The 55,762-nt window shown below is 74.2% G+C and carries 54 protein-coding genes, 3 tRNA genes and 1 riboswitch (1 of these 58 cut by a window edge); of the genes, 32 read left to right on the top strand and 25 right to left on the bottom strand.

The features are described 5' to 3' along the window. Positions 1–48: 48 nt before the first annotated feature. Positions 49–612 (bottom strand): flavin reductase family protein, encoded by a 564-nt coding sequence (locus AC3WT4_RS17750; protein ID WP_492316101.1) that lies wholly within the window; start codon positions 610–612, stop codon positions 49–51. Further along, positions 609–1,208, bottom strand: coding sequence for an NAD(P)H-dependent oxidoreductase (locus AC3WT4_RS17755; RefSeq protein ID WP_492316102.1), 600 nt, complete (start codon positions 1,206–1,208; stop codon positions 609–611). Before AC3WT4_RS17755 ends, AC3WT4_RS17750 begins: the two co-directional genes overlap by 4 nt. Before the next feature lie 54 nt (positions 1,209–1,262). Further along, positions 1,263–1,365, bottom strand: a riboswitch (SAM riboswitch). Positions 1,366–1,602: 237 nt separating this feature from the next. Between AC3WT4_RS17755 and gdhA the strand changes: the two genes are divergently transcribed. Together gdhA and AC3WT4_RS17765 are read left to right on the top strand one after the other, a co-directional pair. Next, positions 1,603–2,940: an NADP-specific glutamate dehydrogenase gene (gene gdhA / locus AC3WT4_RS17760; RefSeq protein ID WP_257416381.1), complete on the top strand. Its 1,338-nt coding sequence runs from the start codon at positions 1,603–1,605 to the stop codon at positions 2,938–2,940. Positions 2,941–3,056: 116 nt separating this feature from the next. Then, positions 3,057–3,491: a VOC family protein gene (locus tag AC3WT4_RS17765; RefSeq protein WP_108049334.1), complete on the top strand. Its 435-nt coding sequence runs from the start codon at positions 3,057–3,059 to the stop codon at positions 3,489–3,491. A gap of 74 nt (positions 3,492–3,565) precedes the next feature. Here the strand turns inward: AC3WT4_RS17765 and AC3WT4_RS17770 are convergent, their stop codons facing one another. Then, positions 3,566–3,997 carry an organic hydroperoxide resistance protein gene (locus AC3WT4_RS17770; RefSeq protein WP_043657345.1) on the bottom strand — a complete coding sequence of 144 codons (432 nt, stop codon included), beginning with the start codon at positions 3,995–3,997 and terminating at the stop codon, positions 3,566–3,568. Between the two features lie 111 nt (positions 3,998–4,108). Here AC3WT4_RS17770 and AC3WT4_RS17775 point away from each other — a divergent pair, with 111 nt between their 5' ends. The 11 genes from AC3WT4_RS17775 (at position 4,109) to AC3WT4_RS17825 (ending at position 19,552) form a co-directional block, all read left to right on the top strand. Beyond that, positions 4,109–4,717, top strand: coding sequence for a TetR/AcrR family transcriptional regulator (locus AC3WT4_RS17775; protein ID WP_083384983.1), 609 nt, complete (start codon positions 4,109–4,111; stop codon positions 4,715–4,717). 107 nt (positions 4,718–4,824) lie between these two features. Next, positions 4,825–5,625, top strand: coding sequence for a copper homeostasis protein CutC (locus AC3WT4_RS17780; RefSeq protein ID WP_492316103.1), 801 nt, complete (start codon positions 4,825–4,827; stop codon positions 5,623–5,625). A 396-nt stretch (positions 5,626–6,021) separates the two neighbouring features. Beyond that, positions 6,022–7,704, top strand: a complete 1,683-nt coding sequence (locus tag AC3WT4_RS17785) for an ABC transporter substrate-binding protein (protein WP_108049338.1) — start codon at positions 6,022–6,024, stop codon at positions 7,702–7,704. Between the two features lie 46 nt (positions 7,705–7,750). Then, positions 7,751–8,746 (top strand): ABC transporter permease, encoded by a 996-nt coding sequence (locus AC3WT4_RS17790; RefSeq protein WP_074805498.1) that lies wholly within the window; start codon positions 7,751–7,753, stop codon positions 8,744–8,746. After that, on the top strand, positions 8,739–9,902 hold the full coding sequence (locus AC3WT4_RS17795) for an ABC transporter permease (RefSeq protein ID WP_492316104.1): 1,164 nt from the start codon (positions 8,739–8,741) through the stop codon (positions 9,900–9,902). The genes AC3WT4_RS17790 and AC3WT4_RS17795 overlap by 8 nt, the downstream gene beginning before the upstream one ends. After that, a complete protein-coding gene (locus AC3WT4_RS17800) occupies positions 9,899–10,816 on the top strand; it encodes an ABC transporter ATP-binding protein (RefSeq protein WP_083384984.1) in 918 nt (305 codons plus the stop codon). The genes AC3WT4_RS17795 and AC3WT4_RS17800 overlap by 4 nt, the downstream gene beginning before the upstream one ends. Continuing rightward, positions 10,816–11,700 (top strand): ABC transporter ATP-binding protein, encoded by an 885-nt coding sequence (locus AC3WT4_RS17805; RefSeq protein ID WP_074805502.1) that lies wholly within the window; start codon positions 10,816–10,818, stop codon positions 11,698–11,700. Before AC3WT4_RS17800 ends, AC3WT4_RS17805 begins: the two co-directional genes overlap by 1 nt. Positions 11,701–11,888: 188 nt before the next feature. Beyond that, complete coding sequence (locus AC3WT4_RS17810) at positions 11,889–13,463, top strand: RNB domain-containing ribonuclease (protein WP_492316105.1); 1,575 nt, start codon at positions 11,889–11,891, stop codon at positions 13,461–13,463. Positions 13,464–13,493: 30 nt separating this feature from the next. Next, positions 13,494–13,865 (top strand): sterol carrier family protein, encoded by a 372-nt coding sequence (locus tag AC3WT4_RS17815; protein ID WP_043656540.1) that lies wholly within the window; start codon positions 13,494–13,496, stop codon positions 13,863–13,865. 321 nt (positions 13,866–14,186) lie between these two features. Next, positions 14,187–18,947 carry an ExeM/NucH family extracellular endonuclease gene (locus AC3WT4_RS17820; protein WP_492316106.1) on the top strand — a complete coding sequence of 1,587 codons (4,761 nt, stop codon included), beginning with the start codon at positions 14,187–14,189 and terminating at the stop codon, positions 18,945–18,947. A gap of 143 nt (positions 18,948–19,090) precedes the next feature. Next, positions 19,091–19,552, top strand: a complete 462-nt coding sequence (locus tag AC3WT4_RS17825) for a hypothetical protein (protein WP_257416386.1) — start codon at positions 19,091–19,093, stop codon at positions 19,550–19,552. A gap of 4 nt (positions 19,553–19,556) precedes the next feature. Here the strand turns inward: AC3WT4_RS17825 and AC3WT4_RS17830 are convergent, their stop codons facing one another. From AC3WT4_RS17830 to AC3WT4_RS17845, 4 genes are read right to left on the bottom strand one after another with little or no spacing between them, the layout of a single operon-like run. Continuing rightward, positions 19,557–20,624 carry a sulfate/molybdate ABC transporter ATP-binding protein gene (locus tag AC3WT4_RS17830; protein WP_492316107.1) on the bottom strand — a complete coding sequence of 356 codons (1,068 nt, stop codon included), beginning with the start codon at positions 20,622–20,624 and terminating at the stop codon, positions 19,557–19,559. Continuing rightward, the gene (locus AC3WT4_RS17835; RefSeq protein WP_492316108.1) at positions 20,621–21,514 is read right to left on the bottom strand and encodes a sulfate ABC transporter permease; all 894 of its coding nucleotides are present in this window, start codon (positions 21,512–21,514) and stop codon (positions 20,621–20,623) included. Before AC3WT4_RS17835 ends, AC3WT4_RS17830 begins: the two co-directional genes overlap by 4 nt. Beyond that, positions 21,507–22,397 (bottom strand): sulfate ABC transporter permease subunit CysT, encoded by an 891-nt coding sequence (gene cysT / locus AC3WT4_RS17840; protein ID WP_400111619.1) that lies wholly within the window; start codon positions 22,395–22,397, stop codon positions 21,507–21,509. The genes AC3WT4_RS17835 and cysT overlap by 8 nt, the downstream gene beginning before the upstream one ends. A gap of 3 nt (positions 22,398–22,400) precedes the next feature. Then, positions 22,401–23,459, bottom strand: a complete 1,059-nt coding sequence (locus AC3WT4_RS17845) for a sulfate ABC transporter substrate-binding protein (RefSeq protein ID WP_492316109.1) — start codon at positions 23,457–23,459, stop codon at positions 22,401–22,403. A gap of 237 nt (positions 23,460–23,696) precedes the next feature. On the opposite strand from AC3WT4_RS17845, the gene purF reads away from it, so the two are divergent. Continuing rightward, on the top strand, positions 23,697–25,244 hold the full coding sequence (gene purF / locus AC3WT4_RS17850; protein ID WP_031315107.1) for an amidophosphoribosyltransferase: 1,548 nt from the start codon (positions 23,697–23,699) through the stop codon (positions 25,242–25,244). Positions 25,245–25,301: 57 nt separating this feature from the next. Then, the gene (gene purM / locus AC3WT4_RS17855) at positions 25,302–26,435 is read left to right on the top strand and encodes a phosphoribosylformylglycinamidine cyclo-ligase (protein WP_492316110.1); all 1,134 of its coding nucleotides are present in this window, start codon (positions 25,302–25,304) and stop codon (positions 26,433–26,435) included. Between the two features lie 234 nt (positions 26,436–26,669). Here purM and AC3WT4_RS17860 read toward each other — a convergent pair whose 3' ends face one another. After that, positions 26,670–26,876: a DUF3073 domain-containing protein gene (locus AC3WT4_RS17860; protein WP_021482112.1), complete on the bottom strand. Its 207-nt coding sequence runs from the start codon at positions 26,874–26,876 to the stop codon at positions 26,670–26,672. 409 nt (positions 26,877–27,285) lie between these two features. Between AC3WT4_RS17860 and AC3WT4_RS17865 the strand changes: the two genes are divergently transcribed. Then, a complete protein-coding gene (locus AC3WT4_RS17865; RefSeq protein ID WP_074805891.1) occupies positions 27,286–27,498 on the top strand; it encodes a BldC family transcriptional regulator in 213 nt (70 codons plus the stop codon). A gap of 224 nt (positions 27,499–27,722) precedes the next feature. Here AC3WT4_RS17865 and AC3WT4_RS17870 read toward each other — a convergent pair whose 3' ends face one another. The 5 genes from AC3WT4_RS17870 to AC3WT4_RS17890 all read right to left on the bottom strand — a co-directional run bounded on the left by AC3WT4_RS17870 (position 27,723) and on the right by AC3WT4_RS17890 (position 29,056). Then, entirely contained in the window at positions 27,723–28,031 is a 309-nt protein-coding gene (locus AC3WT4_RS17870) for a DUF3618 domain-containing protein (RefSeq protein WP_074805523.1), read from the bottom strand. Further along, the gene (locus AC3WT4_RS17875) at positions 28,028–28,450 is read right to left on the bottom strand and encodes a phage holin family protein (protein WP_021481597.1); all 423 of its coding nucleotides are present in this window, start codon (positions 28,448–28,450) and stop codon (positions 28,028–28,030) included. Before AC3WT4_RS17875 ends, AC3WT4_RS17870 begins: the two co-directional genes overlap by 4 nt. Positions 28,451–28,623: 173 nt before the next feature. Next, positions 28,624–28,696: transfer RNA gene (locus AC3WT4_RS17880), tRNA-Phe, on the bottom strand. 50 nt (positions 28,697–28,746) lie between these two features. Beyond that, positions 28,747–28,820, bottom strand: a tRNA-Asp gene (locus AC3WT4_RS17885). 163 nt (positions 28,821–28,983) lie between these two features. Beyond that, positions 28,984–29,056, bottom strand: a tRNA-Glu gene (locus tag AC3WT4_RS17890). Between the two features lie 90 nt (positions 29,057–29,146). Here AC3WT4_RS17890 and AC3WT4_RS17895 point away from each other — a divergent pair. The 9 genes from AC3WT4_RS17895 (at position 29,147) to AC3WT4_RS17935 (ending at position 36,188) form a co-directional block, all read left to right on the top strand. Continuing rightward, positions 29,147–29,491: a metallopeptidase family protein gene (locus tag AC3WT4_RS17895; protein ID WP_074805895.1), complete on the top strand. Its 345-nt coding sequence runs from the start codon at positions 29,147–29,149 to the stop codon at positions 29,489–29,491. A gap of 40 nt (positions 29,492–29,531) precedes the next feature. Further along, complete coding sequence (locus tag AC3WT4_RS17900; protein WP_186810318.1) at positions 29,532–29,849, top strand: ArsR/SmtB family transcription factor; 318 nt, start codon at positions 29,532–29,534, stop codon at positions 29,847–29,849. Positions 29,850–29,941: 92 nt separating this feature from the next. Further along, positions 29,942–30,868: a cation diffusion facilitator family transporter gene (locus AC3WT4_RS17905; protein ID WP_492316111.1), complete on the top strand. Its 927-nt coding sequence runs from the start codon at positions 29,942–29,944 to the stop codon at positions 30,866–30,868. A gap of 88 nt (positions 30,869–30,956) precedes the next feature. Further along, entirely contained in the window at positions 30,957–31,964 is a 1,008-nt protein-coding gene (gene galE / locus AC3WT4_RS17910) for a UDP-glucose 4-epimerase GalE (protein WP_074805534.1), read from the top strand. 88 nt (positions 31,965–32,052) lie between these two features. Then, positions 32,053–32,967: a phytoene/squalene synthase family protein gene (locus AC3WT4_RS17915; RefSeq protein ID WP_400111629.1), complete on the top strand. Its 915-nt coding sequence runs from the start codon at positions 32,053–32,055 to the stop codon at positions 32,965–32,967. Continuing rightward, complete coding sequence (crtI, locus tag AC3WT4_RS17920; RefSeq protein WP_492316112.1) at positions 32,964–34,634, top strand: phytoene desaturase family protein; 1,671 nt, start codon at positions 32,964–32,966, stop codon at positions 34,632–34,634. The genes AC3WT4_RS17915 and crtI overlap by 4 nt, the downstream gene beginning before the upstream one ends. Then, positions 34,631–34,969 (top strand): lycopene cyclase domain-containing protein, encoded by a 339-nt coding sequence (locus AC3WT4_RS17925; protein ID WP_031317163.1) that lies wholly within the window; start codon positions 34,631–34,633, stop codon positions 34,967–34,969. Before crtI ends, AC3WT4_RS17925 begins: the two co-directional genes overlap by 4 nt. Then, on the top strand, positions 34,966–35,322 hold the full coding sequence (locus AC3WT4_RS17930) for a lycopene cyclase domain-containing protein (RefSeq protein WP_492316113.1): 357 nt from the start codon (positions 34,966–34,968) through the stop codon (positions 35,320–35,322). The genes AC3WT4_RS17925 and AC3WT4_RS17930 overlap by 4 nt, the downstream gene beginning before the upstream one ends. After that, on the top strand, positions 35,319–36,188 hold the full coding sequence (locus AC3WT4_RS17935) for a prenyltransferase (RefSeq protein WP_074805544.1): 870 nt from the start codon (positions 35,319–35,321) through the stop codon (positions 36,186–36,188). Before AC3WT4_RS17930 ends, AC3WT4_RS17935 begins: the two co-directional genes overlap by 4 nt. A gap of 89 nt (positions 36,189–36,277) precedes the next feature. Here the strand turns inward: AC3WT4_RS17935 and AC3WT4_RS17940 are convergent, their stop codons facing one another. From AC3WT4_RS17940 to AC3WT4_RS17950, 3 genes are all read right to left on the bottom strand, one after another. Next, positions 36,278–37,723, bottom strand: a complete 1,446-nt coding sequence (locus AC3WT4_RS17940; RefSeq protein ID WP_492316114.1) for a M15 family metallopeptidase — start codon at positions 37,721–37,723, stop codon at positions 36,278–36,280. A gap of 348 nt (positions 37,724–38,071) precedes the next feature. Next, entirely contained in the window at positions 38,072–39,352 is a 1,281-nt protein-coding gene (locus AC3WT4_RS17945; RefSeq protein WP_167405775.1) for a threonine/serine exporter family protein, read from the bottom strand. 53 nt (positions 39,353–39,405) lie between these two features. Further along, positions 39,406–39,822, bottom strand: a complete 417-nt coding sequence (locus AC3WT4_RS17950) for a hypothetical protein (protein ID WP_492316115.1) — start codon at positions 39,820–39,822, stop codon at positions 39,406–39,408. Positions 39,823–39,946: 124 nt separating this feature from the next. On the opposite strand from AC3WT4_RS17950, the gene AC3WT4_RS17955 reads away from it, so the two are divergent. Together AC3WT4_RS17955 and AC3WT4_RS17960 are read left to right on the top strand one after the other, a co-directional pair. Next, positions 39,947–40,669, top strand: coding sequence for an antibiotic biosynthesis monooxygenase (locus AC3WT4_RS17955; protein ID WP_492316116.1), 723 nt, complete (start codon positions 39,947–39,949; stop codon positions 40,667–40,669). Positions 40,670–40,698: 29 nt separating this feature from the next. Beyond that, entirely contained in the window at positions 40,699–42,303 is a 1,605-nt protein-coding gene (locus tag AC3WT4_RS17960) for a mechanosensitive ion channel family protein (RefSeq protein ID WP_492316117.1), read from the top strand. Between the two features lie 54 nt (positions 42,304–42,357). On the opposite strand, the gene surE is transcribed toward AC3WT4_RS17960, so the two are convergent. From surE to AC3WT4_RS17985, 5 genes are all read right to left on the bottom strand, one after another. Further along, positions 42,358–43,122 carry a 5'/3'-nucleotidase SurE gene (surE, locus tag AC3WT4_RS17965; protein WP_492316118.1) on the bottom strand — a complete coding sequence of 255 codons (765 nt, stop codon included), beginning with the start codon at positions 43,120–43,122 and terminating at the stop codon, positions 42,358–42,360. Between the two features lie 60 nt (positions 43,123–43,182). After that, positions 43,183–44,193, bottom strand: a complete 1,011-nt coding sequence (locus AC3WT4_RS17970; RefSeq protein ID WP_108050032.1) for a 1-phosphofructokinase family hexose kinase — start codon at positions 44,191–44,193, stop codon at positions 43,183–43,185. Positions 44,194–44,202: 9 nt separating this feature from the next. Further along, positions 44,203–45,090 (bottom strand): glycerophosphodiester phosphodiesterase, encoded by an 888-nt coding sequence (locus tag AC3WT4_RS17975; protein WP_492316119.1) that lies wholly within the window; start codon positions 45,088–45,090, stop codon positions 44,203–44,205. Between the two features lie 26 nt (positions 45,091–45,116). Continuing rightward, positions 45,117–45,680, bottom strand: a complete 564-nt coding sequence (locus AC3WT4_RS17980) for a TIGR03086 family metal-binding protein (protein WP_061269353.1) — start codon at positions 45,678–45,680, stop codon at positions 45,117–45,119. A 121-nt stretch (positions 45,681–45,801) separates the two neighbouring features. Beyond that, the gene (locus AC3WT4_RS17985; protein ID WP_074805905.1) at positions 45,802–46,860 is read right to left on the bottom strand and encodes a 2,3-butanediol dehydrogenase; all 1,059 of its coding nucleotides are present in this window, start codon (positions 46,858–46,860) and stop codon (positions 45,802–45,804) included. A gap of 266 nt (positions 46,861–47,126) precedes the next feature. On the opposite strand from AC3WT4_RS17985, the gene AC3WT4_RS17990 reads away from it, so the two are divergent. Then, positions 47,127–48,272 carry a VanZ family protein gene (locus AC3WT4_RS17990; protein WP_492316120.1) on the top strand — a complete coding sequence of 382 codons (1,146 nt, stop codon included), beginning with the start codon at positions 47,127–47,129 and terminating at the stop codon, positions 48,270–48,272. Here the strand turns inward: AC3WT4_RS17990 and AC3WT4_RS17995 are convergent. Next, positions 48,259–48,441, bottom strand: coding sequence for a hypothetical protein (locus AC3WT4_RS17995; protein WP_074805561.1), 183 nt, complete (start codon positions 48,439–48,441; stop codon positions 48,259–48,261). The two genes, AC3WT4_RS17990 and AC3WT4_RS17995, sit on opposite strands and share 14 nt — an antisense overlap. Before the next feature lie 264 nt (positions 48,442–48,705). Between AC3WT4_RS17995 and AC3WT4_RS18000 the strand changes: the two genes are divergently transcribed. Both AC3WT4_RS18000 and AC3WT4_RS18005 read left to right on the top strand, forming a co-directional pair. Next, complete coding sequence (locus AC3WT4_RS18000) at positions 48,706–50,319, top strand: class I SAM-dependent methyltransferase (RefSeq protein WP_492316121.1); 1,614 nt, start codon at positions 48,706–48,708, stop codon at positions 50,317–50,319. Between the two features lie 234 nt (positions 50,320–50,553). Then, complete coding sequence (locus tag AC3WT4_RS18005; RefSeq protein WP_492316122.1) at positions 50,554–51,159, top strand: ASCH domain-containing protein; 606 nt, start codon at positions 50,554–50,556, stop codon at positions 51,157–51,159. 69 nt (positions 51,160–51,228) lie between these two features. Here the strand turns inward: AC3WT4_RS18005 and AC3WT4_RS18010 are convergent, their stop codons facing one another. After that, a complete protein-coding gene (locus AC3WT4_RS18010; protein ID WP_074805567.1) occupies positions 51,229–51,828 on the bottom strand; it encodes a pyridoxamine 5'-phosphate oxidase family protein in 600 nt (199 codons plus the stop codon). A 48-nt stretch (positions 51,829–51,876) separates the two neighbouring features. On the opposite strand from AC3WT4_RS18010, the gene AC3WT4_RS18015 reads away from it, so the two are divergent. Next, entirely contained in the window at positions 51,877–52,491 is a 615-nt protein-coding gene (locus AC3WT4_RS18015; protein ID WP_492316123.1) for a DinB family protein, read from the top strand. Positions 52,492–52,516: 25 nt separating this feature from the next. Here AC3WT4_RS18015 and rlmC read toward each other — a convergent pair whose 3' ends face one another. After that, positions 52,517–53,641 (bottom strand): 23S rRNA (uracil(747)-C(5))-methyltransferase RlmC, encoded by a 1,125-nt coding sequence (gene rlmC / locus AC3WT4_RS18020; protein ID WP_492316124.1) that lies wholly within the window; start codon positions 53,639–53,641, stop codon positions 52,517–52,519. A gap of 244 nt (positions 53,642–53,885) precedes the next feature. Between rlmC and AC3WT4_RS18025 the strand changes: the two genes are divergently transcribed. Beyond that, on the top strand, positions 53,886–55,532 hold the full coding sequence (locus AC3WT4_RS18025) for a glucan endo-1,3-beta-glucosidase (protein WP_492316125.1): 1,647 nt from the start codon (positions 53,886–53,888) through the stop codon (positions 55,530–55,532). Between the two features lie 114 nt (positions 55,533–55,646). On the opposite strand, the gene AC3WT4_RS18030 is transcribed toward AC3WT4_RS18025, so the two are convergent. Further along, positions 55,647–55,762: the 3' end of a DUF4287 domain-containing protein gene (locus tag AC3WT4_RS18030; RefSeq protein WP_492316126.1), read on the bottom strand. Its footprint extends 172 nt past the window's final position; the window shows 116 of its 288 coding nt (coding positions 173–288); its start codon lies off the right edge, out of view — the gene reads right to left on this strand; its stop codon occupies positions 55,647–55,649.

Raw genomic sequence — 55,762 nt, forward strand, 5'->3', positions numbered from 1 at the left:
CCCCTCCCCCCCCCCCCCCCCCCCTCCCCCCCTCGCCCGTCCGCGCGCTCAGAGCGCGGAGTGGTCGCCGATCCGGTGGTAGGTGCGGTCGTGGTAGACGAGCGGCGACGCCGCCGCCCCCCGCGGCGCCCCGGGCGCGGCGCCGACGCTCGACGCGAGCGCGCGCAGCGAGACGAGGTAGGAGTCGCCCACCGGGGTGCGCTGGACGACCCGCCCGCGCACCCACGACAGCGCGCCGTCGATCACGGGCTCGCCCGTCGGCAGGCGCGACCAGCCGCCGTCCGCGAACCGGTCGATGCCGCTCGTCGCGAACCGGGCCGAGACGTCGTCCTGGTGGTCGGCGAGGAAGCTCACGGTCAGCGTGCGCGCCGTCGAGACCGCGGGCCACGACGACGACGTGGACGCGAGCGAGAACACGAGCAGCGGGGGCGCGGCCGAGACGGAGATGACGGACGTCGCGGTGAAGCCGACGAGGCGGTCGCCGTGCTCGAGCGCGACGACGGCGACGCCCGCGGGGTGGCCGCGGAACACGGCCTTGTACTCGTCGGGGGAGAGCTGGGGCTCGTCCTGCTCGGCCAGGAGGGCCTCCAGGTGGGTGAGCTCGGCGGTCATCGGGCCACCCCCGCGAACGCGTCCGCGACGGCCTCGTCGGTGCGGGCCGACGGGAGGTCCCCCGCCGGGGGGAGCGGTGCCGTGGCGCGGCGCAGGGCGTCGCCCTCGCGCGCGAGCCACGCGTCCACGACCGGCCCCAGGTCCGCGAGCTGCGGCTCGGTGACCGTGAGCGACCGGGTCGGGACGACGGCGCCGAGCTCGACGAGCACGGGCCGCAGGTGCACCTCCCCGACGAGCGCGTGCGCCGGGTTCCCCGACACGACGAGCGGGACCACGACGACGCCCGCGAGCCCGTCGGGGCCGTAGAGGTCGAGGAAGGCCTTGAGCAGCCCGGTGTACGACGCCTTGTAGACCGGGGTCGCCACGACGGCGACCGTCGCCCGGGCGAGCTGCGCGCGGGCGACGTCGGCCGCCGGGTGGTCGGCGGCGAGCACCTCGGCGGCGAACGACGCCAGGTCGACCGTGGCGACGTCGGCCGTGCCGAGGACGTCGGCGACGCGGCGCGCGACCGTCTCGGCGGCGCCGAGCGTGCGCGAGCCGGGCCGCGGGTTGCCCGAGACGGCGAGCACCGTCGGGTGGGTGGGGTGGTGGGTCATGTGCACCTCGCAGTAGTCGTCGATCACGCTTGCCGTGCGGGCCGTCCTCGCCGGTGGCGGGGCAGGCCGGGCCCGGCCTGGTCATCTCCCGGAGCACCCCGCCGTGACAGGGGGTTGCCGGCCAGCGAGCCGGGGCTTGGCGCTGGCGCTCGTGACCTGGGGACGGGTATAGCAACCGCCTCGGGAAACTGCACCGGATCGGTAGGGTTTCTCAGTGGGTGGACGGATGTGTCGTCGCCGGTGCCCCTCGTGCCGCCCGGTGCCGCCTCGTGCGGGCCGACCCGGCTCCGCGGCCGCCCGTGCCGGTGCGCGCGGAGTGAGACGGTGTGACGGGAGCTTCTGGCACAGGCGTACCGTCAGCAGGAGTTCCGCCCGCGTCAGACGAGGAGTACCCATGGACAGCCGACTGCAGTCCGTCTACGACGAGGTCCTGCGTCGCAACCCCGGCGAGGCCGAGTTCCACCAGGCCGTGCGCGAGGTCTTCGACTCGCTCGGCCCCGTGCTGCGCAAGCACCCGCGCTACGTCGAGGCCGCCGTCCTCGAGCGCGTGTGCGAGCCGGAGCGCCAGATCATCTTCCGGGTCCCGTGGGTGGACGACACCGGGCGCGTGCAGATCAACCGCGGCTTCCGCGTCGAGTTCAACTCGGCGCTCGGCCCGTACAAGGGCGGCCTGCGGTTCCACCCGTCGGTCTACCTCGGCATCGTGAAGTTCCTCGGCTTCGAGCAGATCTTCAAGAACTCGCTCACGGGCATGCCCATCGGCGGCGGCAAGGGCGGCTCCGACTTCGACCCGCGCGGGCGGTCCGACGGCGAGGTCATGCGGTTCTGCCAGTCGTTCATGACCGAGCTCTACCGCCACATCGGCGAGAACACGGACGTCCCCGCGGGCGACATCGGCGTGGGCGGCCGCGAGATCGGCTACCTCTTCGGGCAGTACAAGCGCATCACCAACCGCTACGAGTCCGGCGTCCTCACGGGCAAGGGCATCTCGTGGGGCGGCTCGCTCGTCCGCACGGAGGCCACGGGCTACGGCACGGTCCTCTTCGCGCAGAACATGCTGGAGACGCGCGGGCAGGCGCTCGACGGGCGCCGCGTCGTCGTCTCGGGCTCCGGCAACGTCGCGATCTACGCGACGGCCAAGGCGCAGCAGCTCGGCGCGAACGTGGTCGCGTTCTCCGACTCGTCGGGCTACGTCGTCGACGAGGCCGGGGTCGACCTCGAGCTCCTGCGCCAGATCAAGGAGGTCGAGCGCGGGCGCGTCGCCGACTACGCCGCGCGCCGGCCCGGGGCCCGCGTCGTCACCGACGGGTCCATCTGGGACGTGCCGTGCGACGTCGCGCTCCCGTGCGCGACGCAGAACGAGCTCGACGAGGCGGCGGCCAAGCAGCTCGTCGCGAACGGCGTCGTCGCGGTCGCCGAGGGCGCCAACATGCCGACGACGCCGAGCGCGGTCGCGCTGCTCCAGGAGGCGGGCGTCCTCTTCGCGCCGGGCAAGGCCGCGAACGCGGGCGGCGTCGCGACGTCGGCCCTCGAGATGCAGCAGAACGCGTCGCGCGACGCGTGGTCCTTCGAGTACACGGAGGACCGCCTCGCGCAGATCATGGCGGGCATCCACGACCGCTGCGTCGAGACGGCCGACGAGTACGGCACCCCCGGCAACTACGTGCTCGGCGCCAACATCGCGGGCTTCACCAAGGTCGCCGACGCGATCCTCGCGCTCGGCGTCATCTGACCCGAGCCGCACGACGACGGCCGTCGGTGCCCCGCGCAGAGCGGTGGCACCGGCGGCCGTGGTGCGCCCGCGAAATGCCCTCCGGCCGAGAAGGCTCTGGCGCCTAGGGTGGCCGGATGGCGACGGTCAGGCAGGTCCAGGTCACGTTCGACTGCGCGCAGCCACGGCGCGTCGCCCGGTTCTGGTGCGAGGTGCTGGGCTACGTCCCCGCGTCGCCCCCGGAGGGCTTCGCCACCTGGGACGACGCCGAGGCCGCGCTCCCGGCCGCGGAGCGGGACGCCTGGTCCGCCTGCAGCGACCCGACGGGGGTCGGGCCGCGCCTGTACTTCCAGCGCGTCCCCGAGGGCAAGGTCGTCAAGAACCGCGTGCACCTCGACGTGCGCGTCGGCACCGGGCTCGCGGGGGCCGAGCGCCTCGCCGCGCTCGAGGCCGAGCGCGACCGGCTGGTCGCGCTCGGCGCGACGTGCGTGCGCGTGCTGGTCGCGGACGAGGAGAACGAGTCCTGCATCGTCATGCAGGACGTCGAGGGCAACGAGTTCTGCCTGGACTGACCGCCGGCCCGACCCGCGGGGCCGGTACGCGGGACCGATCCGCGAGCCGGCCCCGGCGGGGTGCCGCGGGTGCGCTACGCGACGGTCGTGCGGACCGTGACGGGGATGTTGCCCCGGGTCGCGAGCGAGTACGGGCAGACGGCGTGCGCGGCCTCCGCGAGCTCCTCGGCGAGGTCCTGGGTGACGCCGCCCCCGAGCTCGACGTGCAGCGTCGCGCCGAGCGAGAAGCCGCCGTCGCCGTTCGGGACGAGGTCGACCTCGGCGACGACGGCCGAGTCCGTCACGGGGACCTTGCGCTGCGCCGCGACCATCTTCAGCGCCGAGTGGAAGCACGACGACCACCCGGCCGCGAACAGCTGCTCGGGGTTGGTCCCGCCACCGGGGCCGCCCATCGCGCGCGGGACGGCGAGCGTGACGTCGAGCTGGCCGTCGTCGGACACGGCGCGGCCTCCGGCGCGGCCGTCGCCGGTCGCTGTGGCCACGGCGGTGTAGAGGGTGTCAGCCATCGAGGTGCCTTTCGAGAGTCGTGGTGCGACGTAGAGTTACTAGTACGTCTACATCAAGGAACCTAGACTGGCGGCCGACCGCGCGCAAGGGGCGGAGAGAAGGAGGGGGCCATGGTCGACGACTCGCCGACGTCCGGGGCGACGGGCCGCGGCACCGCGGCGGACACGCGCCGCCGCATCCTCGAGGCCGCCTCGGCGCTCTTCTACGCCCAGGGCATCCGGGCGACGAGCGCCGACCGCATCATCGAGCAGGTCGGCATCACCAAGGTCACGTTCTACCGCCACTTCCGCACGAAGTCTGACCTCGTCGTCGCGTACCTCGAGCAGCAGGCCGCGCGCGACCGCGCCGTCGTCGACGAGGCGCTGCGCGACACCGAGCCGCTCGACGCCCTGAGCGCCCTCGCGGGCGCCATCGGCGCCGTGAGCTGCGTGCCGGGCTTCCGCGGCTGCCCGTTCATCAACGCCGCGGCGGAGACGCCCGACCCGCAGGACCCGGTGCGCGTCGTCGTCGACCGCCACCGGCGCTGGACGCGGGACGTGTTCGCGCGGCTCGCGGCGGCGGTCGGCGTGGCGGACGCCGACGCGACCGCGGCGCAGCTCATGATGCTGCGCGACGGCGCGATGGTCGCGGGGTACCTCGGCGACCCGGACGAGGTGGCCGCGACCCTGCGGTCCGCGTGCCTCGCCGCCGTCGCGGCGGGACGGCCGACGCCGGCCTGAGCGCGCGCGCCCGACGCGCTGCCCGGAGTCGTCTACCCTGGCCGACGGCCGCCGTCGTGCGGGTCGTGCGACGCGACGGCCGCCGGACCGGACGACGGGAGAGCGCCATGACGACCACCCACCCCGAGGGCACCGCAGCCCGCGACGTGGCCCTCGAGCTCGCCGTCCAGGACCCCGACGGCGTCCGCGTGGCCGCAGCCGTGCGTGCCCGCCGGGTCGAGCTGTGCGTCGGTCTCGGCGCGACGGGCGGGCTCACCCCCAGCGCCGGCCTCGTCGAGGCCGCGGTCGCCGCGGCGGCGGAGGCCGGAGGCCCCGGTCCGCGCGTCGAGGTGCACGTGCTCGTCCGGCCGCGCCCGGGCGGCTTCGTCCTCACGCCCACCGACCTCGACGTCCAGGTGCGCGACGTCCGGGCCGCGGTGGCGGCCGGGGCGAGCGGTGTCGTCGTGGGTGCGCTCACCCCGGACGGACTGGTCGACGTCGCCCCGGTCCGCACCCTCGTGGAGGCGGCGGACGGGCGCGAGGTCACGTTCCACCGCGCGGTCGACGTCGTGGCCGACCCGCTCGCGGCGCTCGACGCGCTCGCCGGGGCCGGGGTCGTGCGCGTGCTCACCTCGGGCGGGGCGTCGCGCAGCATCGACGGCGTCGATCGGCTGCGCGCCATGGCGACCCACGCGCGCGACGCGCTCGGTGGGCGTCTCCAGGTCATGGCCGGTGGGGGAGTGCGGCCGCAGGACGTCGGGGCGCTCGTGGCCGCCGGCGTGGACGCCGTGCACCTCTCGGCCAAGCGCGTCGTCGCGGACGACGCCGGGCCGGGTGGCGGCGGCGACGCCGGCTACGAGGTCACCGACCCCGAGGTCGCCCGGGCCGCGCGCGCCGCGCTGGACGCCGCGCGCCGACGCCGTCGCTGACCGGCCGCAGACGCTGCCGCTGACCGGCCGCAGACGCTGCCGCTGACCGGCCGCAGACGCTGCCGCTGACCGGCCGGAGGTGCTGCCGGCGACCCGCCGCTGACCGCCGTCGTCCCTGTCCCCAGGCCGTGCTCGCCGCGTCGGCGGTCGCACCGGAACCGGCCGACGAACTGCTCCCGCACCGCCTCTCACCTCGCACGGCACCTCGGCCGGGCCTCGCTCCGTGGGGCCCGGCCGGGCTCGTCCTGGGGCGGTTCTGGTATCGAGGTCTCAGTTAGGTAACTTTCCTGTCGTATTCGTAGGAGGGCTGGTGGCTATTAGTTAGTGTTCCTGCCACACGCCTGCGGGCGCCGAAGAACGACGTGAGGACGCGTCGTCCCTGCGAAAGGACCGAAGATGATTCGAAGCACGGCGCGCAAGCGTCTGCTCACGGCGGCGGCACTCGTCACGGGCGTCTCGCTGCTCGCGAGCGCCTGCACCGGCGGGGGCAGCGGCGAGGGTGAGGGTGACGGCGGCGGTGAGGCCCGCGTCCTCAACGTCTGGGCCGGGACCCAGACGCCCATGGTCGCGAACTTCAACCCGTACGCGCCCAACCCGCTGCACGTGACGAACGGCGGCATCTACGAGCCGCTGTTCTTCTACAACCGCGCCGAGGCCGGCGACCCGACGCCCCGCCTGGGCGAGTCCTACGAGTGGAGCGAGGACGGCACCGAGCTGACCGTCACGATCCGCGAGGGCGTGAAGTGGTCGGACGGCGAGGACTTCACGGTCGAGGACGTCATCTTCTCGTACACCAACGACGCGGCGAAGCGCGACTACCTGAACACGATCGACAAGGTCGACGAGTCGACCGTCAAGTTCACCTTCAACGGCGCGCAGTTCACGAGCGCCGTGCAGATCCTCGGCACCACGCTCATGGTCCCCGAGCACCTCTTCAAGGAGGTGCCGGACCTCATCACGTACACGAACGAGGAGCCCGTCGGCACCGGTCCGTTCACGCTCGACACCATCACCAACGCGACCTACACCGTCGTCCCGAACGAGGACTACTGGGGCGGCGAGCCGAAGCTCGAGAAGGTCCGCTTCCTCGCTCTCGACAAGAACCAGAGCGCCCAGGACCTCCTCGCCACGGGCAAGATCGACTGGACCACGATGTTCATCGCGGACCCGGAGACGGTCACCGGGGCGGGCCAGGTCTCGCTGCTCAACACCCCGCAGGACCCGACCACGATCATGTCGTGCTCGAACGCGGCGCTCGGTTGCGCGGGCCCGCAGACGGACCTCGCCGTCCGTCAGGCGGTCAACCTGCTCGTCGACCGCGGTGAGATCAACGAGAAGGCGTTCTCGGGCCACGCGGCCGTCGCGTCGCCGTCGCTCGCGCTCGTCGGTCGTGACGACCGCTGGATCTCCTCGGAGATCGAGAAGGAGAGCCCGCAGGAGGGCGACCCGGCCGAGGCGGCCAAGGTCCTCGAGGCGGCCGGCTACACCAAGGGTGCCGACGGCATCTTCGAGAAGGACGGCCAGAAGCTCTCGGTCGACCTCATCTCGGTCGACGGCTGGAGCGACCACAACGCCGCCGGTGACCTCATCGCGCAGCAGGCGCTCGAGGCGGGCGTGCAGATCAACCACGTGAAGATCACGCAGCAGGAGATGTCCGACGCCCGGACCAGCGGCAACTACCAGATGATGATCAGCGGCATCACGGGCACCTCGCTCGACGACCCGTTCGCCATCTACCGCCAGTGGCTCACGACCGAGTACACGACGCCGGTGGGCGAGACGATCGAGGCCGGCCGCTTCAACTTCCCGCGCTACTCGAACCCGCTCGTCGACGAGGCCGTGGCCACCGCCGCCGGCACCAACGACGAGGACGCGAAGAAGGCCGCGTACGCCACGGTGCAGAAGGAGATCGCCCGCGACCTCCCCTACATCGCGCTCGTCGTGAACCCGACCATGTCGTTCGTCAACACGAAGAACTACACCGGCTGGCCGTCTGAGGACGACATGTACGCCTTCCCGCCGTCGTGGGCCACGATCAGCAACGGCGTGATCCTCTCCCAGCTCGAGCCCGCGAGCTGATGTCGCACTGCCGAAGAGGAGCTCGGGTGAACGAGGAGTCAGTCGCATGAGGTACTACGCACGGCGGATCACGTTCTACGTGGTCACCTTCTGGGCCGCCGTCTCGCTCAACTTCCTCCTGCCACGGGCGATCCCCGGAGACCCCAAGCAGATCTACCTCGACACCATGCTCCGGAAGAACGGCGAGCTGACCCCTGGTCTCATCCAGAGCGTCGACGTCCTCTTCGGCAGTGACGACGCCACCCTGTGGGAGCAGTACCTCACGTACTGGAAGAACATCTTCACGGGTGACCTCGGTACGTCGGTCCTGTACTTCCCGGCACCCGTCAGCCAGCTGCTCGGCGAGGCCCTCCCCTGGACGGTGGGCCTCGTCGGGCTGGCGACGATCATCGCGTTCCTGCTCGGCGTCGGCCTCGGCGCGTGGGTCGGCTGGAAGCGCGGTACCTGGGTCGACCACATCATCCCGGCGTCGACCTTCCTCCAGGCCGTGCCGTACTTCTGGCTCGCCCTGGTCCTCATCTCGATCTTCTCGGTGTCGCTCGGCTGGTTCCCCATCGTGGGCGCGTACGACATCTTCGAGTTCGACAGCGGTCCCGAGTGGTCGTGGGACTTCGTGGGCAGCGTGATCTACCACGGCACCCTCCCGGCCGTGACGATCATCCTGTCGGCGATGGGCGGCTGGCTCCTCGGGATGCGCAACATGATGGTCTCGACCATCGCCGAGGACTACGTCACGACGGCCGAGGCCAAGGGTCTGCGTCCGTTCCGCGTCGCGCTGACGTACGCGACGCGGAACGCGGTCCTGCCGTCGGTCACGGGCTTCGGCATCGCCCTCGGCTTCGTCGTCGCCGGGTCGGTGGTCATGGAGCAGGCCTTCAGCTACCCCGGCATCGGCAAGCTGCTCTTCACCGCGGTCCAGGCGAAGGACTACGCGCTCATGCAGGGCGCGTTCCTCGTGATCACCGTCGTGGTGCTCGCGGCGAACTTCCTCATGGACCTGATCAACGGCATCATCGACCCGAGGACGCGGAACAATGGCTGACCCCACCCGTGACGCCGAGACCGTGACGCCTGCGGCCGACGCCGCTCCTGCCGCCTCCGTGGTGGTGGACGGCCTCCCGCCCGAGAACCGGACCGCCGGCATCGTGCCGGACGTGCCCATCGCTCCGCCCGAGGCGGTCGTCGCGGGCGAGCCCGTCCCGGAGAGCACCGCGCCGAAGCGCGGCCTCCGTGCGATGCTCCCGCGTCGCTCGGGCAAGCTCGTCGTCGGGCTCGTGCTGACGCTCGGGATCGTGCTCTTCTCCGTCGTGACGCCGCTGTTCAGCCAGAGCCCGCGGGCGACGTCGAACCCGGCCTACCTGCCGCCGAGCACCGAGCACCTGCTCGGCACGAACAACATCGGCGTCGACATCTTCGCCCAGGTCGCGCACGGCGGCCTCGGCTCGCTGACGGTCGGCCTCCTCGCGGGCGTGATCGCGATGGTCCTCTCGCTCCTGTTCGGCATCCTCGCCGGCTACGTCGGGGGCTGGACGAACGAGATCCTGTCCTTCGTCACGAACATCATGCTCGTGATCCCCGGGCTCCCCCTGATCATCGTGATCTCGGCCTACCTGGAGTCCCGTTCGCTCTTCCTCGTCGCGCTGATCCTCGGCATCACCGGCTGGGCGGGCGCGGCGATCGTGCTGCGGGCCCAGGCCAAGTCGCTGCGGAGCCGCGACTACGTCTACGCGGCCAAGGTCGCGGGCGAGAAGGCGCCGCGCATCATCCTGGTCGAGATCCTGCCGAACCTGCTGCCGCTCCTCACCGCGAACTTCCTGGGTGCGGTCCTCCTCGCGATCCTCAGCGAGGCCGGCCTCTCGTACCTCGGCCTCGGGCCGTCGGGGTCGGTCACCTGGGGCACGATCCTCAACGAGGCCAGCACGCAGAACGCGATGGCCTACGGACGCTGGTGGTGGTTCGTGCCGCCGGGCCTCCTCATCGCGCTGTTCGGGTGCGGGCTCGCCCTCATCAACTTCAGCATCGACGAGATCATCAACCCGCGGCTGCGGACGGCGCCCGCCGCGGTCAAGAACGTCCGGCTCGCCCGCAAGCAGCGCGCGAAGCGTGCCACGTCGGCCACGTCGGCCACCGTCCCTCCCGCCGCGGCAGCCGACCCGGCGAGCACCCCGGCCCGCGACGACGAGAAGGTCCAGTCATGAGCACACCGACCCTCACCGCGAAGGCCGCGGGCGACTTCGGGGCCCCGCCCGGCGCGATCCCCGTGCTCACGGCGCGGAACGTCTCGATCGAGTACCGCGTGAACCCGGTCGTGCAGGCCGTCAAGGACGTGTCCCTGACCCTGCACCGGGGTGAGATCCTCGGCCTCGCGGGCGAGTCCGGCTGCGGCAAGACGACCCTCGCGTACGGGCTCAACCAGCTCCTCAAGCCGCCCGCGTTGCGCACGAGCGGGGAGATCGTCCTCCACGACAAGGACGGCGACGACATCGACGTCGCCGCGCTGTCGGGCGACTCGCTGCGGGCGTTCCGCTGGGACAAGGTCTCGATGGTCTTCCAGGGAGCGATGAACTCCCTCAACCCCGTGATCAGCATCAAGGCCCAGCTGTTCGACGTCTTCGCGACCCACCGCCCGGGGATGTCCGCGAAGGACAAGCTCGCGCGCAGCCGGGAGCTGCTGGAGCTCGTCGGGGTCGACCCGAACCGGCTCGACAGCTACGCGCACGAGCTCTCCGGCGGCATGCGTCAGCGCGTCATGATCGCGATGGCCCTGGCGCTCCAGCCGCAGGTCATGATCATGGACGAGCCGACGACGGCGCTCGACGTCGTCGTCCAGCGCGGCATCCTGCGCGAGATCATGCGGCTGCGCGAGCAGTTCGACTTCGCCGTCGTCTTCATCACGCACGACCTGCCGCTGCTGCTGGAGATCAGCGACCGGATCGCGGTCATGCTCCGCGGCGAGATCGTCGAGCTCAACACGGCCGAGGAGATCTACCGCGCGCCCGCGCACGAGTACACGCGCCGGCTGCTCGGGTCGTTCCCGAGCCTGACCGGTGACCGTGGCGGGTTCGTCCGGTCCGGCGAGGACACCGCCGACAGCACGGGAGGGGTGGCCTGATGGGCACGCTCGAGATCCGGAACCTCACCAAGGACTTCGTCATCCGCAACGGCTGGAAGCGGTCGCGGCTGCGCGCGGTGAACGACGTGTCGTTCACGCTCGAGCCGGGCAAGACGATCGCCATCGTCGGTGAGTCGGGCTCCGGGAAGTCGACCGTCGCGCGCATGATCGCGAAGCTCGAGACGCCGTCGTCCGGCGACATCCTGCTCGACGGCGTCCCGTCCGCCCGGCGCGGCCGCGCCCTGTCCGCGTACCGGCACGACGTCCAGATGGTGTTCCAGGACCCGTTCGCGTCGCTCAACCCGTTCCACTCGATCCGCCACCACCTGGAGCGGCCGCTGCGGATCCACGGGCTCGCGAAGACGGACGCCGAGCTCGACGCGGCCGTCGACGAGCTCCTCACGCGCGTCAACCTCACGCCCCCGGCGACGTTCGCGGAGAAGCGTCCGCACGAGATGTCGGGCGGCCAGCGCCAGCGCGTCGCGATCGCCCGCGCGCTCGCGCCCGGCTCGCGGTTCCTCGTCGCGGACGAGCCCGTGTCGATGCTCGACGTGTCGATCCGGCTCGGGGTGCTCAACCTGCTGGCGCGCCTGCAGCGCGAGGAGAACCTCGGCGTCCTCTACATCACGCACGACCTCGCGACGGCGCGGCACTTCAGCGACGAGATCCTCGTGATGTTCCGCGGGAACGTCGTCGAGCGCGGGCCGTCGGACCAGGTCATCCTCGACCCTCAGCACGAGTACACGAAGCTGCTCCTCGGGGCGGCGCCGGAGCCGCAGAACCACGGCCGCCTCCGCGAGGAGGTGCGCCGCGAGCTCGCCGCGGCCGCGGCGGGCGGGGACGACGCCGTCGCCCGCGACCGCTTCGGCACACGCGGCATGTGAGACGGGCGTCGCCCGTCCCCTCACCGTCCGGGCAGCGGGGGTTGCCCGGACGCACGCGTCGGTGGTGACGCGTGCGCGTCGCGCGGGCCAGGTCTGTCGGACGCCCTGGCCCGCGCGCTCGCCCCGTCCGTCGTCGCCTGTCCCGCCACGCAGGACGCCTCCGGCGACGGGTGGGTAGGGTCGGGCTCGTGCCCGCCCGTCACCTGCGCCTCGCGCGACCCGAGCCCTCCGCCCCGAGCACCACCGCGCTGGTCAGCGACGCGCTCGCGGCGCTGCGCCGCGAGATGGAGGTGCCGGAGACCTTCCCGGAGGCGGTGCTCGCCGAGGCCGAGGAGGTCGTGCGCGAGGACCGCGCGGTGCCCGGTCCCGGGCGCGTCGACCTGCGCGACGTCCCGTTCCTCACGATCGACCCGCCGGGCTCGATGGACCTCGACCAGGCGCTGCACCTCGAGCGGGCCGGGGGAGCGCCGGACGACCCGGCGGGCGCCGTGTTCGTCGTGCACTACGCGATCGCCGACGTCGGCGCGTTCGTCGTGCCGGGCGGTGCGATCGACGCCGAGGTCCACGAGCGCGGCACGACCCTCTACGCGCCCGACGGCCGCACCCCGCTGCACCCGGCCGTGCTGTCCGAGGGCGCGGCGAGCCTCCTGCCGGGAGAGGACCGCCCGGCCGCGGCCTGGCGCGTCGTGCTCGACGCCCGCGGCGAGATCCTCGACGCGACGGTGCGACGCGCCGTCGTGCGGTCGACGCAGCGCCTCACCTACGACGAGGCGCAGGCCCGGATCGACGCTCGGACCGACCCTCGGAGCGCCGGGGACGACGCCGAGGACGCGCTCCTGCTGCTCCGCGAGGTGGGCGAGCTGCGGCTCGCGCGCGAGCGCGAGCGCGGGGGCGTGTCGCTCGAGGTCCCGGAGCAGGAGATCGTCACGCGCGACGACGGCTTGTTCGGCCTCGAGTTCCGCTCGACCCTCCCGGCGGAGGCGTGGAACGCCCAGGTGTCGCTCCTCACGGGCATCGCGGCGGCGCGGCTCATGCGCGCGGGAGGCGTCGGCGTCTTCCGCGCGCTGCCCGAGGCCGACCCGCGCGACCTCGCGCGCCTGCGCCGCACGGCCCGCGCGCTCGGCATCGACTGGCCGCGCGAGACGCCGTACGCCGAGCTCGTCCCGACGCTCGACTCGCGCGTCCCGCGCCACGCCGCGTTCCTCAACGAGGCCACGTCGCTGTTCCGGGGCGCGTCGTACGAGGCGTTCGGCGGTACGGGCCAGGAGCCCGGCGTGCCCGACGACGCGGCGCACGCCGCGATCGGCGCGGAGTACGCGCACGTCACCGCGCCCCTGCGCCGGCTCGTGGACCGGTTCGGCACGGAGGTGTGCCTCGCGCTGTGCGCAGGGGAGGACGTGCCGCGGTGGGTGCTCGACGCCCTGCCCGGCCTGCCGCGCACCATGGCCCGCACGGGCCAGCGCGCGAGCGCGTACGAGCGCGCGATCGTCGACGTCGTCGAGGCCGCGCTGCTCAGCGGGCGCGAGGGCGAGGAGTTCGACGGCGTCGTGGTCGACGTCGAGGACGACCGCGAGCGTGAGCGCCGCCTCGAGCGCGACGGCGGGGACGGCGCGGGCGGGACACGGCGCGGCCAGGTGGTCCTCGCCGACCCCGCGGTGCGCGCCCCTGTCGAGGGTACGGACCTCCCGCTCGGCGACCCGGTCCGCGCCACGCTGCGCGAGGCGTCGGTGCCCGAGCGCCGTGTCCGGTTCATGGTCGGCTGAGGCCGTACCACCCGGCCTAGGCTGGTCCCCGTGCCTGCCCGACGCCGTACCGATCCCGCCGCCGGCCGCCTCGCCCTGGCGACGTGGCGCGACGACCCCACCGACCGCCGTGCCGTGACGACCGCGGTGCGGTTCACGCTCGAGGAGCTCGCCGACGTCGCGCCCGGGCACACGGTCGAGGTGCGCGTGCCGCCCGCGGGGGCCGTCCAGGCGGTCGAGGGCCCGCGGCACACGCGGGGGACGCCGCCGAACGTCGTCGAGACGGACCCGCAGACCTGGCTGGGCCTCGTGACGGGGGCCGTCGCCTGGGCCGACGCCGTCGCGGACGGGCGCGTCCGCGCGTCGGGCGAGCGCTCCGACATCTCCTTCCTGCTGCCGCTCCAGGCGGCCCGGCCGCGCTGACCCGGCCGGGACCGACCTCGGCATCCGCTCGCGCGCGGCGAGCGTGTTACCGGTGCGTAACGTTCTCGGCGTCAGGTCTGGCGGAGCGCCGAGCGGGGGACTAGCGTCCCAGGATGACCGGCCGCCGTCCGCGCGGGCGCTCGCGGCACGACGACGTGCGCTGGCGTTCTCGTGGCGGTGACACGGCAGCAACCGCCCGTTCATCCAGGTGGGGTGCGATGTCCCGCGGAGGCAGGGCGTCGTGCCGTCCGAGGTTCGTCCCCGACCCCCGGGAACGCGCGAGCTGCTGCCCGGCCGTCCGCACGAGATGAAGGAGTCAGCGTGACCGACCACCAGCACCTGCGGCGACGGAGGGTGGTGGCGGGCACGTTGACCGTGGCCCTCGCCGTGCCGTTCTCCGTCGCGGCGGCCACCGCCGCGAGCGCGGCGCCCGACGGGTCGGGCCTCGTCATCAACGAGGCCTACCTCAGCGGCGGCAGCGCCAACGCCCCGTACACCCACAAGTTCGTCGAGCTGTACAACCCCACGCAGGCGGCGATCGACCTCTCCGGGATGTCGCTGCAGTACCGCTCGGCGACGAGCACGGGCGCCTTCACGGGCGTGACCGCCCTGACCGGCTCGGTCGCGCCCGGGGGCTACTACCTGGTGCAGGGCGGCTCGAACGGCTCGAACGGCGCCGCGCTGCCCACGCCCGACGCGACGGGCGGCCTCAACCCGTCGGGCACGACGGGCACCCTCGCGCTCGTGCGGTCGACCTCCCCGGTGACGCTGCCGGCGGGGAACGCCGCGGGCGCCGCGAACGTCGTCGACCTGATCGGGTACGGCACCTCGAACACGTTCGAGACGGCCGTGGGCCCCGCGCCGTCGGCCAACAACGTGCCGGCCTCGATCAACCGGACCGGGTACGCCGACACGGACGACAACAGCAAGGACCTCACGCTCTCCAGCACCGTGACGCCGCAGAACAGCGGCGACGACGGCGGCGGTCCGGGCCCCGAGCCGGGCGAGGTCGTCCCGATCGCGGAGATCCAGGGCACGGGGGCGGCAAGCCCGCTCGTCGGGCAGACCGTCACCACACGTGGCGTCGTCACGGCGACATACCCCACGGGCGGCTACGACGGCTTCTACCTCCAGACCGAGGGCACGGGTGGCGACCTCGACGCGTCGCACACGGCGTCGGACGCGATCTTCGTCTACTCGAAGGCCGGCGCGGCCGCGGTGGAGGTCGGCGACCACGTCGAGGTGACCGGCGCGGTCTCCGAGTACTTCACGCTCACCCAGATCACGCCCGCGGCGGGCGGCTGGACCGTCCTCGACGAGGCGGCGCAGGACGTCAAGCCCGCGAACGTCGCGTTCCCGGCGACCGACGCCGAGCGCGAGGTCCTCGAGGGCATGCTCGTGCAGCCGGCGGGCGACTACGTCGTCGCCGACAACTACGACACGAACTACTACGGGTCGTTCGTGCTCGCGGCAGGGACGGACCCGTTCCTCCAGCCGACGACGGCCGGGCGGCCGGGCAGCGCGGAGGCGGCGGCCGCCGTCGCGGACCGCGCGGCGCGGGCCGTCGTGCTCGACGACGGCGCCACGACGAACTTCAACAGCACCGCGAACAAGGGCGTCCCGCTCCCGTACCTCACGGGCGGGGCACCGGCACGCGTGGGCGCGGCCGTGTCGTTCACGACGCCGGTCATCCTCGACTACCGGTTCGACGCCTGGACGTTCCAGCCGCGCACGCAGCTCACCGCGGGCGACGGCGGCAACGCCGCCACGGTGCAGCCGGTCACGTTCGAGAACACGCGGGAGGACGCGCCGGCCGAGGTCGGGGGCGACCTCTCCGTCGCGACGTTCAACGTGCTCAACTACTTCACGACCACGGGTGACCAGGTCGCGGGCTGCCAGTTCTACACGGACCGCGCCGGGAACCCGATCACGGTCCGCACGGGCTGCGACGCGCGCGGCGCGGCGGACGCCGCGAACCTCGAGCGGCAGCAGACGAAGATCGTCGCGGCGATCGACGCCCTCGACGCGGACGTCGTCGCGCTCATGGAGATCGAGAACTCCGAGCCGTTCGGCAAGGACCGCGACCAGGCGCTGTCGGACCTCGTGGACGCGCTCAACGCGGCCGCGAGCGCCGAGGAGTGGGCGTTCGTCCCGTCGCCGGCCGCCGTGCCGACGGACGAGGACGTCATCCGCCTCGCATACATCTACCAGGTGGCCGAGGCCGAGCCGGTCGGCGACTCCGTGATCCTGCTCGACGACCCGGCGTTCTCGAACGCGCGCGAGCCGCTCGCCCAGGTCTTCCAGCCCGCGGGCGGGATCAGCGAGGGCGACGACGCGGCGAGCGACGACGTGCTCGTCGTGGCGAACCACCTCAAGTCGAAGGGCGGCAACGACACCGCGCCCGCCGACCAGAAGGACACGGGCGACGGCCAGGGCGCGTACAACAAGGCGCGCGTGGGCCAGGCGACGGCGCTCGTCGCCTTCGCCGAGGACGTCGCGGCCGACGCCGGGACGGACAAGGTCCTGCTCGCGGGCGACTTCAACTCCTACGAGCAGGAGGACCCGCTGCAGGTGCTCAAGGACGCCGGCTACACCGACCTCGGTGCGTCGACGGGCGAGCACACCTACCTGTTCGACGGGTACGTCGGGTCGCTCGACCACGTGTTCGCGTCGTCGGCCGCGGCGGACGCCGTCACCGGCACCGACGTGTGGAACATCAACTCGGTCGAGCCGATCGCCAACGAGTACAGCCGGTACAACTACAACGCGTCGATTCTCTACGACACGACGCCGTTCCGGTCGTCCGACCACGACCCCGTCCTCGTGGGCCTCCAGCTCGGCGCCGCCGAGCCCGGCACCACGCAGCTCGACCTGCTGGCGATCAACGACTTCCACGGTCGCATCGACGCCAACACGGTGAAGTTCGCGGGCACGATCGAGCAGCTGCGCGCGGCGAACCCGGACGGCACGGCCTTCGTCTCGGCGGGCGACAACATCGGCGCCTCGCTGTTCGCGTCGGCGCTCCAGGAGGACCAGCCGACGATCGACGTGCTGAACGCGCTCGACCTCGCGGCGTCCGCGGTGGGCAACCACGAGTTCGACCAGGGCATGGACGACCTCACGGGTCGTGTCACCGACGAGGCGGACTGGGCCTACCTGGGCGCGAACGTCTACGACAAGGGCACGACGAACCCGGCGCTGCCGGAGTACCAGGTCGTCGAGATCGACGGCCTCGACGTCGGCTTCGTGGGCGTCGTCACGGAGGAGACCCCGACGCTCGTCACGCCGTCGGGCATCGCGGACGTCGAGTTCGGCGACCCCGTCGAGGCGCTCAACCGCGTCACCGCCCAGCTCCAGGACGGCGACCCGGCGAACGGCGAGGCGGACGTCGTCGTGGGGCTCGTCCACGAGGGCGCGTCCGCGGGCACGCCCGACGGCGCGACGCTCGAGGAGGAGGTCGCCGCCGGCGGCGCCTTCGCGGACATCGTCGACGAGACCGACGCGCGCGTCGCGGCGATCTTCACGGGCCACACCCACAAGCAGTACGCGTGGGACGCGCCCGTCCCGGGCGCCGCGGGCAAGACCCGCCCGATCGTCCAGACCGGCAACTACGGCGAGTTCATCGGGCACGTGTCGCTCACCGTGGACACCGCGACCCACGAGGTCACGGCGTACACGGCGCAGAACGTCGCCCGCACGACGGCGGACGACGCGACCCTGGTCGCGACGTACCCGCGCGTCGCGGAGGTCAAGACGATCGTCGACGCGGCGCTCCAGCAGGCCGAGGTCATCGGCGCGACCCCGATCGGCGAGGTCACCGCGGACATCACGACCGCGTTCGCGGGCGGCTCGTACACGGGTCCCGGCGGGACGTACGTGGGCCCCGGCCCGAACCCGACGTCCGGGCGCGACGACCGCGCCTCGGAGTCGACGCTCGGCAACCTCGTCGCGGACTCGCTCCTCGCGACGCTCTCCGACCCGGCGCGCGGCGGTGCGGACATCGGCGTCGTCAACCCGGGCGGGCTGCGCGCCGAGCTCCTGCACGGCGACGACGGCGTCATCACGTACGCCGAGGCCAACGCGGTCCTGCCGTTCGTCAACAACCTGTGGACCGTGACCCTCACGGGCGAGCAGGTCGTCGAGATGCTCGAGCAGCAGTGGCAGACGGACGCGAACGGCAACCGCCCGTCGCGCCCGTACCTCGCCCTGGGCCTCTCGGACAACGTGTCGTGGACGGCGAGCACGGCCGACCCGAACGCGGCGCCGGGGAGCAACGTCTCGTCGGTCACGATCGACGGCGAGCCGATCGACCCCGCCGGCGAGTACCGCGTCGCGACGTTCTCGTTCCTGGCCACCGGGGGCGACAACTTCCGCGTGTTCACGGACGGCACCGACCCGCGCGACTCCGGTCTGGTCGACCGGGACGCGTGGATCGCGTACCTGCAGCAGAGCTCGCCGGTGTCGCCGTCGTTCGACCGCTCGCGGGTGGTCGTCGACGAGCTCCCCGGCACCGTGACGGCGGGCTCCGACGTGAGCGTGGGGCTCTCGGGCCTGAACCTCACGTCGCTCGGGTCGCCGGCGAACACGTCGGTGGACGGGTACCTCGTCGCCGCGGACGCCACGTTCGACCCGGCGAACCCGGGCACCGCGGCGGGCACCGCCACGGTGACGGGCGGGGCGGCGACCCTGACGGCGACGGTCCCGGCCGACGCCGCGGCGGGCGAGTACGACCTGTGGGTCGTCGCGTCGCCGAGCGGCACGACGGCGCGCATCCCGGTCACGGTCGAGGCCGCGGCCCCGACGGTGGAGCTCGTGAACCTCGAGGCCACCGCGCGCTGCACCGGCAAGTTCGTCCACGTCGCGGTCCGCGCCACCAACGGCGAGGACGTGCCGGTCGAGGTCGTCCTCCAGACGCCCTACGGCTCCAAGCGGTTCCCGAACCTCCAGCCGGGCAAGAACGCCTACCAGTCGTTCAACACCCGGGCCACGTCGGTCGAGGGCGGCACGGTCACCGTGACCGCGACGCTCGACGGCGTGACGCAGGAGTACGAGATCCCCTTCGAGGGGCAGACCTGCGGCTGACGCCTGCCTGACGCCGTGCGGCGCCGCCGAGGAGGCGACGCCACGTCCCGCGACCCGGGTCCCGTCCGACGGGCCCGGGTCGCGGTGCGTCCGGGGCGAGGACTCTGCGGGGAGTCCCAGGAAGCGCGGGTAGGGTCGTGCCCGTGAGCTCCGAGCAGTCCCGCGTGCCCGACGGCACGGCCCCCGACCCGTCCGCCGCGCCCGACACCGTCGTGCCCGAGGCCGCGCGCCCCCAGGCCGGGTCTGAGGCCGCCGAGCCCGGGACCGCCGGGCAGGAGACGGGGGCGGACGAGACGCCCGGCGCGGCGTCCGACGACGCCGCCTCCGCGGGTGGCGAGGAGGTCGAGATCGAGTCGGTGGTCGACCCGGCGACGGTCCGTCGCGCCCCCCGCTACCGCGCGTTCTTCACGGTCGGCATCCTCCTCGGCACGGTCCTCGGCCTGGGCATCGGTGGTGCGTGGCTCCAGTCGCCCGCCGCGGCGCCGGTCTTCAAGCCCGGCGTCTACTTCACGGTCATCCTCGTGACGTGCGCGGCGCTGGGCGCCGCGGTCGCGGGCGTGTGGGCCGTCGTCGCCGACCGCCGCAGCCTGCGCGGGCGCCGCTGATCGCTCAGCCGACGAGGGGCTCGGCCACGCGCGGGGCCGCCGGCTCGTGTGTCGAGCCGGTCGGGGCGCCGGCGGCGGGGGAGAGGCGCACCGCCACGCCGGGCGCCAGGCCCAGCGTCCGCGCCTCCGCGCGGGTCACGACGACGGACACCACCTCGTCGCCCGCGGTCACCTCGGCGCGCACCTCGAAGCCCACGCGCGTCGTGCGCGTCACGACGCCGGTCACGCCCGCCGTGTCCGCCACGTCCGCCGTGCCCCCGACCGCGCTGCCCCGGTGCGCCGACGGGTCGAGCCCCGCCACGCCGTCGGGCAGCACCTCGACGTGGACGTCGTGCGGGCGCACGAGGACGCCGCCGAGGCGGGTCACCGGCCCGAGGAAGCCCATGACGAAGTCGTTCGCGGGACGGTCGTAGAGGTCGTCGGGCGTGCCGACCTGCTCGATGCGGCCCTCGTTGACGACGACGATCTCGTCCGCGACCTCGAGCGCCTCCTCCTGGTCGTGCGTGACGAACACCGTGGTGACGGGGATCTCGTCGTGCAGGCGGCGCAACCAGTCGCGCAGCTCCTTGCGGACCTTCGCGTCGAGCGCGCCGAACGGCTCGTCGAGCAGGAGGACGCTCGGGCGGATCGCGAGCGCGCGGGCGAGCGCCATCCGCTGGCGCTGCCCGCCGGAGAGCTGCGACGGCAGCCGGTGCGCGAAGCTCTCGAGGTGCACGAGCCGCAGCAGCTCGTCGACGCGCTCGGCGATCTCGGCCTTCGGCGTGCGGCGGATCTCGAGCCCGAACGCGACGTTCCGCGCGACGGTCAGGTGCTTGAAGGCCGCGTAGTGCTGGAAGACGAAGCCCACGTTGCGACGACGCGCGGGCAGGTTCGTGGCGTCGCGGCCCTCGATCTCGACCTGGCCGGAGTCCGGCACCTCGAGCCCGGCGACGACGCGCAGCAGCGTGGACTTGCCGCCGCCGCTCGGGCCGAGCAGCGCCGTGAGGCGGCCGGTCGGCACGGAGACGGAGACGTCGTCGAGCGCGACGAAGTCGCCGAAGGTCTTGCGGACGTTGCGGATCTCGATGCTCATGCGTCGGCCTCCGTGGGGGCGGCGGGGCGGGTGGACCTGAGGGTGCGGGGGGAGCTCGCCGTGCGGGCGGAGCGGCGGGGCCGGGGGCCGGTGGCGTCGTCGGAGCGCAGGAACGTCACGGCGACGATGCACGCCACGGACACCGACGCGAGGAGGAACGCGACGGCGTAGGCGGTGCCCTGCTCGAAGTCCTGGTACCGCTGCTCGACGAGCAGCGTGGACGTCTGCGTGCGGCCCTCGAAGTTGCCGGAGACGACCTTGACCGCGCCGAACTCGCCGAGGGCGCGCGCGAGCGTGAGCACGACGCCGTAGACGACGGCCCACCGGATCGCCGGCAGGGTGATCCGCCGGAACGTCTGGAGGCGGCTCGCCCCGAGGCTCGTCGCGGCGAGCTCCTCGTCGGTGCCGAGCTCCGTGAGGACCGGCACGACCTCGCGGATGACGAGCGGGAGGCACACGAACGCGGTGGCGAGGACGATGCCCGGCGACGCGAAGATCACCTGGAGCCCGGCGTCCTCGAGCGCGCCGCCGAACCAGCCGTTCTTCCCGTACACGAGGACGAGCGAGAGCCCGACGACGATCGGGGAGACGGACAGCGGGAGGTCGAGCAGGGCGTTGAGGAGGGCCTTGCCCGGGAAGTCGTACCGGACGATGAGCGTCGAGATGCCGACGCCGAACACGGTGTTGATCAGCACGACCTGCACCGCGACGGCGGCGGTGAGCTGGAGCGCGAAGACGACGGACGGGTCGGCGAGGGCCCGCTGGAACGTCTCGAGCCCGTCGGCGAACGCGCCGCGCACGACGAGGGACACCGGCCACCCGACGAGCAGCACGAGGTAGACGACCACGACGGCGCGCAGCGTGCGGCGCACCCAGGGAGAGCTATCCACGACGGGCCACCCTGCGCTGGAGGAGCTGGATCGTCGCGATGACGAGCAGCGAGACGAGAAGGAGCACCGACGCGACGGCCGCCGCCTGCTCCGGCTGGCCGTTCTCCAGGTAGCTGAGGATGCGCACGGAGCCGACCTCGGTCCGCATCGGCAGGTTCCCGGAGAGCAGCACGAGCGCGCCGTACTCGCTGATCGCGCGCGCGAACGACAGCGCGGCCCCCGCGGTGATCGCGGGCGCGAGGGCCGGGAGGACGACGCGGCGGAAGGTCGTGGCCCGCGTGGCGCCCAGCGACGCGGCGGCCTCCTCGACGTCCCGGTCGAGCTCGGCGAGCACGGGCTGGACGCTGCGCACCACGAAGGGCAGCGTGACGAACAGGAACGCGAGGAAGACGGCGGCGCGCGTGTTCGCGACGTCGATCCCCAGCGGCCCCGACGGCCCGTACAGCGCGAGCAGCACGAGTCCGGCGACGATCGTGGGGAGCGCGAACGGGATGTCGATGAGCACCTCGAGGAGCCGCTTGCCGGGGAACCGGTCGCGCACGAGGACCCACGCGATCAGCGTGCCCATGACGACGTTGACGGCGGTCACGGCGAGCGCCTGCGTGACCGTGAGGGTCAGCGCCGCGGCGGTCTGCGGCTGCGTCACGGCGGCGACGAAGGCGGGCCAGCCGCCGACGGACGTCTCGACGAGCACCGCGATCAGCGGGACGAGGGCGAGAGCCGAGAACCAGACGAGCGCGACGCCGAGCCCGAGGCCCGAGGTCGCCGTGAGCCGGTAGGGGCCGTTGGGCGCCCGACGGCGCGTGCGGCCGGGAGGCGCGGCCGGGGCCGGGCGGCGCTCGCGCGCCGCCCGGCCCGGTCGTTCAGCGAGGGTCGAGGCCACGGGTCACTGCTTCCCGGTCTCGGCCTGGATCTTCGTCACCAGGCCCTCGTCACCGAAGAACTTGTCGTTGGTCGCGGACCAGCCGCCGAAGTCGTCGGCGATGGTGAGGAGGGTGGGGACGGTCGGGAACGGGTCGCTCGGGTCGTTCGCGCCCTCGACCTCGAAGTCGACGTCGCCGGTGAGCGGGCGGAAGCCCACGTGCGCGAACGCCTCCTGGCCCTCGGGCGTGAGGACGAAGTCGAGGTAGCTCTGCGCCTTGGGGTCGGCGTCCACCGTCACCGCGGCGGGGTTCTCGATGAGGAGCGTCTGGTCGGGGACCACGTAGTCGAACGTCTCGCCGTTCTGCCGCGCGAGGATCGCCTCGTTCTCGTAGGAGAGCAGGACGTCGCCGGTGCCGGACGTGAAGGCCGTCGTCGCGTCGCGGCCGCTGCCGGGCAGCGCCACCGCGTTGGTGAAGAACTTCCGCAGGTACTCGGTCGCGTCCTCCTCGGAGCCGCCGTTCGCGATGACGCTGCCCCACCCGGCGAGGATGTTCCAGCGGGCCGAGCCCGACGAGCCGGGGTTGGGGGTGACGATCTCGACCCCGGGCTGGACGATGTCCTCCCAGCTCCGGATGTTCTTCGGGTTGCCCTCGCGGACCACGAGGACCACGACGGACTGGCTGACGATGCCCTGGTTCTCGCCCGCGTCCCAGTCCTCGGCGACGAGGCCCGCGTCGACGAGGCGCGTCACGTCGCCCTCGAGCGAGAAGTGCACGTAGTCGGCCTCCAGCCCGTCGGCGACCGCGCGGCTCTGGTCGCCGGACGCGCCGTACGACGTCTCCCAGGTCACGCCCTGGCCGTCCTCGGTCTCGCCCCAGAGCTCCTGCGCCGCGTCGTTGCCCGCCTTGGGCACGGCGAAGCCGACGAGCGAGAGCGTCGTGGGCTCGACGTCGGAGCCCCCGTCGCCGCCCGCGTCGCCCCCGCCGGACCCGTCGACGGCGGTCGGCGCGCAGGCGGTGAGGACCAGGGCGGTGGCTGCCGCGGCACCCGCGAGGGTGATCGTCGTCCGGAGGCGTCGCATGGTGTCGTCCTTCGTCGGGTCCCGGGAGCCGGGAACGGTGGTGGTGCGGGCCCGGCGCGGTGGCGATACTTGACTCGCTCGGTCCGGTAAGTCGAGATTCAAGCGCGGCGTTCCCACGCAGCGAAACCCCCGACCGACAGATGGGACGACGTAACGCCACCGTGAACGACGGCGGGCCGCCGTCCGCCTGGTCGTCCGCTTCCGCCCTCGCTCGCACGCTGTGGGACACTGAGGTACGTGGCCCCCCGCGGAGATGGACTTCTCAACCACGACCTCATGCCCGGCGAGAAAGGCCCCCAGGACGCCTGCGGCGTCTTCGGTGTCTGGGCGCCCGGCGAGGAGGTCGCCAAGCTCGCCTACTTCGGGCTCTACGCGCTGCAGCACCGCGGCCAGGAGTCGGCGGGCATCGCGACGAGCAACGGCGAGCAGATCCTCGTCTACAAGGACATGGGCCTCGTCTCCCAGGTCTTCGACGAGACGGCCCTCAACGCCTTGACGGGGCACATCGCCGTCGGGCACTGCCGCTACTCGACCACGGGCGGCGTGACGTGGGAGAACGCGCAGCCCACGCTCGGCGCCACCGCGTCCGGGACCGTGGCCCTCGGGCACAACGGCAACCTCACCAACTCCGCCGAGCTCGTCAACCTCGTCGCCGAGCGCTACGGCAGCCAGCGCCGCGGCGAGCTCGCGCGCGGCAACACCACGGACACCGCGCTCGTCACCGCCCTGCTCGCGGGCGACGCCGACCACACGCTCGAGGCGACGGCGCTCGAGGTGCTCCCGCGCCTGCGCGGCGCGTTCTCGCTCGTCTTCATGGACGAGCGGACGCTCTACGCCGCGCGCGACCCGCAGGGCGTGCGCCCGCTCGTGCTCGGCCGTCTCGAGCGCGGCTGGGTCGTCGCGAGCGAGACGCCCGCGCTCGACATCGTGGGCGCGTCCTTCGTGCGCGAGGTCGAGCCCGGCGAGCTCATCGCGATCGACGCGGAGGGCCTGCGCTCGCAGCGGTTCGCGCCCATCGAGCGCGCGGGCTGCGTCTTCGAGTACGTCTACCTGGCCCGCCCGGACACGAGCATCAACGGCCGCTCGGTGCACGCGGCGCGCGTCGAGATGGGCCGCCAGCTCGCCCGGGAGCACCCGGTCGAGGCGGACCTCGTCATCCCGGTCCCCGAGTCGGGCACGCCCGCCGCCGTGGGCTACGCCGCCGAGTCGGGCATCCCGTTCGGCCAGGGGCTCACGAAGAACGCCTACGTGGGGCGCACGTTCATCCAGCCGTCGGACACGCTCCGTCAGCTCGGCATCCGGCTCAAGCTCAACCCGCTGCGCGACGTGATCCGCGGCAAGCGGCTCGTCGTGGTCGACGACTCGATCGTGCGCGGCAACACGCAGCGCGCGCTCGTACGCATGCTGCGCGAGGCCGGCGCCGCCGAGGTGCACGTGCGCATCAGCTCGCCGCCCGTGAAGTGGCCGTGCTTCTACGGCATCGACTTCGCCTCGCGCGCCGAGCTCATCGCGAACGGCCTCTCGCCGCACGAGATCGGCCAGTCGCTCGGTGCCGACAGCCTCGGCTACATCTCGACCGAGGGCATGATCTCGGCGACCGAGCAGCCGTCGTCCCAGCTCTGCACGGCGTGCTTCACGGGCAAGTACCCCATCGAGCTGCCGCCCGACGACCAGCTCGGCAAGCACCTCCTCGAGCAGGCCGAGCTCCCGCTCGGGGCGCCCGAGGACGGGCTGCGCAGCCTCTCGGTGACCGCCGGCGGCGCCGGCGCCCTCCAGCACCCCTGACCCGCACCCTCCGCACCACCGGCGCGCGCGCCGCGAGACACCTTTGGAGCCGACACCATGACTGCCGACTCGCCCCGCACGGGCCTCACCTACGCCGCCGCGGGGGTCGACACCGAGGCCGGTGACAAGGCCGTCGAGCTCATGAAGGACGCGGTGCGCCGCACCCACGGGCCGCAGGTCCTCGGTGGCGTCGGCGGGTTCGCCGGGCTCTACGACTTCTCCGAGGTCGCGGCGTACCGCCGTCCGCTGCTCGCGACGTCGACCGACGGCGTCGGCACCAAGGTCGCGATCGCGCAGGCCCTCGACGTGCACGACACGATCGGCTTCGACCTCGTCGGCATGGTCGTCGACGACATCGTGGTGGTGGGCGCCAAGCCGCTGTTCATGACCGACTACATCGCGTGCGGCAAGGTCGTGCCCGAGCGCATCGCGGGCATCGTCCGGGGCATCGCCGCCGCCTGCGAGGTCGCCGGCACGGCGCTCGTCGGCGGGGAAACGGCCGAGCACCCGGGCCTGCTCGGCGAGGACGAGTACGACGTCGCCGGCGCGGCCACGGGCGTCGTCGAGGCGGACGCGCTGCTCGGCCCGGACCGCGTCCGCGAGGGCGACGTGCTCGTCGGCATGGCGTCGTCGGGTCTCCACTCGAACGGCTACTCGCTCGTGCGCGCCGTGCTCAAGCACGCGGGCTGGGGCCTCGAGCGGCACGTGGACGAGCTCGGCCGCACCGTCGGCGAGGAGCTGCTCACCCCGACGCGCGTCTACGCGAGCGACTGCCTCGCCCTGGCCGCCGACGACGCGGCCCAGGTCCACGCGTTCACGCACGTCACGGGCGGTGGTCTGGCCGCGAACCTCGCGCGCGTCCTCCCGGCCGGGCTCGTCGGCGTCGTGGAGCGGGGGAGCTGGGACGTGCCGCCCGTCTTCCGCCTCGTGCGCGAGCTGGGCGGGGTCCCGCGCGGCGACCTCGAGAACACGCTCAACCTCGGCGTCGGGATGGTCGCGGTCGTGGGCGCGGACGGCGTCGACGCAGCCCTCGCGCGGTGCGCCGCGCTCGACGTGCCCGCGTGGGTGCTCGGCACGGTCGAGGCCTTCGACCCGGGGGCGGCCCGCGACCTGGCCGACGGCGACCTGGTCGCCGGCACCAAGGGCGTCCAGGCGGGCGCGGTGCGCCTCGTCGGGGACTACCGGTCCTGATCACCGCCCGGTCGGGTCGGCGCGCGGGTCCCGCGGCGTCCGGCCCGGCCAGGGCTGCGCGCCCGCGGGCGCGACGACGCGGTGGGGTGGTCCGTCGCGGACGTCGCGGTGGGGTGCCTTGTCGTCGACGCCACGGACGCACGACGACGGCGCCACCGCCTGCGGGCAGGCGGCGGCGCCGTCGAGGTCAGATGCGTCCGTGCGAGACGGCGGAGGGGGTGTCGCGGACGACCGTCAGCGGTCGTCGGACCAGTCGTTGTAGCGCTGGTCGTAGCGCTCGAGGTCGTCCGGCTCGGCGCCGAAGCGCGAGTCCGTCACGACATCCGTACGGCTGTGACCCGTGAGCTCCTGCTCGAGCGCACTGTAGTTCGTCTCGGGGCTGTAGTACTTCAGCGCGCGAGCGACCTTGGTCTGCTTTGCCTTCTGACGGCCGCGGCCCATGGCTCCGACCCCCTCAACGTAGAAGCGGGGCGGCAACGTACTCAGACGTGCGGCCCCGGGGTGTAGTTTCGTCTGTTCAGGGTCCAACGGTACATGCTCAGGGCCTATTCCATCCACTCAGGGACCCCGGCCGAGCCGCGGACGTGCCTACCGTCACACAGTCTCCACCGCGCGGCCTCGCCCGGACAGGGTCCGGTGGTCGGGAGAGCCCTTGCGGACCACCTGCGGCAACGCTCTCGTATGCCGCAGGAGCGCCTATCCGGCCGATCCGACCATAGAGCGCCTAATTCACCCGTCCGTCAAGTCGCCCGAAATCCGCATGCTGCGACAATGGAAGGTACTGGCGTCGTGCTGTCGTCGTGATCCGGGGTATCTGCCGGACCAGCGCGTACCAGGAGGAGGTGTCGTGATGTCCATGCACGGGGAGTCCGAGGTTCTGCTCACGCCCGCCGAGGTCGCCAGCCTTTTCCGCGTCGACCCCAAGACCGTCACCCGCTGGGCGAAGGCGGGCAAGCTGTCGTCGATCCGCACCCTGGGCGGCCACCGGCGCTACCGCGAGTCGGAGGTCCGGGCCCTGCTCGGTGCCGCGAGCGAGCCCGCGGAGGGCAACGACAAGTCCTGACCCGGCGCGGGCGCGCCCACGGCTCTCGCGCGGCGGCACGACGCCGCACGGATGCCGGCACGACGCGCGACCTCGCGCCGCGCGCTGGCCGCTCCCCGGTCGCGTGCGTCGTCGAACATCCCGGACGTCCCGCGCGACGGACACCTCCCGCACGCCGGAACGCCGCCGACCCTGCGTCCGATGGAGCATCGGCGCGGGGTCGACGGCGTTCGTCGACGGGTTCGCTACGAGCGGCGGCGCAGGATGGCCGCGGCCACCAGCGCGACGCCGACCACGGCAGCACCCAGCAGCAGCTTGACGTTGCGGGACCGGTCCGGGTCCTCCTCGGGCAGACCGTTGCCGGAGAGGAACGCCCCGGTGTCGCTCGCCGCCTGCTTCGCCTGCTGCGCGGCGGCCTTGGCCTGGACGCGCGGGTCGAGCCGCGTGGTGAGCTCGTCGATCGTCCCCGCGAGCTCCTTGCGGGTCCGGGCGATCTCGTCCTCGAGCTGGGACGGGGAGAGCTGAGGGTCGGGGGTCTCGCCGTTTCCGCTCACGGGCGCAGTCCTTCCTTGATGGTCGCGACGTCTTCCTTGATGCTCTCGACCGCGCCGGTCGGCGTCGGGGGCACGCCCCGCTGGAGCTGCTTGACGCCGACGAACGCGAGCGTACCGGCGACCAGGACAAGGACGCCGCCGACGATCAGCGCCGCGAGCCACAGCGGCATCGCGGTCGCGAGGCCCTCCATGGCGGAGTGCAGCAGGAAGCCCAGGCCGTACAGCACCAGCACGCCGCCGACGACGAGCAGGCCGATGCCGATGCCGGCGTGCTTCGCCTTCGTCGTCAGCTCGGCCTTCGCGAGGGCGATCTCCGAGCGGACGAGCCGGGTCGCCTGCTCGGACAGGCGCTCCACGAGCTGTCCGACCGTCGGCTTCTGCTCCTCGGGCGGGATGCGCCCGTCGATCCAGTCGCTCATCTCTCAGCCTTTCCGCAGGTGATCCCCCACCACTCAACCGGCACCGGGGTCGGCGCGCAACTTCCCGGGGGGTGCGCGCGGTGCCGCGGGGCGAGGGGGGTCGCGCGGTGGGCGCCGCACCGGCTCGGGACGCAGAAGACCCCCGACCGGAATCCCGGGCGGGGGTCTCTCGGTGGCTCCGACCGGCGTCGATCCGGTGACCTTTCGATTTTCAGTCGAACGCTCTACCAACTGAGCTACAGAGCCATGGGGGAAGAGCCCGGCCGGCCGATGCCGACCGGGCTCTTCGCCTCACGCGACCCTGACGGGACTTGAACCCGCGACCTCCGCCGTGACAGGGCGGCGCGCTAACCAACTGCGCTACAGGGCCTTGCTGTTCTTCGCGAGACACACCTTAGCACCAGGGAACCTGGTGATTTTCACCAGTGATCCTGGTGGTGTGGTGGCCCGCATTCGAACCGAGAGGATCGTACCGCACCGGTGCGCCGATCCGTAAATCCGCCGGTGACCACCGGTCCCGACGCGATCTCGCGTACCCCCAACGGGATTCGAACCCGTGCTACCGCCGTGAAAGGGCGGGGTCCTAGGCCGCTAGACGATGGGGGCTCAGGAACGTCGGCCAGTGTACAGCGGCACCGCCCGGGGCTCCGCGTCGGTTCTGCCTCCCGCGCGGGGGAGGATGGGCGGGTGGTGGAGATGACGCGGGCCGAGTTCGAGGACGCCGTGCGCGACGGGCTGGACCTCGTGCCCGAGGACCTGGCGGCGCAGATGGACAACGTCGTGGTGCTCGTCGAGGACGACGCGCCCGACGACGACCCCGAGCTGCTCGGGCTCTACGAGGGGGTCCCGCTCACGGAGCGGGACCACATGTGGGCGGCGGGTGCGCTGCCCGACCGCATCACGATCTTCCGCAACCCGACGCTCGCCATCTGCGAGACGCGGGAGGACGTGGTCGAGGAGGTGGCGGTGACCGTCGTCCACGAGATCGCGCACCACTTCGGGATCGACGACGACCGGCTGCACGAGCTCGGCTGGGGCTGAGCCCGGGCGGTCCGCGGGTGCCGATCGCTAGGATCGGCGGGTGACGACGAGCGCCGCGAGCGACCCCCGGCACGACGGCGCGCACGACCACGAGGCGGTCGCGCGCCTCCTGCACGCGCTCGCCGAGCCGCGCCGCCTGGCGATCGTGCACCTGCTCACGGGCTCCGAGCGTCGCGTCGTCGACCTCACGCGCGAGCTCGGGCTGGCCCAGTCGACTGTCTCGGCGCACCTCACCACGCTGCGCGACGTGGGGGTCGTGGCGGTGCGACGGGAGGGGCGGTCGTCCTGGTACCGGCTCGTGCGGCCCGAGGTCGCGCACCTCCTCGCCGACGCGGAGCACGTCGCCCTGGCGCCCTGACCCCTGCGCGTGGCGCGCCTCACGGTGCACTCCGTCTAGAAAACATCGGTGTTCACCGATAACATCGGTACATACCGATGAATGGAGGATCGATGGGAGCGGGTCACGACCACGGCGCAGGTGGCCTCGACGCGCCCGACCACCGCAGACGGCTCGCCGTCGCGTTCGGCATCACCGCGACGATCCTCGCGGCCCAGGCCGTCGGCGCGGTGCTCACGGGGAGCCTGGCGCTCCTCACGGACACGGCGCACATGCTCACCGACGCGGTCGGGCTCGCCGTCGCGCTCGTCGCGGCGTCGCTCGCGCTGCGCCCGGCGACCAAGCACCGCACGTGGGGCTTCCGCCGCGTCGAGGTGCTCGCGGCGCTCGCGCAGGCGGCCCTGCTCCTGGCGGTCGGCGCGTACGCCGCGGTCGAGGGCGTCCGGCGCCTGCTCGAGCCGCCGGAGGTGCCCTCCTCCGAGCTGCTCGTGTTCGGGATCGTCGGCCTCGTGGGGAACCTCGTCGCCATCGCGGTCCTCGCGTCGGGGCGGCGCGCGAACCTCAACCTGCGCGCGGCGTTCCTCGAGGTGGTCAACGACGCGCTCGGTTCCGTCGGCGTCATCGTCGCCGCCGTCGTGATCGCCACGACCGGCTACCAGCGGGCCGACGCGATCGCCGGCCTGCTCATCGCGGTCCTCATCGTGCCCCGCGCGTTCCGCCTCCTGCGCGAGGCGACGGCCGTCCTCATGGAGTTCACGCCCGAGGGGCTGGACCTCGACGACGTCCGCCGGCACATCCTGTCCCTCGACCACGTCGAGGACGTGCACGACCTGCACGCATCGACGGTCGCGACCGGGCTCCCGACCATCTCGGCGCACGTCGTCGTGGACGACGCGTGCTTCCGGGACGGGCACGCGCTGGAGATCGTCGAGCGCGTGCGCATGTGCGTGGCGCACCACTTCCCGGTCTCCGTCGAGCACTCGACGTTCCAGCTCGAGACGGCGGCCCTGCGCGACCGCGAGGCGCACGGCCACGCCTGAGCGTGCCGTCGTACCTCCCGCGGCGGGCGACCCGACGCCCTGGGGACGACCCCGCCGCCGCGCGGGGCGCGCGCACTAGGGTGGTGCCATGACGATCCTCGTGACCGGCGGAGCCGGGTACATCGGCGCGCACGTGGTGCGCCTCCTGCAGGAGCGCGGCGAGAAGGTGGTCGTCGTCGACGACCTGAGCACGGGACGCGCGGACCGCGTCGGCGACGCGGTGCTCGTCGAGGTCGACGTCGCGTCGCCCGAGGCCGTGGACGTGCTCACGCGCGCGATGGCCGAGCACGACGTGCGCGCGGTGGTGCACTTCGCGGCGCGCAAGCAGGTGGGGGAGTCGGTCGAGAAGCCGGCCTGGTACTACCAGCAGAACGTCGGGGGCTTCACGAACCTCGTCACCGCGATGCAGGCGGCCGGCGTCGACCGCCTGGTCTTCTCCTCGTCGGCGGCGACGTACGGCATGCCGTCGGTGTCCCTGGTCGAGGAGAAGCTGCACGCCGAGCCGATCAACCCCTACGGCGAGACCAAGCTCGTCGGGGAGTGGCTCGGCCGGGCCGCGAGCCGCGCGTGGGGGCTGCGGTTCGTCGCGCTGCGCTACTTCAACGTCGCCGGCGCGGGCTGGCCGGACCTGGGCGACCCCGCGGTGCTCAACCTCGTGCCCATGGTGCTCGACCGCCTGGAGCGCGGCGAGCGGCCCAAGATCTTCGGGGACGACTACCCGACGCCGGACGGCACGTGCATCCGGGACTACATCCACGTGCTCGACCTCGCGCAGGCCCACCTCGCCGCGCTCGAGTACCTCGACGTGGACGAGCGCCCGTTCGACGTGTTCAACGTCGGCACGGGCGAGGGCTCCTCGGTGCGCGAGGTGATCGACGAGATCGGGCGCGTGAGCGGGCTCGACGTCACGCCCGAGGTCCTGCCGCGCCGTGCGGGCGACCCGCCGCAGCTCGTCGGGAACCCGCGTCGCATCAACGAGCTCTTCGGCTGGCGCGCCACCAACGGGCTGCCGGAGATCATCGCGTCGGCGTGGGAGGCCTGGCAGTCCGGGCCCCGCCGCATCGACACGACGCGCGAGGCCGCCTCCGAGGTGTGAAATCCGGCGTCCCGTGCGACCCTACATCCCTCAGCATGCTGAGGATTGACCGGGGAGGTGCCCCGGCGACGGAAGGCGGGACGACGACGTGGGTGACGAGAGCGACCCGGCACGGCTGTACGACCTGACCGCCGCACGCACGAGCCGGGTCGTGCTGGCGGCGTACTCGACCTCGTTCGGGCTGGGCGCACGCCTGCTCGACGCACCGACCCGCGACGGGATCGACGCGGTCTACGGGCTCGTGCGGATCGCGGACGAGGTCGTGGACACGCGCCGCGGCGACGGCGCGGGTGAGCTCCTCGACGAGCTCGAGGCGGAGACGGCGCGGGCGCTCGCCCGCGGCTGGTCGACGAACCTCGTCGTCCACTCGTTCGCGCGCGCCGCGCGCCGCTGCGGCTTCGGGCACGACGAGGTCGACCCGTTCTTCGCCTCGATGCGCACCGACCTCACGGTCCGCGTGCACGACCGTGAGAGCTACGAGCGGTACGTCTACGGCTCGGCGGAGGTCGTCGGCCTCATGTGCCTCGCGGTGTTCCTCAACGCGCGCCGCCGACCGGGAGAGCCGCTGCGCGTCCCGGACCCGGTGCTCGTCCGGGGCGCCCGCGCGCTCGGCGCGGCGTTCCAGAAGATCAACTTCCTGCGCGACCTGCGCACCGACCACGACGAGCTCGGGCGCGCGTACCTGCCCGGCGTCGTCCCCGGCCGCCTGCGCCGCCGGGACGTCGAGGCGTTCTGCCGCGAGGTGGAGGGCGACCTCGCCGCCGCCCGCGCCGCGCTGCCCGGCCTCCCGGTGCGCCCGCGCATCGCCGTGGCCGCGACCGTCGCCGTCTACGAGCGGCTCCTCGCGCGTCTCGCCGCGACGCCGCCGGAGGACATCCTGCGTGCGCGCGTGCGCATCCCGGACACGATGAAGGTCGCGCTCGCGGCGCGCGCCGCCGGCGGCCAGCTCCTCGGCCAGGTGGCGTCCGCCCGGTCCCCGCGCCCGCGGAAGGTGCTCGCGTGAGGGCTCCGGGCGTCGTCGTCGTCGGGGGTGGGATCGCCGGGCTCGCCACCGCCGCCCTGCTCGCGCGCGGCGGCGCCCGCGTCACGCTGCTCGAGCGGCACGACGAGGTGGGCGGCCGGGCCGGCACGCTCGAGGTGGACGGCTTCCGCTTCGACACGGGCCCGTCCTGGTACTTCATGCCCGAGGTGTTCGAGCACTTCTTCGGGCTGCTCGGCGCGCGCGTCGAGGACCACCTCGACCTCGTCCCGCTCGACCCGGCGTACCGGGTCTTCTTCGAGCCGGGCGCGGACGGCGCGGCATCGACGTTCGAGCTGTCCGGCAACCCCGGCGTGAACCGGTCGCGGCTCGACGCGATCGAGCCGGGTGCCGGAGGCCGGATCGCCGCGTACGCCGAGGACGCGAGCGAGGCGTACGGGCTCGCGCTCGACCACTTCCTCTACACGACGTTCGAGCGCCCCGACCGGGCGCTCTCGCCCGCGGTGCTGCGCCGGCTGCCGCGCCTGGCCGCGCTCCTGCGCGAGTCGCTCGCCGACCGCGCCGCGCGCGCCGTGGAGGACCCGCGGCTCCAGCAGCTCCTCGGGTACCACGCCGTGTTCCTCGGGTCGTCGCCCTACCGCGCGCCCGCGCTCTACTCGCTCATGAGCCACCTCGACCTCGTCGACGGCGTCCAGTACCCCCGCGGGGGCATGTACACGCTCATCGAGGCCGTCGAGCGGCTCGCGCGTGACGCGGGCGCCGAGGTGCGCACCGGCGCCGACGTCGCCGGGATCGAGGTCGTGCCCGGCGGCGGTCGGCGCGGTCGGGTCACCGGCGTGCGCCTCGCCTCGGGCGAGCTCGTCGAGGCGGACGTCGTCGTCTCGGCCGCCGACCGGCACCACACGGAGACGGCGCTCCTCGAGCCCCGCTGGGCCGACCTCCCCGCCGCGGCGTGGGAGGACAAGGGCCCGGGCATCTCCGCGCTGCTCGTGCTCGCGGGCGTCCGCGGCGAGCTGCCCGAGCTCGCGCACCACTCGCTGTTCTTCACGAAGGACTGGCCCGCCAACTTCGACGCGGTGCTCGGCCCGGACCGTCGCAGCGACCCCCGCGGCCTGCGCGTGCCGGAGCCCGCCTCGCTCTACGTGTCGCGCACGAGCGCGACCGACGGGCCGACGTCGGCCGCGCCCGCAGCGCCGCCCGGCCACGAGAACCTGTTCCTCCTCGTGCCGTTCCCCGCCGACCCCACGCTCGGCGGGGACGAGCCGTCGCGGCGCACGCTCGACGGGCTCGCCGACCGCTACCTCGCCCAGGTGGGGCGCTGGGCGGGCGTCGAGGACCTCCCGGGGCGCGTCGTCATGCGGCGCGTGCTCGGGCCTGCGCACTTCGCGGCCGAGCTCTCGGCCTGGCGCGGCGGCGCGCTCGGCATGGAGCACACCCTGCGGCAGTCCGCCCTGTGGCGCCCGGGGAACGCGTCCCGCCGTGTCGACGGGCTCTACCACGCCGGAGGTGGCACGATCCCGGGCGTGGGACTGCCGATGTGCCTGATCAGCGCCGAGCTCGTCGCCAAGCGGCTGCTCGGCGAGACGTCCGCGCGTCCGCTGCCCGAGCCGCTGCGCGACGGCTTCCTCGCTGCGAGCCGCCGGCCCGAACGGCTCCGGCCGGCGGACCGGCCGGTGGCGGTCCGCCGGTGACGGGCCTCGCCTACCTCGGTGCGCTCGCGGTCTCGCTCGGCGGCCTCGCCGTGCTCGACCGCCGGTTCCGGCTCGCGTTCTGGTCCGACCCCCGGCGTGCGGCGCTCACGGTCGGTCTCGGCGTCGTCGGGTTCCTCGCGTGGGACGTCGCGGGCCTCGCGCTCGGGATCTTCGCGCGCGGGGAGAGCCCGTGGATGACCGGGCTGCTGCTCGCCCCCGACCTCCCCGTCGAGGAGGCGGTGTTCCTGACGCTCCTGTGCTACAACGCGCTGCTCGTCTGGCGGGGCGCCGAGCGGGTGCTCGCGGCCCGCCGCGCCGGGGAGGACGACGCGTGACGAACATCGTGCTCAACGTCATCGTCCTCGCGGTGCTCGTCGTGGTGTCGTGGCGCGTGCTGCGTCGGCTGCGACCCGGGCCGCTCGTGTGGACGGCCGTCGTCATGTGCGTGCTCACCCTCGTGTTCGACACGCTGATGATCGCCGCCGACCTGTACGTCTACCACCCGGACAAGATCCTCGGCGTCTACCTGTGGGGTGCGCCGCTCGAGGACTTCGCGTACGCGCTCGCCGCCGCGCTCGGGATGCCGGTGCTGTGGACCGTGCTCGGCGCCCGCGGTCGCGACCGCGGCGCGGGCCGCAGGCCCGGGCGCGGGTCCGGGCGCGCGCGGGCCACGGAGGACGACAGGTGAAGGACGTCCTCGCCGCGTCGCGGCCGTTCTCCTGGATCAACACGGCCTACCCGTTCGCTGCCGGGTACCTCGTCGCGACCGGCGGGCGCGTCGACCTCGCGCTCGTCCTCGGGACGCTCTACTTCCTCGTGCCGTACAACCTGCTCATGTACGGCGTGAACGACGTCTTCGACTACGCGAGCGACCTGCGGAACCCGCGCAAGGGCGGGATCGAGGGCGCGCTGGCGGACCCGGCGACCGCGCGCGTCACGCACCGTCGCATCCTGCGCGCGTGCGTCGCGACCAACGTGCCGTTCCTCGTCGCGCTCCTGCTCCTCGGCGACCCGCTCGCGGGCGCGGTCCTCGCGCTCGTGGTGTTCGGCGTCGTCGCCTACTCGGCGCCCCGGCTGCGGTTCAAGGAACGCCCGTTCCTCGACTCGTTCACCTCCGCGATGCACTTCGCGGGCCCGCTCCTGTACGCGCTCGTGCTCGTCGACGCGGACCTCTCCGCGCGCTCCGTCTGGCCCGTGCTCGTCGGCTTCGTGCTCTGGGGCATGGCGTCGCACGCGTTCGGGGCGGTGCAGGACGTGCGCGCGGACCGGGAGGGGGGCATCGCGTCCGTCGCGACGGCGATCGGCGCGCACGCGACCGTGCTCGCCGCTGCCGCGGCGTACGTCGGGGCGGCCGTCGTGCTCGCGGTGCTCCCGTGGCCCGGGGTCCTCGCCGCGCTGCTCCCGCTGCCGTACGCGGTCAACGTGCTGCGCTTCCGCGACGTGCGCGACGACGACTGCGAGCGCGCCAACGCGGGCTGGCGCGCGTTCCTGTGGCTCAACCTCGTCACCGGGTTCCTCGTGACGATGCTGCTCCTCGCGGACGCCCTCACCTGACGGGCCCGCGCCGGCGGACAGGGACGACGACGGCCCCGGTCCGCGAGGTCGTCGCGGTGCCGGGGCCGTCGTCGTGGTGGTGCGGCTCGTCAGGAGATGTCGCCGTACTCCCAGTGCCAGGGCTCGTTCTTCGAGCCGCCGGCGCGGGCCCACTCGGGGTTGTCCCAGCCGTAGGCCGGCGCGTTGGCGCGCATCCACTCGTACTGCGCGGTGCCGTAGCTCTGGATGCCGCCGCCGAGGTCGAGCGCGAGCGCCCAGCCGTGGTTCGACATCCCGGGCGGCGCCGCGAAGTAGCCGCGGGACGCCTTCACGGCGACCTGGGACGCGTACGAGCGGTAGGAGTCCGTCACGGAGAGGTTCGCGCCGAACGTCTCGCGGAACTTCTCGTTGAGGGCCTCGATCTGGTGGGCGGCGTCGCAGCGGAGCTGCTCCCCGGGCGCGAACGACAGCTCGCAGAGCGCGCTCGCAGGGATCTGCCCGTTGCCGAAGCCCGCGGTGGAGGCGGCCCACTGGTCGAGCTGGGCGGCGACCTCCTCGGGCGACGGCGGTCCGGGCACGACCTGGACGGTCACGCCCGAGCCGGCGGCGTCGAGCAGGGTCGTGAGCTCCGCCGTCAGCGCGGCGATCTCCTCCGTGCCGCCGGTCCCGACGGGAGCCGCGGGGTCGGCCGGCGCCTCGCCCGCGTCGGGCGCGCCCTCGGCCGGGGCGTCGACGGCCGCGTCGGCCGTGCCCGTGGTGAGGTCGGGCGCGTCGGTGGCGGTGTCCGCGGCCGCCGCGTCCTCCTCGGGCGACTCGGTGGCCGCGTCCGTCCCGGGCGCGGCGTCGTCGGCCGACCCGGCGAGGTCGGGCGTCGCCGGGTCGAGCGTCGGGACGGCGGCACCCAGCTCGTCGAGCGGCGTGCGGGCCGAGGACCGGCTCGCGCGGTCGTCGGCGCGGCCGTCGAGCGCGGGCACGCTCGCGCCGAGCGTCTCGGCCGCGGTGAGGGCGTCGTCGGTCGCGGGCTCGTCGGCGGCCTCGGCGGACGCCGTGGCGTCGTCGGGGTTCGCGAGCCCCGACCCGGCGGGGGAGCCGAGGAGCGCCGCGCCCTCGGGCGCGGACGCCTCGGTCACGGCCTCGCTGAGGCGCGTGCGCGCGTCCTCGATCTGGGCCACCTGCTCGGGCGTGAGCGACGCGGCGCCTTCGCCGGTGAGGAACTGGGCCCGGACGAGCACGTCGCTCGCCGCCTCCACGGTCGCCGGGTCGGCGGTCGCGAGGTCGGCGGGCGCGCCGAGGGCCACGGGGGCCACGGCGGTGCCGGACGTCGGGGCGTCGCCCGGGGTCGCGCCGGTCGCGTCCGTCGTGGCGGACGGGGCCGACCCGTTGGCGAAGGCCGCCGCGGCGGTGCTCGCGGTGAGCGCGACGGCCGCGACGGCGGCGCCGGTCCCGAGGGTGCGGCGACGCCGGGGCGCGGCGGCGCCGGTCCCGTGCGTGCCACGGCGGGCGGCGGAGACGAGTGCGGCGGGGAACGAGGCCCGGCGCGCGGTGTGGCGGCCCATCTAGCGCGCCTCGCCGCGGACGGCGGGGTACGCGCCGGTGGTGCCGGTCGGGGTGGACGTGAGGTGCTGTGCAGTGGTCAAGCGGACGATCCGATCATCGGGTCGTGGTCGCGGACGGTCGAGCGCGGCGCGCTCCGGTCCCTGGGCACCTGCGCAGGGGAGCGCGGGGTGACCACGACGGCGTGCGGTCGGGCGGGACGCGAGCGCGCCCTCTCACCACGACGCCGACAGGCACGGTCTCGGGGCGGACCGCGGAGGCCTGTCGGCTGTTCCATCTTCAACTAGACGGACGTCCAGAGAGGTGGGCTCACGAGGGGAACCCCCGCGAATGGCGTGCGGACCGTGTGCTCAGGACGTGAAGAGGGTACGTGTCACGCGTCCTGCATCGCGCGTGACGGCCGATCCGACGAGCGTCCCGAGCGCGATCCCGAACACGGCGACGACCGCGTTCGCGATCTCCTGCGCGGCCTCGGGGCCGCCGTTCACGAGGTCCGAGAGGCCCAGGAGGCTCAGCGCACCGGGGACGAGGAGCCAGAACGCGGGCAGCGTCGTGACCGCCGCGGGCGGCCCGTGGCGCGAGCGCTCGACGAGCGCGGCGAGCGGGGCGATGACGAGCGCCCCGAAGAACCCGGCGAGGGGCGCCGCGGCGAGCGACCCCAGGAGCTGGGCCGCGTAGGCGCCGAGCAGCACGAGCAGCACCCAGGGGAGCGACCCGCGGGGGGACGACGCGAAGAGCATCTGCCCCAGCCCGACGGCGAGGATCCCCACCCACGGCGCCCACCACCCGAGGTGCTCGCCCTGCGGCGCCGCGACGAGCGGCCCCCCGACGGCGGCCCCGGCGACGACGCCGAACACGAGGAGCAGGAGCTGCGCGACCCCGTAGACGAGCCGGCTCGCCCCCGCGACGATCTGGTTGCTCGTCAGCTCGATCGCCGCGACGGTGAGGACCGACCCGGGCAGGAACGACACGAGCGGCGGGACGAGCACGCTCAGCGGGTCGTCGCCCAGTCGCGGGTGCACCACGTCCACGGCGAGGAGCGTGACGACGAACGCCGCGACGACGGGCAGGGCGGTGGCGAGCGTCGGCCAGCGCGTCCCGAGCCAGCGCAGCGCCCCGACGAGCAGGCCGAGGGCGAGGTAGACGGGCAGGAGCGGGCCCGTCGGGTTGAGCACGAGCCCGAACCCGACGGTGAGCAGGCCGTGCCCGACGACCGTGAGCGCGGGCCCGAACCGGGGCGGGCGCGCGACGATCGCGCGCAGCTGCGCCCGTGCGTCGGCGAGGGGGACGTCCGACGTGCGCAGGCGGCGCACGAGTGTCATGAGCGCCCCGATCTGGTCGAGGTTGAGGCCGCTCGCCTCCGCGGCCGAGAAGTCCGCGACCGCGCCGCTCGCGGTGCTCACCCGGACGAAGACGCCCGTGGGCAGGACGAGGGTGCCGACGGTCGAGGCGCCCGAGCGCCGGGCGACCGCCTCGAGGTCGTCCTCGACGTCGGTGACCGAGCGGCCGGAGTCGAGCAGCGCCGTCCCGAGCTCGCGTAGGAGGGGAACGAGGTCGGGCGAGACCTCGGGCGGCTCGGTCTCGACGGCGAGGGGCGGCTCGTCGCCCAGCGCGCGCAGGACCCGGCGCACGACGGCCGGGGCGCGCCGGACGTCGTCGAGCCAGGTCGCGTGCCGGCGGCGGGTCAGGGCGGGTCCTCCGTGCTCACGGCGACGAGCGCGAGCAGGGCGTCCGCGTAGGCGTCGGCCGCGTCGGCGGCGCGGTGCTCGGCCGCCTCGCCGAGGACCTCGGTGCGCACGACGTACCCGTCGGCGGTCCGTTCGAGCGCGCGGAACGTGCCGCCGAGCAGCTCGCGGAGCTGACCCTCCAGCGGGTGCCACAGCGCGTCCTCGAGCGCGACGGAGTCGAGCGCCCACTCCGTCGTGCCGTTGAAGCCCAGCACGACGCCGGTGTCGAACTCGTGCGGCTCGATGGTCATGTCGCTCACGGTGAAGACGTCGCCGTCGGCGCCGGTGGTGAGGAGGCGGAAGCGGTCGCCCGAGGCGGGGGACCACCGCACGCCCGCGTCGCGCAGGGCGAGCGCGAGCTCCCACGAGATCATGCCTGCCACGGTAGGCCCGGCCCGGACGACGCGCGCGTCGGCCCGCGTCCCGACCTGCGGGACGATCCGTCCCGCGCCCGCGCGCGTTCACGACCCGGAAACACCCGCGCCGTTGACTCGTCCCATGACCCACGACGTCCCCGGGGACGCGCGGCGGACCGGCGGCGACCCCGCCTCCGCCCTGCCCCCGAGCCCGCCCACCCGACCCCGATCCGGGCCGCCCGTCACCGGCGCCGGTCCCGTGACCGTCGCGATCGAGCGCCGCGTCCGGCCCGAGAACGTCCCCGCCGTCACGCGCTGGGTGCAGGACGGGGTCAACCTCGCCAACCGCTACCCGGGCTTCCTCGGCTCCGGCTGGGTGCGCGCGTCCGCCGGGTCGCACGACTGGCACATGCTCTACCGGTTCGCGGACGCCGCGACGCTCGACGCGTGGGAGACGTCGTCGGACCGGGTGGGCTGGCTCGCGCAGGGCCGGGACCTCGTCGAGGAGACGCGGGTCGAGCGCCGCACGGGCATCGAGGGCTGGTTCGACGCCCCGACGACGCCCGCGCCGTCGCCCGCGACGTCGAGCGCGGCGGTCGCCGCGGCGCCGCCCCGCTGGAAGCAGTCCGTGAGCATCTGGCTCGGGTTCTTCCCGGTGAACCTCGCGTTCACCGTGCTCGTCGGGAGCACGGTCCCCGCGTGGGACGACGTGCCGGTCGTCCCGCGCGTGCTCGCCACGACGCTCGTCCTCACGCCCGTCATGACCTACCTCGTGCTGCCGCGCGTCACGCGGCTGCTCGCCCCGTGGCTGGCCCGCCCCCCGCGGTCCCGGGTGCCCCGCGCCCGCCGCCCGGCCCGGAGGTGACGGTCTCGCACCCTGCCTAGCCTGGGGGGATGGACACCGAGCTCGAGAACACGACCGACGTCCTCGTCACCCTCGGGGCGGTCGCGGCGGGCGTGGTCCTGGCCTTCGTGCTGGGGACGGTGATCTCGGCCGTCGTACGGCGGGCCGGGCGGCGCAGCGAGCTGGCCCGGGACCTGTCGCGACGGCTCCGGCGACCGGACCGCGCGGTCCTCACCGTCGTCGCCGTCTGGATCGCCGTGCGCGTCACCACCGACGCCGGGACGCCGTGGCGGCCCGCCGTCGAGCACCTGCTGCTCATCGCGCTCATCGTGGTGGGCGCGTGGTGGGTGGGCGCGATCGCGTTCGTGCTCGAGGACTCCGCGCTCCAGCGCTACCGCATGGACACGGCCGACAACCGGCACGCGCGCCGCGTGCGGACGCAGATCACCGTGCTGCGGCGGCTCACCGTCGCGGTGATCGTCGTCTGCGCGGTCGCGGGCATCCTGCTGACGTTCCCCGCCGCGCGGGCGGCGGGGGCGAGCCTGCTCGCGTCGGCCGGGCTCATCTCCATCGTCGCGGGGCTCGCGGCGCAGACCTCGCTCGCCAACGTCTTCGCCGGCATGCAGATCGCGTTCACCGACGCGATCCGCGTCGACGACGTCGTGGTGCTGGAGGGCGAGTGGGGCCGCATCGAGGAGATCACGATGACCTACGTCGTCGTGCACCTGTGGGACGACCGCCGGCTCATCATGCCGTCGACCTACTTCACGACGACGCCGTTCCAGAACTGGACCCGGCGTGCGGCCGACCTGCTGGGCACGGTCGAGCTCGACCTCGACTTCGAGGTGCCGGTCGGCCCGATGCGCGCCGAGCTGCGGCGGCTGCTCGGGCTCACGGACCTGTGGGACGAGCGCGTCGGCATCCTCCAGGTGACCGACGCCGTCGGGGGCCTCGTGCGCGTGCGCGCGCTCGTCAGCGCGCACGACGCCCCGACGCTGTTCGACCTGCGGTGCTTCGTGCGCGAGGGGCTCGTCGACTGGTTGCAGCGCGCCGCGCCCCAGGGCCTGCCGCGCACCCGGCTCGAGCGCGCGGTGGACGCCCTGGACCTCGACGGACCGGACGAGCGCGACGGGCTCGGCGCCGCGGGTCCGGACGCGCCCGGCGGCCCCGGTCGCGACGCCGCGGACGACGACGGTCCCGTCGCCCCGGCGCGCCCGCCCCGGCTCCCCGCCGAGCGGGGTGCGCGCCGTGCCGACGCGCCCGTCGTGCTCGGCACGATCCGGCGCGCGGGCCGGGGCGCGGGCGCAGCGCCGAGCGAGGACCCGACGCGGCTCGTCGGGGTCGTGCCGGGCCCCGAGGACGGCGCGGGTCGTCCCGGCCACGCCGGAGCGCGGGCGACGGACGGGAGCGTCGACGACGCCGAGGCGCCGGGCAGCACCCGGCCGCTGCCCGCCGTCGGGCACGACGACGACCTGCCCGAGGCCGCGGAGTCCGCCTTCTTCAGCGGGACGCCCGAGGGCGAGGAGCGCTCGCGGGCGTTCGCGGGTCCCGGCCAGGACGTCATCGAGGAGCGCGAGCGCACGGCCGAGCACGAGACGGTGCCGGACGACGACGCCCCCGACCACGGGACCGGCGACGGTCGAGCACGGGCCTGACGACCGGATTCGCCGCGACGCGGTCGCGGACCCCGTGCTCGACGGCGGGGCTCGTCAGGGGAGGGGCGGGATCTCCATGCTGGTGTCTGCGTAGGGGGCGACGAGGAGCGTCGCGGTCGCCCAGCCGCGCGTCAGCAGGCCCGTGTCGGAGTCGGGCTCGGAGTGCCGCTCGGTGCCCGAGTACTGGAGCACGAGGTGCCGGTCGCCGTCCTCGTGGATGTTCGCCTGGACGAGGCCGAACGACGCGAGGGGCGCCTGCCGCAGCCCGCGCAGGCGGTCGGGGGCGACGTCGGGCACGTTGACGTTGAGCGTGCGGCGGTCGAGCGGGACCCCGGCGGGCGCGTCGTCCATCCACGCGAGCACGTGGTCCGTGACGAGCCGCGCGGTGTCCCAGTGGCGGGGCTCGGCGGCGTCGACGGACACGGCGAGCGAGCGGATGCCGTGCGTCATCGCGGACAGCGCCGCGCCGACGGTGCCCGAGTGCAGGATCGCGTTGCCGGTGTTCGCGCCCTTGTTGGCGCCCGAGAGCACGAGGTCGGGCCGCGGGCCGAACCCGCCGTAGGCGGCGACGAACGCGATGAGCGCGGGCGCGGCGCGCACGGCGTAGGAGGTGACGTCGTCGGGCAGGCCGGGCGCCCGTCGTGGCTCGACGGCGAGCCGGCCGTCGCGCTCGGCGCCCAGCAGCGCGGCGCTCGCGCCCGACGACTCCCGGGCGGGCGCCGCGACGACGACCTCGTACCCGGCGTCGAGCGCCGCCCCGGCGAGCACCGCCAGGCCGGGGGAGTCGATCCCGTCGTCGTTGGTCACGAGTGCGCGCACGAGGTCCTCCTGGTGGTCGGGTCCGGGTTCTGCTGCGGGGTCACGCTCCGCGAGGTGGCGTCAGGTCACGTCCTCGACCGTGACGCTGCGCGCGAAGCGCTCGATCTGGTCGCGGCGGCCCGTCCCGAGGCCGCGCCGCGTCACGTTGAGCGCCCCGGCCGCGGCGCCGAGACGCACGGCGTCGGGCAGGCCGAGCCCGCGCCCCAGCCCGACGGCGATCCCCGCCGTCATCGAGTCGCCCGCGCCCCGGTGGTCGACGGTCGTGACGCGGGGCGTCGTGACCCGGTACGTGTGCTCGCGCGTGACGAGCAGCGACGGGTCGTGCGCCCGGGACACGACGAGCGCGCGCGGGCCGGCGTCGACCATGGCGCGCGCGGACCGCAGGAGCGACTCCTCGGACTCGTCGTCGCTGAAGCCGCCCTCGACGAGCTCCTCGTGGCTCATCTTCAGCACGACCCCCGGCGCGTCGGCCACGGCCCGTGCCTGGTCGGCGGAGAGGTCCGCGACGACCTGGCGGTCCGAGGCGTGCAGGTCGTGGGCGAGGCGGCGGAAGAACGACGCCGGGACCCCGACGCCCGTCTCCGAGCCGGTGAGGATCGTGACGGCCGCGTCGAGCGCGCTGACCAGGACGGTGCTGTAGAGGTCGTCGACCTCGTGCCGGTTCAGGGGGTAGGGGTCCATCGTCACGAGCTCGGTGCGCTGGCCGCTGCGCCGGTCGTGGACGAACGCCCCGTTGCCGCCGGTGCCGACGGTGCGCAGCTCGAGGTTCTCGGTGCGGGCGAGGTGCGCCGCGACGCTGCCCGTCTCGCCGCCGAACGGCCCGCAGACCACGACGTGCGCCCCGAGAGAGTAGGCCATGCGGGCGAGCCACAGACCCTGTCCGCCCGGGTGGACGTGCACCTCGGGCGACGTCTCGGTCGGCCCGGCGGGCTCGATCTCGATCGCGAGCAGGGGCGTCAGGGCGAGCACGCACACCGCGGGCGAGCGGGGCGCGCCGCCGGACGCGGCAGGGCTCGTCGCGGTGCCGGGCGGGTGCGCGCCCGGGGGCGTCGGCGGGGTCGTCGCGCTCATCCGTCGAGGCTAGGGCGACGCGGCGAGGTCCACCTCTCGGGCGCCCGCGCGCCCGCCGGGGCCGAGCCGCGCGTCGAGCCAGCCGACGAGGCGGTCGGGTCGGTCGGTCATGATGCCGTCGACGCCCTGGACCAGGAGGTCGTCCCACTCGTCCGGCGTGTCCGCGGTCCACACGTGCACGCGCAGGCCCGCGTCGCGCAGCGTCCTCACGAGGCCCGGCTCGTGCGCGAGCAGCGCGACCTCCGGGTTGCACGCCACGACCTCCAGGTCCGCGCACACCGCGACCAGCTCGTCGAGGCTGTCCGGGTGCAGCGCGAGGAGCAGGGCACGGTCGAGGTGCGGGGCGGCGTCGCGCAGCGCGGCGACCGTGGGCGGCCAGAACGACTGGACGACCACGCGGTCCCCGATCCCGGTGGCGTCCACGACTCCCGTCACGAGCGCCGCGTCGTCGAGCGTCCACACGCCCTTGAGCTCGACGAGCAGCTCGAGCCCGGGCCGCTCGGCGACGAACTGCGCCGCCTCCTCGAACGTCGGGACGCGCTGGCCCGCGAACGCCCGCGCGAACGACGACCCGGCGTCCAGCGCCCGGACCTGCGCCAGCGTCAGCGCGTCCACGCGGCCGGTACCGTCCGTGGTCTCGTCCACGACCTCGTCGTGCAGCACCACGACGTGCCGGTCGGCGGTGAGGTGCACGTCGAGCTCGATCGCGTCCGCGCCCGCGCGCCACGCCGCCTCGAACGCCGCGAGCGTGTTCTGCGGCGCGACGGACGAGCTGCCCCGGTGCCCGACGACGAGGGGCCGGCCCGCGCGGTCGGCGGCCGGTTCGAGGAGACGGGGGCGGCGCGGTGGGTCGGACGGCTCCGCGGGCGTCCCGGGTGCGGTGCGGTCGAGCGGCATGGTGCCAGTCTCGCGCGGGGAGGTTGTCAGCGCGCGCGGCCGGTGAGCGCGAGGAGACGCGTGAGGTCGTCGGCGCCGTCGTCGACGTCGAGGGGGCCGCGGAAGAGCGGGCCGGGTTCGAGGAACGTCGAGCGCGCCTCGGCGTAGCGGAGCGCCCACGCGACGAGCGCCGGGTCGACCTCCTCGTCCCCGCCCGTCGCCCGGGCGAGGTCCCACGCGTGCACCACGAGGTCGAAGGTCATCTGCGCGCAGTACTCCGCGCCCGACTCGTCGCCGTACGAGAGGTGCACGCGACGGTCCAGGGCGTCGGGCGCGAGGAACGCCTCGCGTGCCTGGACGGACGCGTCGACCCAGCGGTCGACGGGGTCGTCGCCGAGCACGTCGCCGTCGAAGACGCCGCCGACGTCCTCGATCCAGCGGCCCGCGAGGAGCTCCGGGGCCCACAGCTGCTCGGCCGTGACGTGGTTGACGAGGTCGCGCACGGTCCAGTCCGCGTCGGGCGTGGGGAGCGGCCACCGGTCGTCGCGCAGCGGGCGCACGAGCGCGTCGAACGCGCCGATCGCGTCGCCGTGGGCGGCGAGGACGTCCATGCGGGCCTCCCGGGGCCGGGTGCTGCGGTGAGCCTCCACCGTGGCACGCCCCGTCGCGCGCCGCAGGTCGAGCAGCGCGGCCCGCGGCCCCCGGGGACGGTGGGGGCCGCGGGCCGCCGTCTCACACCGACACGACGATCTTCACGTGGTCGTCCTTGTGGTCGATGAGCTCTCGGTACCCCTTCTCCACGACGTCCTCGACGGCGATGCGGCTCGTCACGAACGGGGCGAGGTCCACCTTGCCCTCCTGCACGAGCCGGATCACGGCCGGGTGGTCGTCCGCGTACCCGATCGCGCCCTTGATGGTCAGCTCGCGGAGCAGGACCGTCATGACGTCGAGCGTCGGCGGCTCGGAGAACAGCGCCACGATCTGGAGCGTGCCGCCCGCCTTGAGCGCGTGGGTCAGCGTGTCGAGCACGGGCTGCGCGCCCGAGCACTCGATCGCGACGTCCGCGCCGCGGCCGTCCGTGAGCTCGAGGACGCGCGCGGCGACGTCGACCTCGCGCGGGTCGAGGACGTCGTCGGCCACCCCGGTCTCGAGCGCCTTGGCCTTGCGCGCCCCGCTCACCTCCGTGACGATCGCGCGTGCCCCGATCGCGTGGAGCACGGCGCACGTGAGCAGGCCGATCGGTCCCGCGCCGCCGACGAGGACCGTGTCGCCCGCCTGCGCCCCCGAGAGGCGGACGCCGTGGTACGCGACGGCCAGCGGCTCGATGAGCGCCGCCTGGTCCAGCGGGACGTCGCCCACCGGGTGCACCCACCGCCGCTCGACGACGACGTGCTCCGCCAGCCCGCCGCCGCGGCCCGAGATGCCGATGAAGCCCATCTTCACGCACGCGTTGTAGAGGCCGTCGCGGCACGGCGGGCACTCGCCGCACACCATGAACGGCTCGACGACGACCGCGTCCCCGACCGCGAGGCCCTCGACGCCCTCGCCGAGCTCCTCGACCACGCCGGAGAACTCGTGCCCGAACACGACGGGCAGCGTCTCGCCCGACAGGGGGTGCGGCTGCGTCTCGGACGGCGCCGGCGGGAACGGGCCCTCGAGGTAGAGGTGCAGGTCCGAGCCGCAGATCCCCGTCCACGCGGGCCGGATCTTCACGGTCCCCGGCCGGGTCTCGGGCTCCGGGACGTCCTCGATCCGGAGGTCTTCCTTGCCGTGGTACCGCGCCGCCTTCATCGTGCTCACCTCGTCCGTCGTGCCGCGCGCACCGGTCGGTGCGCGGCGGCCGGTCCGGACCGGTCCTCGGTGCACCCGCGGCGACCCGTGATCCCGACCGCACCTCCACGGTAGGCGGGCGCCCTCGCCCCGGGCTGCGCCGAAGGTCCCGCCGGACGGGGCCGGTCGTCGTCGACCGCGATACTGGGGCCCGTGACGCCGAACCCGACCCCGGTCCCGACCGTGACGCGCGCCGCGCGCCGTCCCGCGCAGGGCGGAGCCCGCGCGTGACCGACCGGTGGACCTGGCCCGCGTACGTCGGCCTGCTCGGGGGCGCCCTGCTCTTCGCGGCCTTCCTCGTGCCCGCGCTCGCGTGGCAGTACCGGCGGTACGGCCGCCTGAGCGGCCGGCGTCTCGTCGGTGCGGCGGCCGTCGCGGTCTACGGCGTCGCGCTCGTGGCGTACACGCTCCTGCCCCTTCCCAGCGGCGACCTCGCGCGGTGGTGCGCGCAGTACGGCGTCGCGGGCGCGGAGCTCGTGCCGTTCCACTCGCTCGCGGACGTCCGGCGGGACACGGTCGGGCTCGGGCTCGGCGCGACCCTGCGCAGCACCGCCGTGCTCCAGGTGGTCTTCAACGTTGTCCTGTTCGTCCCCTGGGGCGTGCTCGTGCGGCGCTACCTCGGCCGCGGGGTGCTCGTCACGACGCTGTCCGGCCTGCTCGTGTCGCTCCTCGTCGAGACGACCCAGTACACCGGGATCTTCGGGATCATCCCGTGCTCGTACCGCGTCGCCGACGTCGACGACGTGCTGACCAACACGCTCGGCGCGCTCCTCGGGGCGCTCGCGGCGCCCCTCCTGCTGCGCTGGATGCCGCGCGCGGGAGAGCTCGAGGCGCGCCGGGAGGAGGCCCGCCCGGTGACCGTCTGGCGGCGGTGGCTCGGGATGCTGCTCGACGCGCTGCTCGTCACGGCGCTGGGCGTCGTGCTGCAGGTCGCCTACCGCACGGTCCTCTACGCGCTCGGGCGGCCGCTGCCCGACGGCGCGGACTGGGCCCAGTGGCTGCTCGGCACGCTCGTGCCGTTCGCGGTCGTGTTCGTGGTGCCGACGTTCTTGGGCAGCGGCGCCTCGTGGGGCCAGCGGACGGTGTGGCTCGCCCCTCGCTGGGCCGGTCGGCGCGGCACGACGGCGCAGCGCGTCGCGCGGGCGGCCGCGGGCGGCGCGCTGTGGGGAGGGCTCGGTCTGCTGAGCGACCTGCCGGCCGGTGTGCCCGCGGCGGCGGGGGTGGCCGCCTCGGTCGCGGCGCCGCTCGCGGCCCTGTTCGCGGTGGTGTCGGTCGTCGCGGTCCCGTTCACGCGGGGGCGCCGCGGGCTCTCGGGCGCGGTGAGCGGGGCGGAGCTCGTGGACGCGCGGGAGGTCCCGGTCAGCCCTCGGTGATCAGCCCGACGAGCAGGGCGACGGCGCCCCAGACGACGAGGCCGCCGCCGACCGCGATCGCGATGCCGCTCGCACCCGTCGACCCGGCGCGGCGCGCGCCACGGACGGCCGTCGCGGCGATCGCGAGGCCGGACACGACGAGCACAGCCCCTGCCACGATCCAGAACATCGCCCATACCGTCGCATACGCCATGCCGTGCTGCATCGTGGACGAGCGTCCAGTTCGGGCGTGTCGCGGTGCGAGGACACGTGCCCGGACCCGCGGAACCGCGCCGTTCCGCGCCTCGTGAGCGGCCACATCCCGGATGCGGCCGCGCCACGTGCTGCGCCGGGCGGCCCGAGACGTGAGACGGGTCGCACCCAGGGCTGCGGCTGTCAGCCCGAGACGTGAGACGGGTTGCGCCCGGGTGCCGCCTGGCCGCACCGTGTGCGGGTGCCTCTCCCGACCGACGGCCCGCCCGTGCGCCGCATCCTCTTCCCCGGCCGCCACCACGTCGTCACGCGCTACCAGGTCGACTACCTCCGTGCGCTGCGCGCCGGGCTGGTGCACGACCTCGACGGGCGGCGCGTACGTTGCGCCCCCGACGTCGAGGTCGTCTGGGTCGTGACGTCCGCCAACCACGCGGGCACGCGCCGCAACCCGCTGCCCGGGCACCGGCGCGAGGCGCTCGTCGAGAACGTCACGACCCGGGAGGGCCTCGCGTCCGTCGTCGTGCCCGTGCCCGACGTCGCGCCCGACGACCGCTTCGCCCACCTCGTCGTGACGAGCGTCGCGACCGCGACCGGCGTCGCGCCCGACCCCGCCGACACCGTCGTCGCGTGCTCGACGCCCGCGCTCGTCGACGCCTACCGCGCCCTCGGCTACCGGGTGGCGGGGGTCGAGCTCGACGTCGCCGAGCCGGGCGGCGACCTCCCCGCGCGGCCGTGGGACGTCGTCGAGCAGATCGCCGCGGGGGACGAGCGCTGGCGCGACGTCGCGCACCCCGCCGTGCCGGAGTTCTTCGCGCGCTACCGGTTCGTCGAGGACGTGCGGCGGATCTTCGCCGACCCGGTCGTGTCCGGCGACGGCGACCTCACGTCGACCCGCGACTACCGCACCTACGCCGCCGCGTTCGAGGACGCGTCGGCCCGCAAGTGGGCCCAGGTCGCCCCGCACGTGCGGCCCGGGCGGATCGTCGACATCGGGTGCGCGACGGGCGGGCTGCTCGAGCACGTGGCGCGCGAGCCGCGCCTGCACGAGTCGGACCTGTTCGGGGTCGACGTCGCGCGGCACCTCGTCGCGGAGGCCGAGCACAAGAAGGCGCAGGGCGTGTTCGCGAACCCGCACGTGTGGTTCGTGCAGGCCAACATCCTCGACCGGTCCGTGATGCCCGACGCCTCCGTCGACACGACCCTCACCGTCGCGCTCACGCACGAGGTGTCGTCGTACGGGGACGGCGTGCGCGACGTCGAGACGTTCGCGCGCCGCGTCCACGCGCACACGCGGCCCGGCGGCGTGTGGATCAACTCGGACGTGTGCGGTCCCGCCGAGCCGGACCGGGTCGTCGTGCTCACCCTGCGGACCGACGACGGCGCCCCCGCGACGGGCCACGGGCCCGGGGGCGCACGCACCGACCTCGACGGCCTCTCGCGCGAGGACGTCGCGGCGTGGGTCGGGGCGCTCTCGACCGACGCGCGGCTCCTCCAGTTCGCGCACGACTTCCCTCGCCTCTCCGGGTCCGAGTTCCGGCCCGAGCGCGTGCGCCCCGGGTCGTGGCGGCTCACGCTGCGCGAGGCGATGGAGTTCCTCACGCGCAAGGACTACGTCGACAACTGGCTGTCCGAGAGCCACGAGCGCTTCTGCGACCTCACCGGCCCGCGCTGGGCGGACCTCCTCACCGCCGCCGGGTTCGAGCTCGAGCCGGGGAGCGGGGCGTGGCGCAACGAGTGGGTCGTCGAGCACGCGTTCGCGCCCGTCGCCACGCTGCGGGACGCCACGACCGGCGACCCCGTCGACTGGCCCGACACCCACGTCCTCACCGTCGCCCGCCGCCCCGAGCTCGCCTGACCCTGCCTGGCCGTGCCCGACGCGCCGAGGGAGAACCCGGGCCTGCGAGGGAGCCCCGGCCGCGCGAGGTAGAGCCCCGGCCTGCCGAGGTAGAGCGCTGGTCCCGCGAGGTCGAGGCCCGGTGGCGCGGGGTAGACCCGTGGTCGTGACCTCGGCTCTACCTCACCTGGCCGGGGCTCTCCGACCGGGACTCTCCCCCGGGAGAGCGTGGAGGTGTGGTCGTACGCTCGGAACGTGCTCCTCGACGCCCGCACGCTGCGCGGCCTCCAGGACCGGACGGTGACGTTGGCGTTCCGCCGCTGGACGACGCCGCGCGTGCGCGTCGGGACGCTCCAGCGCACGCGCGTCGGCGTCGTCGAGGTGACGTCGGTCGAGCGCGTGCCCGTCGGTCCGGACGGCGCGCCCGTCGTGTCCGACGACGAGGCGCGGCTCGCGGGGATGACCTCGCCGGAGCGCGTGCTCGCTCGGGGCGCCGGGCGCGAGGGCGACCTCTACCGCGTGGGCCTGCGGCTCGCCGGCCCGGACCCGCGCGTCGCGTTGCGGGAGGACGCGGACCTCGACGCGGACGCCGTCGAGCAGCTCCGCACCGCGCTGGCGCGGAAGGACCGGGCCGCCGCGGAGCCGTGGACCCGCCGGTACCTCGAGCTGATCGGCGCGCACGAGGGCGTCGTCGCGCGCGAGCTGGCCGCCGGGCTGGGGATGGCCCGCGACGACTTCAAGGTGCGCGTGCGTCGGCTCAAGGAGCTCGGCCTCACCGAGAGCCTCGACGTCGGGTACCGCCTCTCGCCGCGCGGGAGGGCCTACCTCGCCGCGACGGAGGGCGACGACCCTTCCTCGTGAGGGCTACCTCGGGGGACCGGGGCTCTACCTCGGCGAGGTAGAGGCCTGGTGGTGCCCGACGGCGAGCCGTCAGCGCCCGAGGGCCTCGCGCGGCGTCGTGTCCGGGGCGCGGGAGCCGTCGCCGATCGCCGGGAGGCCGTCGATGCTCGTGGTGTTCTTCGTGACGCGGTAGGCCTCGAGCTGCTCCGGGGTCTTGCGGTCGGCCCAGCGGTCGAGCAGGTCCCGGTCCTCGACGAGCGCCATGCGGGGCACGGAGAACCCGCACGAGTCGGAGACCCGCGTCACGTCGACGACCACGACGCCGCGCTGGCCCGCCGTCTCGCGCTTGGGGAAGCGGGCGCGCAGCGCGTCGAACTCCGGGGTGCCGGCCTCGACGTACCGACCGGTCCCGTGGAAGCGGACGATGTTCGGCGGGCCGTCGAACGCGCAGAACATCACGACGATCCGGCCGTTCTCGCGCAGGTGCGCGGGCGTCTCCGCGCCCGAGCCGGTGTAGTCCAGGTAGGCGACGCGGTGCGGCCCGAGCACGGCGAACGTCCCGGCCATGCCCTTGGGCGCGACGTTCACGTGACCGTCCGCCGCGAGCGGGGCGGTGCCGACGAAGAACACCGGCTGCGCGAGGACGAACGCCGCCAGCCGGTCGGTGATCTCTGCGTGCACGGTGGCCATGAGGGGAGTCTGGCACCGGTGTGGGAGGGCGTCGGTAGCGTCCGGTGGATGAGCACGAGGACGGCACCGGACCACGACCCGAAGGCGACGCTGCTGCGGTACCTGAGCCGGGAGCGCGACGCGCTGCTCGCCACGGCGGAGGGGCTGAGCGAGTACGACGTCCGCCGTCCGCTCACGCGCACCGGCACGAACGTCCTGGGCCTGGTGAAGCACGTGGGCAGCGTGCAGCTCGGCTACCTGCACGAGGCGTTCGGCGGCACGCACGACCTCGACATGCCGTGGTTCGCCGACGACGCCGAGGTGAACGCCGACATGTGGGCCACGGCGGGCGAGAGCCGGGAGGAGATCCTGGAGCTCTTCCGCCGGTCGTCGGAGCTGTGCGACGCGACGGTGGCGTCGCTCGACCTCGACGCGCCCGGGCACGTGCCGTGGTGGCGCCCGGCGAACCGCGACGTCACGCTTCACCAGGTGCTCGTGCACGTGCTCGCGGAGGTGGCGCACCACGCCGGGCACGCCGACATCGTGCGCGAGCTCGTCGACGGTGCGGCGGGGAACGGCCCGAGCAGCCTGCCCGCGCTGGACGACGACGAGTGGGTCGCCTACCGCGCGCGGGTCGAGTCCGCGGCGGTCGAGGCCTCCCGCCGCGCGGGGGAACGCCCCTGAGCGGCGCTCGCGACCACGGTCGGGGTCAGGCGCGCTCGAGCAGGACCGCGACCTCGTAGTGCGACGTCTGCGGGAACATGTCGAGCACGCGCGCCTCGCGCGGCCGGAGCGACGGCATGAGGGCCAGGTCGCGCGCGAGCGTCGTCGCGTTGCAGCTCGAGTAGACGACGTGCCCGACGCCGGACCGCTCCAGCCAGGTGCTGAGCGTCTCCCCGATGCCGCGCCGCGGCGGGTTCACGACGACGAGGTCCGGCACGTCCTGCCGTGAGAGGGCGAACGCGGTCGCGTCCTCGGCGAGGAAGATCGTGCGGTCGAGCCCGGCGTCGCGCGCGGTGAGCCGCGCGCTCGCGACGGCCTCCGCGCTCGTCTCGACGCCGACGACGTCGCGACCGGGCCCCGCGACGTGCAGCGCGAACCCACCCACGCCGCAGTAGAGGTCCCAGACCGAGGCGGGTGCGGCGTCGTCCACCCAGGCCCGGCCCTGGCGGTAGAGGGCCGCGGCGACGTCGGTGTTGGTCTGGAAGAAGCTCTGCGGGCGCAGGTGGAGGTCGATCCCGTTGACGTGCATGCGCAGCGTCTCGGCCTCGGTGAGGACGATCTCGGTCTCGCCCTCGACGACGGCCTTGTGCTCGGGGTGCAGGTTCACGGACACGACGCGCAGCGACGGGAGAGCGTCGAGCAGGGACGGCAGGTGCTTGCGGACCCGCGGCACGGACTCGGTGGACCGCAGGACGAACCGCGCCATGAGGTCGCCGTCGGGGGAGAGGGTGACGAGCACGTACTTGAGCTCGCCGCGCCGGGAGCGGACGTCGTAGGGGACGAGCCGCGCGCGCGTCACGAACTCCGCGAACGCGGGGAACGACGCCTGGAGCGCGGGCGGGTAGAGGGGGCAGTCGGTGAGGTCGACGCCGCCGCCCTCCGCGAGGATCCCGAGCACCGGGGCGTCGGTGGTGCCGGTGACGACCATCTTCGCCTTGTTGCGGAAGCCGGACTCCGCCGACTCGACCGTCGGCAGCCAGGCGAGGTCCGGGGCGAGCGGGGCGAGGAGCTCGGCGCAGTGCTCCTGCTTGCCGGTGACCTGCGCGGGGTAGGCGAGGTCGAGGAGGGTGCACGACCGGCACCGGCCGGCGTCGTAGTGGTGGCACTGCACTCGTTCGAGTCTACGGGCGACCTGGGTCCGTCCCGAGGCGCGCGGACGCGCCCGGACCGCGGCGGCGTCCCGCGCGGACGTGGCGCGAGGTGCGCCGCAGAAACGTGAGGGAGCGCTCCCTGGCGTCGTGAGCCGCCGTCCGTTACCGTCGTGGCAGCGCTTCCACACCTCCTGTGGCAACGCTGTCGCCGGGACGGTCCGGCGACCGGTTTCGACGGAGCAACCGAACAGGAGCAGATCCCGTATGCCTCACGACAGGAAGAACAGCAGCAGACGAGCGTGGGCCGCGCTGTGCGCCGTGGTCCTCGCGGTGAGCGGGGCGCTGGTCGGCGTGGCGGCGCCCGCGAGCGCGGTCCCCGCGACCATCCCGCTGACGATCACCAACGACTCGGGCAGGGGGCCGATCTACCTGTACGTCCTCGGCGAGCGCGACGGCGTCGCCGGCTGGGCGGACGCGGGCGGCACGTTCCACCCGTGGCCCGGCGGGGTCGGGCCCGTGCCCGTCCCGGCGCCCGACGCGTCGATCGCCGGACCCGGCCCCGGTCAGTCCGTGACCATCCGGCTCCCGAAGCTGTCCGGGCGCGTCTACTACTCCTACGGCCAGAAGATGACGTTCCAGATCGTGCTCGACGGCCGGCTCGTCCAGCCCGCCGTCCAGAACGACTCCGACCCCAACCGCAACATCCTCTTCAACTGGACCGAGTACACGCTCAACGACGGCGGCCTGTGGATCAACAGCACGCAGGTGGACCACTGGTCCGCGCCGTACCAGGTGGGCGTCCAGCGCGCCGACGGGCAGGTCCTCAGCACGGGCATGCTCAAGCCGAACGGCTACGAAGCGTTCTACACGGCCCTCGAGAGCGCGGGGTGGGGCGGGCTCGTGCAGCGCGCGCCCGACGGGAGCCGCCTGCGCGCGCTCAACCCGTCGCACGGGATCGACGTCGGGAAGATCTCCTCGGCCTCGATCGACTCCTACGTCACCGAGGTGTGGAACTCGTACCGCACGCGCGACATGGTCGTCACCCCGTTCTCCCACGAGCCCGGCACGCAGTTCCGCGGCCGGGTCGACGGCGACTGGTTCCGCTTCAGGAACGGGTCCGGGCAGGAGGTCGCCGCGTTCAAGAAGCCCGACGCGTCGAGCGTGTACGGGTGCCACAAGGACCTCCAGGCGCCCAACGACCACGTCGTCGGGCCGATCGCCCGCACCCTGTGCGCGGCGCTCGTCCGCACCACGGCGCTGACGAACCCGAACCAGCCCGACGCGAGCAACGCCGGCTTCTACCAGGACGCCCGCACCAACGTCTACGCGAAGCTCGCGCACCAGCAGATGGCGAACGGCAAGGCGTACGCGTTCGCGTTCGACGACGTCGGCGCGCACGAGTCGCTCGTCCACGACGGCAACCCCCAGGCGGCGTACATCAGGCTCGACCCGTTCACCGGCACGGCGACACCCATCGGGAACGGCGGCAGCACAGAGCAGCCGGGCACCCCCGGCGGTCTGCCCACCGGGACGGGTGCGCTCCGCATCGGGAGCACCCTGTGCCTCGACGTCCCGTGGGCCGACCCGACCGACACCAACCAGGTCCAGCTCGCGACCTGCAGCGGCAACGCGGCGCAGCAGTGGACACGCGGCACCGACGGGACCGTGAGAGCCCTCGGCAAGTGCCTCGACGTCGCGCGCAGCGGGACGGCCGACGGCACCGCCGTGTGGATCTACACGTGCAACGGCACGGGCGCGCAGAAGTGGACGTACGACTCCGCGACCAAGGCGCTGCGCAACCCGCAGTCCGGGAAGTGCCTCGACGCCCAGGGCGGCGCACCGCTGCGTGACGGCCAGAAGGTCCAGCTCTGGACCTGCAACCAGACCGACGCCCAGCGCTGGACGCTCTGACCGCGCCCGTCGCCTGAGCCGCCCCGCGCCCCGGTGCCCGACGACGCCGCTCCCGGGACGTCGTCGGGCACCGGCGTGCGGGCCGGGGAGGGCCCGTGCCGGGCGCGCCGGGTGTCAGGTCGGCCGGGTCGCCTTGCCGTCGAGCCACAGCGTGTCCGAGTCGTCGCGGTGCGAGCCGTCCGACCCCACGTGCTTCGACGAGATCTGCGGACCCTTCGTGATGACGTGGA

The organism is Cellulosimicrobium sp. EB106-03-01-XG111 (assembly GCF_058792115.1).

Coding starts and splice junctions, on each gene's coding strand:
- AC3WT4_RS17750 (WP_492316101.1), bottom strand. CDS start 612: ATGACCGCCGAGCTCACCCACCTGGAGGCCCTCCTGGCCGAGCAGGAC.
- AC3WT4_RS17755 (WP_492316102.1), bottom strand. CDS start 1,208: ATGACCCACCACCCCACCCACCCGACGGTGCTCGCCGTCTCGGGCAAC.
- gdhA (WP_257416381.1), top strand. CDS start 1,603: ATGGACAGCCGACTGCAGTCCGTCTACGACGAGGTCCTGCGTCGCAAC.
- AC3WT4_RS17765 (WP_108049334.1), top strand. CDS start 3,057: ATGGCGACGGTCAGGCAGGTCCAGGTCACGTTCGACTGCGCGCAGCCA.
- AC3WT4_RS17770 (WP_043657345.1), bottom strand. CDS start 3,997: ATGGCTGACACCCTCTACACCGCCGTGGCCACAGCGACCGGCGACGGC.
- AC3WT4_RS17775 (WP_083384983.1), top strand. CDS start 4,109: ATGGTCGACGACTCGCCGACGTCCGGGGCGACGGGCCGCGGCACCGCG.
- AC3WT4_RS17780 (WP_492316103.1), top strand. CDS start 4,825: ATGACGACCACCCACCCCGAGGGCACCGCAGCCCGCGACGTGGCCCTC.
- AC3WT4_RS17785 (WP_108049338.1), top strand. CDS start 6,022: ATGATTCGAAGCACGGCGCGCAAGCGTCTGCTCACGGCGGCGGCACTC.
- AC3WT4_RS17790 (WP_074805498.1), top strand. CDS start 7,751: ATGAGGTACTACGCACGGCGGATCACGTTCTACGTGGTCACCTTCTGG.
- AC3WT4_RS17795 (WP_492316104.1), top strand. CDS start 8,739: ATGGCTGACCCCACCCGTGACGCCGAGACCGTGACGCCTGCGGCCGAC.
- AC3WT4_RS17800 (WP_083384984.1), top strand. CDS start 9,899: ATGAGCACACCGACCCTCACCGCGAAGGCCGCGGGCGACTTCGGGGCC.
- AC3WT4_RS17805 (WP_074805502.1), top strand. CDS start 10,816: ATGGGCACGCTCGAGATCCGGAACCTCACCAAGGACTTCGTCATCCGC.
- AC3WT4_RS17830 (WP_492316107.1), bottom strand. CDS start 20,624: ATGAGCATCGAGATCCGCAACGTCCGCAAGACCTTCGGCGACTTCGTC.
- AC3WT4_RS17845 (WP_492316109.1), bottom strand. CDS start 23,459: ATGCGACGCCTCCGGACGACGATCACCCTCGCGGGTGCCGCGGCAGCC.
- purM (WP_492316110.1), top strand. CDS start 25,302: ATGACTGCCGACTCGCCCCGCACGGGCCTCACCTACGCCGCCGCGGGG.
- AC3WT4_RS17860 (WP_021482112.1), bottom strand. CDS start 26,876: ATGGGCCGCGGCCGTCAGAAGGCAAAGCAGACCAAGGTCGCTCGCGCG.
- AC3WT4_RS17865 (WP_074805891.1), top strand. CDS start 27,286: ATGTCCATGCACGGGGAGTCCGAGGTTCTGCTCACGCCCGCCGAGGTC.
- AC3WT4_RS17875 (WP_021481597.1), bottom strand. CDS start 28,450: ATGAGCGACTGGATCGACGGGCGCATCCCGCCCGAGGAGCAGAAGCCG.
- AC3WT4_RS17895 (WP_074805895.1), top strand. CDS start 29,147: ATGACGCGGGCCGAGTTCGAGGACGCCGTGCGCGACGGGCTGGACCTC.
- AC3WT4_RS17905 (WP_492316111.1), top strand. CDS start 29,942: ATGGGAGCGGGTCACGACCACGGCGCAGGTGGCCTCGACGCGCCCGAC.
- galE (WP_074805534.1), top strand. CDS start 30,957: ATGACGATCCTCGTGACCGGCGGAGCCGGGTACATCGGCGCGCACGTG.
- AC3WT4_RS17940 (WP_492316114.1), bottom strand. CDS start 37,723: ATGGGCCGCCACACCGCGCGCCGGGCCTCGTTCCCCGCCGCACTCGTC.
- AC3WT4_RS17950 (WP_492316115.1), bottom strand. CDS start 39,822: ATGATCTCGTGGGAGCTCGCGCTCGCCCTGCGCGACGCGGGCGTGCGG.
- AC3WT4_RS17955 (WP_492316116.1), top strand. CDS start 39,947: ATGACCCACGACGTCCCCGGGGACGCGCGGCGGACCGGCGGCGACCCC.
- AC3WT4_RS17960 (WP_492316117.1), top strand. CDS start 40,699: ATGGACACCGAGCTCGAGAACACGACCGACGTCCTCGTCACCCTCGGG.
- AC3WT4_RS17970 (WP_108050032.1), bottom strand. CDS start 44,193: ATGAGCGCGACGACCCCGCCGACGCCCCCGGGCGCGCACCCGCCCGGC.
- AC3WT4_RS17975 (WP_492316119.1), bottom strand. CDS start 45,090: ATGCCGCTCGACCGCACCGCACCCGGGACGCCCGCGGAGCCGTCCGAC.
- AC3WT4_RS17980 (WP_061269353.1), bottom strand. CDS start 45,680: ATGGACGTCCTCGCCGCCCACGGCGACGCGATCGGCGCGTTCGACGCG.
- AC3WT4_RS17985 (WP_074805905.1), bottom strand. CDS start 46,860: ATGAAGGCGGCGCGGTACCACGGCAAGGAAGACCTCCGGATCGAGGAC.
- AC3WT4_RS17995 (WP_074805561.1), bottom strand. CDS start 48,441: ATGTTCTGGATCGTGGCAGGGGCTGTGCTCGTCGTGTCCGGCCTCGCG.
- AC3WT4_RS18010 (WP_074805567.1), bottom strand. CDS start 51,828: ATGGCCACCGTGCACGCAGAGATCACCGACCGGCTGGCGGCGTTCGTC.
- AC3WT4_RS18015 (WP_492316123.1), top strand. CDS start 51,877: ATGAGCACGAGGACGGCACCGGACCACGACCCGAAGGCGACGCTGCTG.
- AC3WT4_RS18025 (WP_492316125.1), top strand. CDS start 53,886: ATGCCTCACGACAGGAAGAACAGCAGCAGACGAGCGTGGGCCGCGCTG.